Below are 57,599 nucleotides of genomic sequence, written 5' to 3'. Positions count from 1 at the left end.
CCAACCAATGCCTATGAACATTCGAACTTACGCTTGTTCGTGTGGTCTAAATCTCGATAGAGATTATAATTCAGCACTAAATATCAAAAAAGAAGGCATCCGCTTATTAGCAAGTGCCTAATAAAATATAAACTCTTGGAACAAGAGGGTTAGCTTGGTCCATTTCGTCAGCTACCAAAAGTGGCGATTACCCAAGAAGCCCCCACTTCAAGCAACCCGTAAGGGTGGTAAGTGGTGGGAGTAGTTCACACGTAAGTGTAAAAAGTAGCTTAAACGATGACATTGAACTTCAAAACGTAACTCCTTCTTCTGTCGACGTAGTTCATTCAGGTGACGTGGCAAAAGCAGACGCAACTCTAAACATTAAGAAAAATGGGAAAGTCGTAAAGAAACAGCAAAAAGATATGAAAAAAAACCAGCAGTTCAACGCTTCCTTTGCTGAAGAAGGCGTCTACAACATCACTGCGGACATCAAAGGTCAAACAAAAGACGGAAAGCCGTTTGAGCGTACCATTGTGAAATCAATTTATGTAGATGCTAAAGGGAAGATTTTTCAATAAGAAAAGAAGAGACTGAGACATAAGTAGTTCAGCCTCTACTATACCTGAACGATTGAGAGTTCATAACTTTTAATCGCTCAGGTTTTTTGGTTGATTGTGAAAACAATGTTGGAAACAGGGTGGAATGGAGCGTAGCGCAATGGAACGAACGTGTTGAGACAAACCAAAGAGATGGGAACAGCTAGTGTTCGTCTTTTAGAAGCAATCATTGTGTTATGTCCCAAACTCTTTGTTGTGGATCCTAATTTCTTATGCGTATAAATGACTAGGAAGAGGTAGCCAGCAATAAGAATTAAAATGACAACCTCAGGCTGAATGGCTAAGATAAAGCCAGCAGTGAAACTAAGTAGTCCGCCAATCAAGCTAGAGAGGCCAACTAGTTTGCTTGCTTTTTCTTTATTACGTATACGACGCTCGTTAAATCCAGGAAGCAACCATATTTGTTTTTTTATGCCGATGAAGTAAGCTAGGATGAAAAGAATGAAGCTAATCAGAATTAGGTTATAATTGATGAAAAGCAAAATGAACACGTCCTTTTTACAACTAATGTATGGTGAAGATAGTCGAAGTAGTACAAGGTAATAGGGGAATTTCATATATGTTTTACCCAAAAGGTAATCCACCGTTGCTATAATAGAAGCTAAGAATAAGAGAATAAAGGGGAGCGATTGATGAAAAAAGTAATTTTTACGCTTTTGGGGTTAGCGATTGTCGCTGCAGGAGTGATGGTATACATGCTTCAACATCATGAAGCAAAATCCTATGCAAAGGAAATAAAGCCCCAGGTAATCACGCATTTACAAAAAGAATTTCATGACGTTTCATCCGTCACGTTTACGGAAGAAAAGCTGTTATCTAAGAAAAGAATACAAATAAGTGGTTACGTAAATAACAACAAAGCGCTTGGCTTTTCCGTAACGACCTCGTATCCAGCCGGAGATATTGAAAGTGAGCTCGTTGTAGATCAAGCACTTTTTGATCAGCTGAAATAAGAAACCATTCTTTTTTATTAAAAATACCTAACACAATAGTAAATCATCCCCAAAACGTGCAATTATTTTGTTATGTTCCAAACTCTTCTTCGTTATACAAAACATTCATAGGCAGTGACAGGTGAGGATGCTCCATATCCACCTTCCATGCTCCGACATTTACATACAGAAAAACCGTTGGTAAACACTACTTTCCTATTTTCTAACCATATCTTTGTACTTAGTTGAGGTTTGGGTCTAAATGCTCATCTGATAATTAGGTAATTTAAGGTAATTTCCCTATTTACCTTTCAAGTCTACATGTTAACCTAATGGTAAGTACATAGGAGTAGAAGTAATATTGATTTAAAAATTAAGCGTACGTGTTAATTAACTACATCATCTTGTCAGGAGGAGTACTCATGGATCAAGCACTATTACCAAACGGGTCTGTTGTATTGTTAAAAGGGGGAGACAAAAAGCTCGTCATTTATGGACGTAAGCAAATGTCTCTTGGAGAAGAGCAACAAATTTATGATTATATCGGCGTTCCGTACCCAGAAGGGTTCATTAATGAACAGTACACATACGTATTTAATCACGCAGCGGTTGAGCAAGTAGTGTTTGAAGGTTATCGTGATGAAGATGAAGTCAAGTTTCAAGATGTACTACAGCAAGTACCAAAGCAAAAGCCAGAATAAGATAGGTAAATGAAAAGCCCTCTTCACATCGTGAAAAGGGCTTTTGCTGTTTACAGGCTAATTTCTTTTCCTTCTTTACGTTTTCTTCTATACTCAGCAGTTGCTGTGAAAAGTACGTCTGAAGAAGAGTTGAGCGCTGTTTCACAAGAATCTTGTAAAACACCGATGATGAAGCCCACCGCAACGACTTGCATCGCTACATCGTTTGGAATTCCGAATAAGCTACATGCTAATGGAATTAATAGTAAAGACCCACCAGCTACACCAGATGCTCCGCAAGCTGATATTGCAGCTACGATGCTAAGAATAAGTGCTGTACCAAAATCAACTTCGATGCCAAGCGTATTAACAGCTGCAAGTGTTAATACAGAAATTGTAACGGCTGCACCGGCCATGTTAATTGTTGCGCCTAGTGGAATAGATACTGAATATGTATCTTTATCTAAATCTAGCTTTTTACATAGATTCATATTCACTGGAATGTTCGCAGCAGAGCTACGCGTAAAGAATGCCGTAATCCCGCTTTCACGTAAGCATTGTAAAACAAGTGGATATGGATTTTTACGAATATTAATAAAGACGATAATAGGGTTAACAACAAGAGCAATAAAGAACATGCATCCTAATAAAACTACTAAAAGCTTTCCGTAATCAAGCAATGCCGATAAGCCGTTTGTAACAAGGGCTTCAAATACAAGGCCCATAATACCAAGCGGTGCTAGATTAATAACCCAGCGAACGATTGTTGAAATGGCATCTGAGAAGTTGCCAATCATATTTTTGGTTGTATCAGGTGCATGGCGAAGCGCAATACCAAGTACGATTGCCCACGCTAAAATGCCGATATAGTTAGCGTTCATCAGTGCATTTATAGGGTTGTCCACTATATTGAACAATAGCTTTTCCAGTACTTCACTTAACTCACCTGGAGGCTCAAATCCTTCAACGCCGCTTTCTTTAAGCTGTAGCGTTACGGGGAAAATAAAGCTTGCGATGACGGCAACAAGTCCAGCTAGGAATGTGCCGATTAGGTATAAGCCAATAATAGGCTTCATATTTGTTTGCTGCCCATTTCTGTGCTGTGCGATTGCGTACATAACTAAAAATAATACCAATACAGGCGCAACAGCTTTTAGCGCACCTACAAATAGCGCACCAAAGATTGTAACGAGTTTAGCTCCTTCAGGAACCGTTAACGCCAGAACGACACCGACGATAATCCCGATTATAATTCGAGTAACTAGACTAATTTGATTCCATTTGTGCAATAAGTTTTTCATCATTTGTTCCTCCGATTAATGCTTCATATCCTACATACTGCTCATACGTAAAAGTAAGTTTACCATGAAAAATATTGATTGTGAATGTGAAGAAATAAAATATTTATAATTTTTAGAAAGTTTTTTCTTTGTACAAATGTCCACTCCACTAAAACAACCGCTTGCATGATTATATGTTATAAAAGAGAAAAATGCTAGTGTAAATTTTTATAAATAACAGAAAATTGTTTTTTTGGAATAAAGAAAAAGCACAAAATCAGGCGTGCAGCCTGATTTTGTGCTACGTTGTTTCTCGTATAACCAGTGTGGCTTTATAAAGCTTACGTCGAGGAGGCATTTCATTCTGATGTACGCGGAGAGCAAGTGCTTTAGCTACGTCCTTTGCAATTGTTTGTAGAGGGTAATCAACCGTTGTGAGTAAAGGAATGCTCGCGCGTCCAATGGAATGGTTGTCAAAGCCCATAATTGATACATCTGTCGGAATGTTAACGCTATGTTTTCGTGCACTATGAAGCAAACCCATAGCTACAAAATCACTTCCTGTCAACAGGCCATCTGGATAATCTTCAGTTTGAAAAAGTGTATCTCCAAGCCGAAGTCCGTCGTCAATTGTCATAACCCCGTTTCTTTTCATATCGGGTGAGTAGGTGATCCCTGCATCTTTTAAAGCGTGCTTAAATCCGCACAGCCTTTTTTGTTGAAGCGGCGTCTGTTCATAATCCATACAAAGTAAAAGGCGCGTTCGACCTTGTTTGAGTAAATGGGTCGTTGCATCAAATATCGCTTGTTCTTCATCTACTGAAAAGACGTCGAAAAGGTTTCCAGGAGCTTGTTCATTGCAAATGATGACGATTCTATTGCCTACCAACTCCTTGATTTCTTGTTCAGATAATAAAGTATGTGTCACAACCAGAGCGTCCATTTCTTGCTGTGCGAGCTTGTCATAGACATAACGCTCTTCTGATGGTTGAAAATCGCTTTGATAAATGACCGTTTCGTATCCAGATTGGCGACAGGCTTCTGAGAGTGCACTGATTAACTGACTAAAATAAGGGTGATCGACGGTAGGTACCAATAAACCAATAAGCTGGTTTTGCTTCTTGCGCAAGTGAACGCCTCGCGCATTTCGCTTGTAACCAATTTGCTGGATGGCTTTTTCTACTTTTTCTTTGCTTTCTTGTGAAACGTGGGGATGGTGATTTAACACGCGTGAAACGGTGGATTTGGATAAACCGCTTATACGAGCAAGATCCAGAATTGTTGTCATAAAAAACCTCCATTTAGTCGTTGACCTGGGAACGTTCCCAGCGTGTATGCTGAAAAAAAGCAAAAGGAGAGGGAAACATGAACAAAAAAACATATCCTCATGGAAAAGAGACGCACGCACTTATTTTCTTTGATTTTGACGAAACATATTTTCCGCATGCCTGCACAGTGGAACAGCTTTCGATGCTGCAACAACTGGAGAGGTATTTACATGATGTGTGTAGTCAATATCACGTGAAAATTGGTTGGGTAACCGGCAGTAGCATCGCGCATATTGAGTCGAAAATGAAGAAAGCGAACTTAACATATTTGCCTCATTTTATTTCCAGTAATCTTGGAACAGAGCTATATATGGTTGATGAAGAAGGAAATAAGAATAGCTTACCAGAATGGCAAGCTAAAATTGACGCTTCCGGTTTTTCAAAGGAAACTGTTCAATCGCTTTTACATCAGCTTCGCACTGATTATGAGGTTGTCTTAACGCCTCAAACGCAGTTTGGTCAACAAGGGTATAAAATGAACTATTACTATTATACAAAATCAGAGCAAAATACTCATTCAGTCTTGAAGGTTATTAGGAAGTTAGCGGATGAATACGCAGTGGAAGTAAATATTAATCGATGCAATCCAAAAGCAGGGGACCCCGAAAATGCGTACGATGTTGATTTTATTCCAAAAGGTACAGGAAAAGCAGCCACCGTTCATTTTATGAAAGCATACTATGACGTTGCTCATCACCGAACGCTCGCTTTTGGAGATAGCGGAAACGATATCGACATGCTAAAAGCAGTGGAGCACGGCTATTTGCTTTTTAATGCGACTGATGAAGCGAAAGGTCTTCATGATCAACATGCATCGTCTGCTTATGGAGAGGGTATTATGGAAGTGTGTCAACAGGTTTTTACTTCGATGAAATAACAAAAACACCGGCTGCAGGCTTGCAGTCGGTGCTTTTGTTATTTTAAAAACTTCTGCACATACGGTGTAACCATTGGCTTTACGTGAGCATACAAATCTTTTGCCTGCTGGGCACCACCGGCAATCTTTGCATAGTCCATGTTACCTTGGTCATCTTGAAAATAAGACATCCATTCCGCTACTTGAGATCTTTTTTGAGGACGTCTTCTCGCAAATCCAGGGAATGGAAAAGCAGGTCTACGACGAGGTCTGTTTGAAAACATTTCTTCACCTTCTTCTAGTTGTTATAACGTATTATATGAACGAAAAGAGAAGAATGGAAAGGTTCCTGTCCTAGACCTTTGAAAATAAATAATAAAGGTTTGAAAAATGTTAAGAAAACAGAGTCGACAAATCCATGAACTTGTTAGACAAAACATGACGCTTTCTCGATAAAACGGCGCTATTTCCCTAGAAATTGTTGCAAACGACCTCTTTATTTGTAGAGATTTTACGTACGAAAGTCCCGTTTGATAGGCATAATCCCCTTTATAATAAAGGTAAGTGAATGCTGAAAGGAGCGGTTGAATGAAATGGACAAGTGGTATTGTAGTAGGAGCTTTTGCGGCATGTAGCGCAGTGATGGTAGCAGGTGTTCAGCATTGGGAAACAAAAATAGAGGGGCAGGCACAGGCAGCAGTCGTGGAAACGGCACAACCTCATCAAAAGCAGTTTTCTGGTGTATCAAGCTATACAAAGCATTTACCCCCATTTTTGGTTAGTGCGATTGAAGATACGTTTATAAAAGACAAGCCCATCTCACTTGTGCTGGTAGCGAGGGAAGAGGACGAGTGGGCATCTTTCGTAAAGAAATCTTTAGAAGATACATACGGACAAGACGTGTTTCACATCCAAATCTATTCGTATCATGATCAAACAACAAAAGAGCTCGTTCATTCTTCTTTTCAGCAAGACTTACAAAAGCTAAATCCGACCCTTGTTTTAGCTGAGGTTCCGATGTTGGAAGGCCAGAAGGAGATGCCGATTGATGATGCGCTGCCCGAACTTCAAGCGTTCATTTCGCAAGTGAAAGAATTAAAAACAGCATTTATCCTTCAGCCGTCATCACCGTATGCTTCACAATATGAATCTTATGAAGAAGCGGTAGCAGCCGTCGGAGGAATGGCGAAGGAGAATCACGTTCACTATCTCAATCACGCTCCGCTATGGCCTTATGAAATCTCTCCTTATGTCACAAAAGAAAGTAAGTTAACGAAGGAAGGCAAGCGGCTGTGGGGTGAGCATCTAAGCAGTTGGTTTACAGGGAAATAAACGAGCAAAAAAGCATGAATGTTTTCATTCATCAGATTGACGAGAACCTTACAGGTTTCTCGTCAATCTGCATTACGTGCTACCTTTTTCGATACTCTTTTGCATATTGTTTTAATGTATCTAATAATAACTGCTGCTGGTTTTCATCTGTAAATGCTTCAATCCCGTATAAAAACTCATGATTTGATTTTTCTTTCCAGACGGCCAAACCAGTGATTGTAAGGTTTTCATCCAGTAAAGAAAAGTTAACGGTAAGCTCAATAGATTTTTGAAATACTGGAAGATCTAGTGGTGTGATTAGCTTCATCCCTCTTGGTGATAAATCAATAATGGCAAGTGGAGCCAGTTTACTTTCGATGTCTTTTCCATCGTATTTTTTAATGAAAAACGTGCCAACAATGGGCTTTGCAAATGTAAAACGAAAAGGCTCTTCACGCTTATATTGCATAAAACAGCTCGCTCCTTTTAAGTAGGGAATAAATGGAGAAAAATGCATCCTTCAGCTGATGTATTCCTTGCTTTCTTCACATATAGTAAGAGAGAGGCTGCTTTTGCTACTATTTCTCACTACACTATATCGGTCAGTTACATTAAATCTATAGAAAAAGAAAAGGTATTGTCAATATTTTATGAAATTTATGCATTCTTTTGTATCGAAATATAAAGAAATGTTATGACTGAAACGAATAGGTGACAGTGTAAATAAAATAGTAGACAATAAGCATAGTAGGGTAGAGGGAGTGACAGAGGTTGAAGAAAGTAAAACAACGCAAAGAAAAGCGAATACTGTTTGACAAAAGTCAATTAGCACCGCTTAAAGTTGATTTGGAGACTAAAAAGCTGCTAGCTGAAGTTGGGCTACCGCGAGATGTTGCTCCATTGTTTGAATTCATGTCCTCTAAAAATCAGCTATGCACTTTGTGTGAGACGCTTCATTTATCTGCTCGCTATCAGCTTTATTGGTTTTTAGGGATGACAAAGCTAGGCGATCCTATCTGTTTACATGGTGACAATGGCAACATTGTACTGTTAGATGTTTCAAACGATGACTGCGAGCGTCTAATCAACTCATCGCTTGTACAGTTTTTACAGTTTGTTGAACTATTTTACGAATATATCCAGCCTTTCGTATTACGAGATGAACGTCCCGAAGTTGATGGTCATGTTCCAAATATATTAATTCGCGAAATGCGCGAGCGTTTTGAAGAAATTGATAAAGAAGCGATGAAACCCCATAGCTTTTGGAAATTGGAATTGGATTCGCTTTCAAAGTAAACCTCGCTTTGCAACGAGGTTTTTCTATGTCCGATTTATGCTTACGGTAAACTTATAGCGATCTGCACGGTACGCTGACCTCACAACTTCTAGCGGCGTGCCATCTTCTAAGTATGTGTAGCGTTGAATCAGAAGGATAGGGGATCCCTTTGCTACCTGCAAGTGTTCCGTTTCGTTTTCTGTAGCCACAATGGCTTCTAACGTTTGTGTAGCATGTCCAATTTTTAATTCGCTTTGCTGTTCGACATAGTTATAAAGCGATTGTTGGATAATGGCTTCCGTCACGCCTTTGATTAGATTAGCGGACATATAGACCGTTTCAATGGCCATTGGAATTCCATCTGCCAATCGAATACGTGTGATTTCATAGACGGGGTGATGCACTTGAATCGAAAGCTGAGACGCAATTTTTGCTGTAGCGGGAATAATTTCAAAGTGAAGCAAGCGGCTACTTGGCGTGAAGCCCCTTGCCTTCATATCTTCTGTAAAGCTCGTTAAGCCTACAAGCTGCTGCTCAATTTTTTGTTCAGAAACGAACGTTCCGCGTCCTTTTTCACGATATAAAAGGCCTTCATTTACAAGGTTTGTAATTGCTTGTCTTACTGTCATACGGCTAATTTGAAACTGTGTTGCATACTCTCGCTCGGATGGAATTGCATCGTGAGGTTTAAGCTCTCCGTTTTCAATTTGAGAACGAATTCCATCTTCAATCTGTGTGTAAATCGGCAGAGGTGAATTTTTGTCAATCATGCACAATTCCTCCTTTACATCGATCATACTACAATCCGCTATAAGTTTGTACGAGATAATGCCTTCTCATCAGCGATAATTGTAACAGCCTGATGGTTCTTTAAGATGGAAGCAGGAAACTCTTCCGTTACTGTTCCTTCAAGTAAATGATAGATGGCATCTGCTTTATCTTCTCCAGACGCTAATAATAAAATTTCAGTGCTGTTCATAATAGATGAAATGCCCATGGTTATGGCATGAGTCGGTACTTCATCAATGGATGAAAAGTAACGAGCGTTTGCTTGTCTTGTAGAAGAAGCAAGCGTGACCACATGTGTTTTAGATGAAAAAGGCGTACCTGGTTCATTAAAGCCAATGTGCCCGTTACGACCAATTCCTAAGATTTGGAGGTCAATGCCACCAAGTTGTTCAATAAGAGCTTCGTAGCGCTCACATTCTGCTTCTGCATCTTCTGCTGTCCCGTTTGGAATAAATGTTTGATTAAGAGCTACATCGAGGTGACCCAAAAGCGTATCCACCATATAGTAACGATAGCTGTTTGGATTATCAGCAGAAAGGCCGACATACTCATCTAGATTAAATGTGTGCACTTGCTCATAAGACGTTCCATTTGTTTGATGGTCTTGAATAAGAGCTTCATATAAACCTTTAGGTGTTCCACCAGTAGCTAAACCAAGCGTGATTGAAGGATCACTCTTTACTTTGTTAATAATAATACCAGCTGCGGTTTGGCTCATTTCTTTATAATCTTTTACTGAGATGATATTCATTATTGTTCCCCCTGTTCATATGCGATATGTCCACGACACACTGTAAGCTGCACGTCGAAGTTTTTATTCAGTACAACGCAATCTCCATCTTTTCCTACCTTTAAACTGCCTTTACGGTTGAAAACACCAATTTGCTTTGCTGGATTAACAGCAGTCATTTGGATAACGTCTGATACGCTACAGCTGGTAAAGTCTATCATGTTTTTCATTGCGTCATTCATTTTTAAAATGCTGCCTGCAAGCGTTCCATCCCCTAATGTAGCCATTGTTTCGTTTACGTGAACGGGCTGACCACCAAGGTCATAAACACCGCTTTCCAACCATTTAGCACGTAGTGAATCAGTGATTAAAATTAAGCGCTCGCTTGAAATTTGCTGATAGGCAAGCTTGACCATTTCTTTATGTGAATGAATGCCGTCAGCAATAAGCTCTGTATAGAGCTCTTCGCGCAGGTAAGCTGCACCTAGTACGCCTGGCTCACGGTGATGAATGCCGCGCATCCCGTTGTATAGGTGAGTTACGTGCGATGCCCCGGCTCCAATAGCTGCAACTACTTCTTCATACGTAGCATCTGAATGTCCAATTGAAGCAACTACGTTTGTTTGGTTTAAGTACTTCACAAGCTCTGTTCCACCTAATTCTTCAGGAGCAAGCGTCACAAGTCGAATATGATGTTGTGCTAAATCTTGCCAGCGCTTAAACTGCTCAACGCTTGGCTGTTGAATATGGTGGAGAGGCTGAGCACCTGCTCGCTTGGCTGAAATAAAAGGGCCTTCTAAGTGAATGCCTAGCGCTTCTGCTTGGGCGTTATTTTGGTTGTTTGTAATAAAATGTCCGCATGCGATCAGAGCATCGTTAATGGCTTCTACAGACTGCGTCATTGTAGTCGGAAGAAAGCTTGTTGTTCCTTCTTTTGGAAGGGTAGCAGCCATTGTTTTCAACGCATCTTCTGTTGCGTCCATCGCATCTGCGTTCCCAGCTCCGTGAATGTGGACGTCGATTGCTCCTGGAACGACGATGAAATCAGGAGAATACTCAATAACTCGATCGTTTGAGCTCTTTTGATAATCGTGAATACTACCTAGCTCAGTTATTAACCCGTTTTCTATTTTCAGATATCCGTTTGGATAGACGGTTGTTTCGCCATAAACCGTTACGTTGTAAATGACCAGCGGTTTGTTCATAACATAAGTCTCTCCTTTGTCTTTGTCGAATGTATATGATTAGTGTAGCTCTTTTGAAATTAGTTGTCTATACCAGTTGTGATTTTTTATGTTGTAAGAACTGTTAACACTTATATAAAGGTAATGAAAGCGCATAATTGGTATAGACAACTAGAACACCTCATGGTAGGATGTTAGTAAATATAGAGATAAGGGGATGAAGAAATGTTCCAATTTTTACAACGTGTAGGGAAGTCGCTTATGCTACCCATCGCCGTCTTACCTGCCGCAGCGCTATTGCTGCGCTTAGGTCAACCTGATTTATTAGATATCCCATTTATGGCGCAAGCAGGAGATGCTATCTTCGCTAACTTAGCACTTTTATTTGCTCTTGGAATTGCAGTTGGGTTATCCAAAGATGGAAGCGGAGCAGCTGCTCTTGCAGGTGTCATTGGTTATTTCGTTCTAACAAAAGGAGCCGTTGCGCTTGATAAAACGATTGATATGGGCGTACTTGGTGGAATTGTAGCCGGTATAGTTGCGGGTCTTTTATACAATCGTTTTTCAGATATAAAACTGCCGGAATGGCTAGGGTTTTTTGCTGGTAAACGCTTTGTACCAATTATCACGTCGGTTGTGATGCTTGCTATCGCCGGTTTGTTTGGCGTTATTTGGCCTCCAATCCAAGATCAAATTAACAACATTGGTGAATGGCTAACGGGTGCTGGTGCTCTTGGTGCAGGTATTTTTGGTTTTTTAAACCGTATGCTGATCCCACTAGGGCTACATCATATTTTGAACAGCTTAGTGTGGTTTGTATTCGGGGAATTTAACGGAGCGACAGGGGATTTAAATCGCTTCTTTAAAGGAGATCCAACAGCGGGAACGTTTATGACAGGTTTCTTCCCAGTGATGATGTTTGGTCTTCCAGCAGCCGCGCTTGCGATGGTAGCAGCTGCTAAAAAAGAAAAGCGAAAGCTCGTATCAGGAATGCTTATTGGACTAGCATTTACCTCATTTTTAACAGGAATTACAGAACCAATTGAGTTTTTATTTATGTTTATTGCCCCTGTTTTATACATAGTACATGCTTTGCTAACAGGAATTTCAATGGGGCTTGCCGTCATGCTTGATATTCATCACGGCTTTGGTTTTTCAGCAGGTGCCATTGACTATTTCTTAAACTTTGGAATTGCGCAAAAGCCACTGCTACTGGGAGGAATCGGCCTCATCTATGCAGCGACTTACTTCGCGTTATTTTACTGGCTGATTAAAGCGCTTAATTTAAAAACGCCTGGCCGCGAAGACGATGAAACAGATGGTGAAGAAGCGGTGGTATTATCAGATGATAAACATGTAAACATGGCTGCTCATTTTATTGAAGGTTTGGGTGGAAAAGAAAATCTTGTTGAAATTGATAACTGTGCAACACGCTTGCGTCTACAGGTAAAAGACTCGAGTGCGGTTAATGAAGGGCAGCTTAAGAAGAACGGTGCTCGCGGTGTGATGAAGGTTGCAAAAACGAGCGTTCAAGTCATTGTTGGAACGGAAGTAGAGTTTGTAGCTAATGCGATGAAGCAGCTTGTTCGAGGCGAAAAAGTAATGGCAAGTGCATCAGTGAAAGGTGATCCAAAGCCAAGCGAAGGCGTGCTTGACGAATTTAGCTTACCGTTTGAAGGGGTGGTTATGCCGCTTGAAAAAGTCCCTGACCAAGTGTTCTCTGCTAAGCTGATGGGCGATGGTTTTGCGATTGAACCTGTTAATAATGCGCTTCATTCACCAATTTCAGGTGAAGTCATTAGTATTTTCCCAACCAAGCACGCGTTTGGTTTGAAAACAGATACTGGGCTAGAATTATTAATTCATGTTGGAATCGATACGGTTGAGCTAAAAGGTGAAGGGTTTACAACACTCGTGAACGAAGGCGAACGTATTGAGCCAGGCACACCGTTATTACAAATCGATCTCGATTATGTGAAAAAGAATGCTACGTCACTTGTTACACCTGTTGTGTTTACTAATTTACCAGAAGGAAAAGAAGTAGAGATTAGAAAGACAGGTTATCAAAAACAAGGTGCGAAAGGTGTTATCAAATTATTATAATGAAGAGGCTGGGACATAAGTAATTCAGCCAATGATAAACCTGAACGATTGAGAGTTCATAACTTTTAATCATTCAGGTTTTTTGCTGATTGTGAAAAACAATGTTGGAAACAGGGTGGAATGGAGCGTGGGACACTCGACTCCTGCGGGAAAGAGAGGGAAAACGGAGATCCCGCGGAAAGCGAGTGACCGTAGCGTAATGGAACGAACGTGTTCAGACAAACCAAAGAGATGGGAACAGCTAGTATTCGTCTCTTAGAAGCAATCATTTTGTTATGTCCCAAACTCTTGGTACAAACGATAAAATGAGCTATGATATACTAAAAGAAGTAAGTACAGATAAGGGAGAAGTTGTATGAACGAAACGTCAGTTACAAAAATTATTCTTATGCAAACAGAAAAGTTAGCTCGTCAGTACGGCTATGATTTTTTATATGAACCGCAGGGAGATAAAACGCTTTGTCAAATTATTCAGCGAGATGAAGATGGCTCGATTTTAGGAACGCCGCTTAGCTTTCATATCGACATGAACGAAGAGAAAGGAATTGGCCAAATTAGCTATTATCATGAGCAAGGGGAATTTAAAAAGCAAGATGTAAGTGTATTTGAAGAAAACAGCTTAGTTAACGTATTTCTATTTATTCAACAGCGACTTCAAATTAATTCGTAAGAGAGGCTGGGAAATAAGTAATTCAGTCAATGATAAACCTGAAAGATTGAGAGTTCCTCCCCGCGGAAAGCGAGTGGCCGTAGCGCAATGGAACGAACGTGTTCAGACAAACCAAAGAGGTGGGAACAGCTAGTGTTCGTCTTTTAGAAGCAATCATTTTGTTATGTCCCAAACTCTTTTTTATTGTGAAAAAAGGCTCGTTTTCCTTTCTTTTAACATGATGCTAAGTCAATGTTCATATACATATCATCGTTGAGCTTTTGGAAGATAGGAAAAAATGGAGTAAAAAGGAGGAGAAGTGATAGCCTTCTATCGAACTATAAAAAAGATCTACTTCGTTAGGAACTGACAGATTCATATTTTTGGTAAAATTTAATGAATTTGGTTTTAATCTGGTTATATAGGGGAATGAAAAATGAGTCTTTGTATCTGTTAGGTATCTTCTTTTTATCAGCTAAATGAACTAAAAAATGTCTTTTTTTGTCGAACGACTAGAAATACTGGTAATGATTCCTTATCATGTACAAGGGACCAAACAAACAATTATTTACAGGAGGATGTAAAACGTATGAGCGATGAAAACAAAACAAGAGAAGAAACTGCTGCTTCCTTAGAAACAGCTCCAGCTCCGAGAAAAGCACCAACAAAGTTAATCATCGGATTGGCGATTTTATTTGTGCTTATTGGTGCAGCGGTTACGTTTGGCTATGTATTCACGAAATCACCAAAGCAATTATATTTAATATCTGAAGTGAATACATACAACAAAATGGCCGAAGAAATTGAAACGAAATATGGCGAAAGCTTAGCATTCCAAGAAAAAGCACTAGAGCAACCATCAAGCTCAGCGGCTTCTATCAGCGGTGATTTTTCAATGAACTCACTTGCTGCTGATCCATCTTATCAAATGATTCAAGATATGATTAGCAAATCGACGATTAATGTAAAAACAGAGCAAGACCCTAAAAAGCAAGAAACATATGGTTCATTAACGCTTGATATTGGTAACACAAAAGCACTTGACGTAGAAGGTTATCAAACAAAGGAACAAATTGGTTTTAAAGCACCAATTTTAGCAAATCAATTCTTCTATTTAAACCTTGATGAGTATGGTCAGGTTATGCGCATGTTTGACCCATCATATACGGGTCCAGATAAGCTAGAACTAAACCAAATTAAGGTGGAAGATTTAGAACTAACGGAGAAAGAAAAGAAAGCAATTGCAACAAAATACGGAAAGTTCTTCTATGATAACTTAGATGAAGACTACTTTACAAAAGAAAAGAACGCTGAGTATAAACAAGGTGATGAAACGTTAAAATTCACGCGTCTAAAGCTTGAAATGAACCAAGAACAAACGGAGAAATTTGTTCAAAAGCTTGTAGCGGAAATGGCAAAGGATGATGAGCTACAAACAATCATTGCAAAACGCGTTGCAACGATTGCTGAATCATCTGCTGCAACAGATCCAGAAATGGCTGAATTAACAGATGAAAAAGAAGTGAAAAAACAGCTAAAAGAAGGCTTGGACGAATTTAAAACAGATGTGAAAGATCTTAAATTCCCTAAAGGCTTTAAATCAACAGTTTACATCAATGATGATGAAGTAATTGTGGATCGTAACGTAGAGTTTGCTGCAACTTCAGCTGATGACAAAGACAATGTAGGAAATGTAAAAGTAGCAACAAAAGATGTAGAATACGCGGACAACAAGCGTGCTCAACAGCTAGCTCTTACGATTGGAAATGACAACAATGATAGCAAAGTAGAGCTTGATGTGACAAACGACATTACAGCTGACGGAGAGAAGAGTTCTGAAAAGTTAGTTGCTAGCGTTAACGCTTCTGATTCAACAACAGAAGACCTAAACTTAAAGTTCACAATGGATTCAGTTGTGAATGGAAAAACGGATGCGAAACAAACAGCTGATCGCAAATTCACGCTTGACTTGGGTGATCAAGCTCCTGGCTACACGTTCAGCGGTGACCTTAAGCAAGATCAAAACATTGATGCTTCAAAAGGAAAGTCAGATTACAAGTTTGATATTAACTTAAAAGTTGGTATGCCGACAGATTCAGCTGATATCAACTTAAAGATTAACTCAAATTCTGAATTAAAAGACGCGGCGGATATTCCAGCAATTGATTCTAAGAACGGTAAAAACGTAAAAGATATTACGCCAGTTGATTTAATGAAGATTCAAGAAGACTTCTACACAAACTTACAAGGTTTAATGATGGATCTTGATATTTCTTAATCTTAACAGTTAGTAGTTCATACAAAAGCGGATGACGTGTGCAGCATGTTATCCGCTTTGTTAAATTTATCAGGTTTGCAGTAGGTCTGAATCTACTTGTACAACCATATAGTAAACTATCATACCTAGTTACAATTCTAATGTAATAATGCAGGGAGAGAAGAGCAGGTGAAGATATTCTTTTATTTATGCTCATTCACATGGAAGGCGATGCTAAAAAACTGGAAGTCTTTTAGCCTGCTTCTACTTGCTCCTGTTCTATTCTTAATAGGAGCAGGGGTCATACTAACAGAAACAATGGAGGATGAAGCACGGATACAAAAGTTTCCGGTGGCAATTGTCGATGAAGATGATACGCTTCAAACAGAATACGTCATCAAACAGTTAACGGAAAGTGAGCAGTTAAGCTCACTTATCAATCCTGTGTATCCAACAAAAACAGAAGCACAACAAATGCTGTCCAAAGACGAGATTGCGGCGTTTGTTGTTTTACCAGATGGCTTTAGTCATTCGATTGCAACGGGAGAAAACATGCCTCTTGTTGTAGTGGGGAATAAAAACAAGCCGCTTCAAGCCCAGCTTTTTCGCTATGTCATGGATAGCGCAGCTGACTATACATCCGCTGCTCAAAGCGGCATTAATACAATCGATCACTTTCTACAAGAAGAAGGAGCCAGCACGGAAGAGAGACAATCTGAATTTCGTCGCAGCCTTCTTTCATTTGGGCTTCATGTTCTTGATCGTGGAAGCGTGTTTGAAGAACGAATAGCGACGTCTTTATTTCAGCAAGATATGAAGCAGTATTATATTCTCTCGTTCTTTTTAGTACTGCTCATGATTTGGAGCTACAGCAGCATGCTTTTTGTAAAAGGACTTCATTCAAATTCAGTGCTTAAGCGTATGCAGACGCACGGAGTATCCTCACTACACGTTCATCTTGCTCAGTTTAGCAGTATGTTCTTACTCGTTTTCGTTTTAGCGCTAGGATTATACGCAGTAGGAATAGAGAAGCTTGACTTGTCACTATCGTACACGTGGGGGCAACTAATTGGCAGCGTTGCAGCTAGTTCATTCGCTTTTTTAGCAACGTTTGCTCTCTTGCAAGCTATCTTCGTCAGTGAAAAGCTGTATCAGCTAGTAGGCGTTCTGTTCCTTGCTGCAGCTTCTCTTGTAGGCGGACATATTTTACCTAGCGTTTATTTACCAGAGTGGTTGCTAATGCTTCAAACCTGGTCTGTTAACGCCTGGTCGCTGCAGATGATGTTTGGCTTATTTGGAGGCTATGAGTCAGTAGACTGGTCAGAATCAATGAGCTGGCTCGTCGTTTACGGTCTCACTGCTTTTAGCTTGTCGCTCCTCTGGACGGCACTGTTTCAAAAAAGGAGAGTGAGCCTATGAATCTCATGATGGAGAAGCTGAAGGCTATTATCCGAAAGCCATTTTTATTGATACTTCTTCTGGTGCTTCCTGCTGCAGGTGCTTATGTAGGCCAAATGTTTCTTCAAAACGTTGAGAACGATGTGAAGATTCCAGTTGCCATTGCGGATGAAGACCAAAGTAAACTTTCTAAGGAAGTAATCCAGCGAGTTACGACGAATGAGAGAATTAAATTGATAGCTACAACGGCTGATGAAGGAGAAAAAAAGCTTCTCCGAAATGAAGTAGATAGCTTATTTATCGTTCGAGAAGGCTTTATGGATAATATTAAAAAAGAAGATTATGAAGAAACGATTGAGCTGGTGAAAATGCCAGCGTCAGTTGCGACGAGCGTTGTAGAAGAAGTGATTGCTAGTGAAGTAACTCGCTTATCGAGCAACAGTAAAGCTGCTATTCAAGTAGAACGCTTGTATGAACGTTATCGTTGGGAAAAGCCCGAAACCCTATGGGAAGATGCGTATCGCTATACGGACGAGCAGTGGAAGCCAGAACCGTTAATGACCATTCAATATGTGACTGGTGGACAAGAAGGTGCACAACCTGATGAGAAGCAACAGACTATAAATCGCTCTGTTCCGCTGTGGGGCTTTTTGACGCTTGTTGTGTCGCTCATGGCGATGGAATGGGTCCTAAAGGAAAAAGGGCCTATTTTCAAGCGAATGAAGACCTTGCCAAAAGGCGTCATGTCTTATGTGTATCAATCGGTAGCAGCATATGGGTTTGTTTTGATCATCCAAACTGTCCTGAGCTTTTTCTTCTTTTTGAAAGTCGGAGCGGTGACAGATAGCAGAGTACTGCTGCTAATGCTTATATATCTCTGCTTTTGCTTAGCGTTTAGCTTTTGGCTAGCTACGGAATCACGTCACCTCGGGCGCTACTATACCGCAGGATTCTTGATTGCGATGATGCTCAGTATTATCGGGGGCGTATTTTTCCCAATCAGTGACATAGCGGAGCGGCTAGGCGCAATTGCTACATGGATTCCTCAGCATCTATTGGTTACGCAGCAGCTTGTACTTGCTAAAGAACTTTGGATTCAGCTTGGAACAATACTAGTCATCACCATTTTATTATGGTTAAAAGCAGTGTGGAATGTGAGGTCGATTACGTGATTTCAATTGAAAAAGTAAGTAAGCGTTATGGAAGAAAAAAATCATTAAATAAAGTGTCTTTGCATGTAAAAAAAGGTGAGGTACTGGGACTGCTAGGACCAAACGGTGCAGGGAAGTCTACGCTTTTATCCATTTTAGCAACGCTCACTAAGCCTTCGGGTGGCGAAGTGGTCATCAACGGTCAGCGTTTAAAAAAAGCTAAAAAGCACATTCGCAGTCAAATTGGCTACGTCCCGCAAGATATTGCACTGTGGGAAGAACTGACGGTAAAAGAAAACATGCGACTGTGGAGTAAAATGACGGGGCGATCCGTATCAGATGATGAGCTAAAAACACTTTGTAAATCTGTGCAGCTAGAGGGGAAATGGAGCGAAAAGGTTCAAAATTTATCAGGCGGAATGAAGCGGAAGCTCAATATCGCCGTTGCGCTCATTCATAAACCAGCGATTTTACTTATGGACGAGCCGACGGTGGGAATTGATTTGCAGTCGAAAATGGAGATTGGCAGATACATTCAAAAGCTTACGAGAGAAGGAAAAACAGTCATCTATATTACGCATGACTTGAATGAAATTCTAGGTTTATGCCACCGATTTGCTGTGTTAAAAGAGGGAGAAGTACAGTTTATCGGTACGATGGAAGAAGCGAGAACCGCAACAAGACAACACAGTGACGAAGCCGTCATCTATCAGCTCCTTCATCCAGCAGTGCAGCGTGGTTATTAAAAGTCGTCTCTACAAGTTAGGGCGGCTTTTTTATTTGTGATAAAATGTAATATATATATTGAATTATGTCATGTATATGTTACAATTAAAATGGAAGTAATTGGTATATAGTTAAAAATAATGTGAAGTTATTTCGAGTTCAAGCAGATTTAACTCAAAGTGAGTTGGCTGAGAAGGTTGGCGTAACAAGGCAAACGATTAGCCTAATTGAAAAAGGGAAATATAATCCAACTTTAAAACTATGTTTAGAAATTTGTTATGCAGTCGATCAAACGCTTAACGATGTTTTTTGGGTAGAAAGAGAGGGCTCCAATGAAGAAAATAAAAGATGAACGCCTTATTGTTCAAAACTTAAAAAATATTCGAGTGGCTTTTATCATTCAAACATTAGGGATTTTATCCTTATTAGTTTATGACGGGTTACAAAACGGTATTTTACATGCTTATGAAAACCCCCTTTGGTTTATTTTTATTTTAACGGCTGTTGTATTAGGTTACTTAAATTTGAAGATATCAGTGGATGTTTATGACAACAAACGTGAAAATCTTGTTCCTTATTATATTATTCCCCTTGGCAGCTTCCTGCTTGGAGGAGTGTTTACACTAATTGTGACAGCTGGTCCCGATGGAAACCTTCAAAGTGGATTGCTAGTAGGAAGCGTTGTAGGACTTGTGTTTTTTCTAACTTTTACATACGGACACTATTTAGTAAAAAAGAGAAATGAAGAGTAAAAGAGGCGGAGACATAAGTCTTTCGGTTAGCGATTTATCGGAACGATTGAGAGATAATTCGGAAACCAATTTAAAAAAAGAGTGGAATGGAACGAACGTGTTCTTACAACCTAACGATGTTAAAACAGTCATGATTCTTCTTTGAGAAGGGATCATGACTTTTTTATATTTCAGCTTGTTTTTTTACAGGACCTTCTAAAATTGTGTCGAAATTAAGATTGTGAAATTGTGAACAAACTTTAACAAAATGGTGAACAGTATGGTCAACTATAAAAGAAGTTTTTAAACTAGGAACTACAATCTGCTAAGAGAAGAGAAAATTCTCTTCCTACATAAAGGAGGAAATGTTTGTGTTTGAGTATGATCCGGTCTTGTATAGTCGAATCTTAACCGGTTTAACACTAGCTGTGCATACGATTTTCTCAACATTAGGAGTCGGGGTTCCACTCTTAATTGCACTTGCTGAATGGATAGGAATTAAACGAAACGATGAACACTACCACTTGCTCGCTAGAAGATGGGCACGCGGATATATCATCACGGTTGCTGTCGGAGTTGTGACAGGTACAGCGATTGCACTGCAGCTGAGTTTGCTATGGCCAAACTTTATGCAGGTAGCTGGTCAAACCATTAGCTTTCCGCTCTTTTTAGAAACATTTGCGTTCTTCTTTGAAGCTATTTTCCTCGGAATTTATTTATATACGTGGGATCGCTTCAAAAATAAAATGTATCACTTGCTGCTGTTAATTCCAGCTGCGCTTGGTGCAACCGCATCGGGTTTCTTTATTACAACGGTAAACTCATTTATGAACGCACCGCTGGGCTTCACATATGAAAACGGCGTGCTTTCAAATATTAATCCGATTGCGGCTATGCTCAACCCGGCGACGCCGACAAAAGTGTCGCACGTTTTATCCTCGGCTTATTTAACGTCTGCGTTTGTGCTTGCAGCTATTGCAGCTTTTGCAATTTTACGAGGACGCGATCACGTTTATCATAAAAAAGCGCTGCATTTATCAATGGTCGTTGCGTTTGTCTTTGCCATTGTAACGGCACTTGTTGGAGATTTGTCAGGCAAATATTTAGCAAACTATCAGCCTGAAAAACTCGCAGCGGCTGAATGGCATTTTGAAACAATGGAAGAAGCTTCGCTAATTTTAGGCGGTATTTTAACCGAAGATAACGAAGTGAAGTACGCGCTTGAAATTCCGTATGCGCTCAGTATTTTAGCTCACGGAACTCCGGGAGCTGAAGTCATTGGGCTTGAAGAATACCCTAAGGAAGATTGGCCGCCACTTGTTGTTCACTACATGTTCGACTTGATGGTTGCAATTGGAATGGGACTTGCGTTCATTTCATTTATTTACATTGTGATGAAAAAGAAAAAATCATGGAATCCGCTTAACAAACCGCTTCTTAACTTAATAGTAGCCGGTGGGCCGCTAGCGATGCTTGCGATTGAAGCAGGATGGTTCTTTACAGAAGAAGGACGTCAGCCTTGGATTATTCGAGGCGTTATGCGTACAGCAGAAGGAGCAACAACGTCTCAGCACGTTGATATTATGCTTTATCTGTTCGCTGCTTTATACGTCATTTTAATTGTATCGGCCGTGACGGTTCTTATTCGTACCTTTAGAGCAAATCCTGTCGAAAAAGAATTGAAAAAACGCGGGATTGAATAGGGAGGACTACTATGAGCTATGAAGTAATTGGTATCACGGTACTATGGACATTTTTATACGGTTATTTAATCGTTGCTTCAATTGACTTTGGAGCAGGGTTCTTTAACTACTATGCATCGGTGACAGGGAAAGGACATGTTGTACAAAAAGTAATCAATCGTTACTTGTCTCCGGTATGGGAAGTAACGAACGTATTCTTGATTTTCTTCTATGTTGGATTAGTTGGTTTCTTCCCGTCTCTTGCTTATTATTACGGAACGGCACTGTTGGTTCCTGGAAGCATCGCAATTATCTTAATTGCGCTTCGCGGTTCGTACTATGCGTTTCACCACTATGGAAACAAAGGGCGTCTAGGCTATCAACTTTTATACGGAGCAACGGGACTTTTAATTCCAGCTTCACTTTCCATCGTCTTGACGATTTCAGAAGGTGGTTATATTAAGCTAAACGGCACGAATGTTTCACTTGACTACGGGGCGTTGTTCACCAGCTTTTATTCATGGGCCGTTGTGCTTCTTGCAGTGGTGAGCGTTCTGTATATTTCTGCTTGTTTTTTAACCTTTTACGCGCACAAAGCAGGAGATGAAGGGGCATTTCGCATTTTGCGTAAATACGCATTGTTTTGGAGTACACCTACGATTTTGGCTAGCTTCCTTGTCTTTTGGGCCATGTCAGATCATAACAGTGAGCACTTTGCGAAAATGTTAAATGTATCGTGGCTGTTTGTTTTGTCATTCTTGTTCTTTGTCGGAGCCGTTTATTTTATCTGGAAGAAAAAGCGTCTTGGTTTATCATTTATCTTTGTCATGCTGCAGTTTGCCACAGCATTTTACGGGTACGGAGCGGCGCATTTACCGTACTTACTCTATCCGCACGTGACGATTTATGATAGCTTCACAAACGATACAATGGCCATCACGCTTATCATTTCCTTTCTTGCAGGACTATGCTTGCTCGTTCCATCATTATACTTATTGATGCGACTGTTTCTATTTGATAACGAGTACGTGCAGGGTAAGAAGTGAAGGAGGGACGAAATGTGAATACGTTTTTGATTATGATAGCACCTGTGTTGCTTGTGGTTGGTGCAATTGTGTTTTTGTTCATCTGGGGGGCAAAAGGAAAAAGCCCTTATCAGTAAGTACTGCTAACTAAACGTAAGGAGACCGATTGTGTATGGAACTGCTGAGAAAACGAGCATTTGCACATAAAAAAATGATGATTCCGCTCATCCTATCATCGTTGCTAAACGGTGTGATGTTAGTTGGCCAAGCATATTTCTTTGTGTACATTGTCGACCAAATCTTCTTGAAGGACGCGTCGTTTCAAGACGTGCTTCCTTCTTTTATTTATTTATTAATTGTCTTAACTGCTCGGGTGCTGTTTATCTATCTATCAAGAAAACTAGGAATTAAGCTTGGTGAAAAAGTGAAGGGTGAAATCCGAGAAGAGCTTTTTGAAAAATATGCAAACAACCCTTTACAAGCTTCGTTAAGCGGCCAAACGGGTAAAAAAGCGAGCGTAGCGATGGATGCGATTGATGAAGTGGATAACTACTTTAGCTTCTATATTCCGCAGGTCATCCAAACGAGTATTTTGCCGCTTATTATCTTACTTGCCGTGTTTACGCAGCACTGGTTTTCAGGATTATTAATGATGATAACCGCACCATTTTTCCCGATTTATATGATTGTGATCGGGTTAAAAACGCAAAAAAAAGCGGATGTTCAAATGGAAAAAATGACGGCTTTTTCAGGTCATTTCCTCGATGTTCTGCAAGGATTAACGACGCTGAAGCTCATGCGCAAAGCAAAGGTGCAAAAAGACAAGATGAAAGAGAAAAGCTTTGAATTTCGTGATGCGACAATGGATGTTTTGAAAACAGCATTTTCATCTTCTCTGGCACTGGAGTTTATTGCGATGCTAAGCGTTGGTCTCATCGCCTTTGAGCTTGGCCTACGCCTTGTTGTATTTGAAAATATTACGTTTTTTGCATCGTTTTTTATTTTAATTCTCGCACCGGATTTTTATCTATCGCTTCGAGATTTAGGTAGTGCATTTCACGCTGGAAGAGGTAGCATCGGGGCAACGAATAAAATCAAAGAAGAGCTTGAAGCTTCCGAACACGGAGTGAAGTGGGGAAATCATCGAGTAGAGCAAGGGCAACCTGCTCATATCGTGCTGGATGATATTCATTTTTCTTATCAAGAAGGAGCATTTTCATTACGTGACGTTTCGTTAATCATTAAGCCGTTTGAAAAAGTAGCGATTATCGGTCCAAACGGATCAGGAAAAACAACGCTGCTTCGATTGATTTCGGGTTTAATTGATCCAACAGAAGGACAAGTAGTCATTAATGGAAAACAGCGAACTGACATTAGCGAAGCGGATTGGTTTGAATCTATCAGCTATATTTCTCAGCACCCGTATTTATTTTCCGGAACGATTAAAGAAAATATTTGCCTTGGTACACAAACTCAAGTGACGGAAGCAGAACTTATAAAAGCAGCCGAAAAAGCGGGGCTGTTACCGCTTATTCAGTCGATGGAAGCTGGCTTTGATACGCTGATAGGTGAAGGGGGAAGAGGCCTCTCTGGCGGTGAGAAACAGCGCCTTGCACTAGCTCGTGCATTTATTAAGCAGCCTTCTCTCATTGTATTTGATGAACCGACAACTGGTCTCGATTTAGTAACGGAACAAATTCTACAATCATCCATTAAAGAGCTAAGTGAGCGAGCAACCATGATTACCGTTGCTCATCGACTTTATACGATTCGAAATGCGGACCAAATTGTTTATTTGCAAGACGGAAAAGTCATTGATTCAGGAACGCATGATGAATTAATGACGCGCATTGACAGCTACCGCGACATGATGCAGGCGCAGCAAGGAGAGGGTGTTAGATGAGAAACTTACTGACAATCAGCACAATTGTACTGAAAGAAAAAAAGGATATTGTATATACGACGATATTCGGTGTACTAGCAGGGCTCATCGGCATCTCTTTATTCGGTGCAAGCGGGTATGTCATCTCCAAAGCAGCTCTTATTCCACCGCTGTATACGTTAACGGTTATGCTTGCGCTTTTAAAGCTGTTTGGTATTGCAAAAGCTGTAACAAAATATGCGGAGCGTTATTATTCACACCGAGCAACTTTTACGATTTTGGGAAACCTGCGCGTACGCTTTTTTGAAAAATTAGAACCGCTCATGCCTAGCGTACTTCATCAGTACCGCAGCGGGGATTTACTAGCACGAATTGTTGGAGACGTAGAAAATTTACAAAACTTTTTCCTGCGGGTATTCTATCCGCCAATCGTTTTTTTCTTTGTTTTCATTAGCACCATTTTCTTTACATTGTTTTACTCAGTTTGGATTAGCGTGACCTTAGCTATTGGAATGCTCCTCACGGGGGTTGTTGTACCCATGCTTGCTGCGTGGAGGCAGCAGCGTTTAAAAGCATCTACTCAAGAGCTCAGAAGTGAGCTATCAGCAGAAACAACGGAGTTTTTATACGGGTTTCGAGATTTAAAAGTTCATCAAAAAGTAGGAGAAAAGCAAGGAAAGCTAACTGAATTATCTAAGCTTTATTTAAGCGCTCAAGCAAGAAAGCAAGAAGCGGAAAACGCAAGCCAATCGTGGAGCTTAGTTATTTCCATGTTCGTATGCTGGGCCGTAACTTTATTCGGCGTCTATGACGTCACGCGAGGCGAGCTGGACGGGTTATTCCTAGCAATGCTTATTATGATTGGACTGAATGTATTTGAATATGCAGTTCCAATGGCTGCATTTCCGACTCATTTCGAAGATAGCCGTCGCTCTTCGGCGCAGCTGTTTTCTGTTATGGGTAACCAGAAAGAAGTGAAGAAGCGTGTTTCAGCTGTGCTTCAAGATGAACCGATGGACGTAGAAGTGAGAAATCTATCATTTGCGTATGGAAATCGCAACGTACTAGATGATGTCTCTGTTACGTTTTCAGCTGGCTCAAAAACGGCAATTGTAGGACCTAGTGGTTCTGGTAAATCCACTTTGTTTCAACTGCTCGTCAAGCTGTATGAGCCTACCTCAGGCACCATATCCATTAATCAAGAGTTCTTAACGAATGTTGAACAAGAAGATTTGTGGAGCTATACGAATGTCGTGATGCAGGAAAATCATTTTTTCTACGGGACGGTTCGTGACAACCTCCTGCTAGCAAATGATAACGCGTCTGATATCGAGTTAAAAGCAGCGTTACAAGCGGTGGAGCTACATGCGTATGAGCTCGATGATCGCATCTTAGAAAAAGGTGAAAACCTATCTGGAGGCGAGCGTCAAAAGTTAGCAATGGCTCGTGCATTTTTGAAAAAAGGCCGAATTTGGCTACTGGATGAACCTTTCTCATCAATGGACTTGCTAACGGAACAAAAAGTGATTGCCGAGCTAACACAAAAAGCAAAGGACGCAACGCTTATCTTCATTAGCCACCGTCTTGCTGGCTTAGAGCGGATGGATCAAATTATTGTCATGGATGAAGGCAGAGTGGTTGAAGTTGGTTCGTTCTCTGAGCTGATGAGTAAGAAAGGTTACTTTTATCATTTAAAGCAAGTAGAAAAAAGCATTTTATTTTCATGATAAAAGCGTATCAGACCTAGCTGATGCGCTTTTTGTTATATTTGTCTTTACATATCGTTCATACTTCCTTAATGCTTCTATGGTAGCCTAACGATAACAGCATGAGGAGGGGATATGAAATGAGATTATTTCAACGTATAGCTATGCTTTTACTTGTAGGGATCTTATTGTTTACCACGTATCACCATGCTTTCCAAACGCATTTTACAGCCTCGTCTAATGATTTAATTCACGTGCAACTTTTAGGAATAAACGACCTTCACGGTCAGTTAGATCAATATCAGCAGCTCCAAGGTAAACGAGTAGGAGGAGCTGAGTATCTCGCTTCTCATTTGCAAGCATACCAAGAAAAAAATCCGCACACGCTTCTCGTTCACACCGGTGATATGGTCGGTGGGAGCCCTCCTATTTCTTCGTTATTTAATGATGAACCAACAATTGAATTTTTAAATTTGCTAAACGTTGATATTGGTACGCCAGGCAATCATGAATTTGATCGTGGAGTAGCAGAAATGAAGCGCTTAATTCATGGTGAATCCCCTCAGGAAAAAGGAAACTTTAAAGGAGCTACAGCACAGTACACCTCAGCCAACATTTTAGATAAGAAAACGGGTGAAACCGTGTTTCGGCCGTATGTCATCAAAAAAATAAACGGAGTGAACATGGGCTTTATCGGAGTTGTCACAACGGATACAAACGATTTTGTTTTGGCAAATAGTCGAGAAGAAGTAATGATTACCGATGAGGTAAATGCCATTAACAAAAGCGTAAAACAACTGAAAGAGCAGGGCATACGTTCTATTGTCGTCTTAGCTCATGTTTCTGTGCAGTCTGATCAAAATGGTGGGAATCCAAAGGAAGATTTAGCTGAAATGGCATATAAAGTAGATGACGAAGTAGACGTCATGCTAGGAGCTCATAACCATCAGTACGCTAATACCGTTGTCGATGATAAGCTGCTCGTTCAGGCTTACTCCTATGGAAAAGCTTTTTCACAAGTTGAGCTTGGGGTTGATAAGCGTACTGAAGAGATTGCTTACAAACAAGCGGAAATTGTACCCGTAGAACATGAATCCGTAAAGCCAGACCCAAAAGTAATGACGTTTTTACAAACGTATAAAGATCAGCTTGGTACGGATGCTGGTAAAAGCATTGGAACGCTTCCTTATCAGCTGACGCGTAAAAAAAATGAGCGAGCTGAGTCGCCTCTTGCTCAGCTTGTGGCAGAAGCAAGCAGAAAAGAAATGCAGGCGGATATCGCGCTTGTTCATCATGGGGGAATTCGAGCGAGCCTTCCGAAGGGCGACGTGACGAAAAAAGATTTGTATACAGCTTTTCCTTTTGAGCATCATCTCGTCAAGATTGAAGTAACAGGGGGAGACCTGTACGAAATTTTGGAACAGCAGTGGAGTGAAAAATATGATGCAGCTTTACAAACAGTGGGCATTACAGTGGAATGGAATGACTTAGCGCCGTTTGGTGAGCGGATTGAAGAGATTAAAGCAGAAAGCGGTGAGCCGATTGAACTGACTCAAACGTATACGATTGCTCTGTCAAACTATCTGCAAGAAGGTGGAGATGGCTTTTCAAAACTTACAAGTACGAAAGTTTTACAGAAAGGTCCGCTTATAGTAGATGCTGTAGCTATGCATTTTGAAGATAGCTATCCATTAGTTGTTCAGAAATGAAAAAAGCTGCCTCGAGGCAGCTTTTTCGGTTATATTTCAATTTTTAGTGCTTCTTGTTGCACTTCGTTTTCTTCCTGAGATAATTGACGAACTTCTACTTCTTTCATTTGATGTCCGTCCATTTCTTTTGCCGTGAATTCATATCCGTATAGAGTGACGGATTCATTTTCTTGAATATCAATGTTTTGAAGAAGCATCCATCCACCGAGCGTATCGATGTCTTCGTGCTCAAGTTGAATATCAAGCACTTCATTTACTTCATCAAGCAATACTTTTGAATTGAAGATAAAGTGTTGATCGCTAAGCTTTTGAACATACGGCTTTTCATCTGTATCAAACTCATCGCGAATTTCCCCAACAATCTCTTCTAAAATATCTTCAACCGTTACAATACCAGCTGTACCACCATATTCATCAATAAGCACCGCCATATGCGTACGCTGTTTCTGCATGGATAGTAGTAAATCTTGAATTGGGACTGATTCAATGACTTGAATAATTGGTTTCATATACGTTTTGACAGGCTGATTACGCACAGCATCGTTTAAGACCACATCGTTTAGAATTTCTTTGATGTTGACAAGGCCGATAATATTATCTTTATCCCCATCAATGGTAATTGGATAACGAGTATAGCGATCTTCTACAGCCACTTTTAAAAATTCGTCAATTGTATCGTCTTCAGAAACAACGGCCATTTCAGTTCTTGGCACCATGATTTCACGAGCAACGCGGTTGTCAAATTCAAAAATGTTGTTTACATATTTGTATTCAGATTGATTAATTTCGCCGCCTTTATAGCTTTCTGATAAGATGATGCGAAGCTCTTCTTCACTGTGCGCTAGCTCGTGCTCTGAGGCTGGTTTTAATCCAAATAAGCCTGTTAATAAGCGAGCTGAACCGTTAAGTAACCAAATGAAAGGAAACATGACTTTATAAAAGACAATTAACGGTGGTGCAAACAGAAGCGTCACCGTTTCAGCTTTTTGAATCGCCGCCGTTTTCGGTGCTAACTCTCCAACAACGACGTGGAAAAACGTAACCGACGCAAAAGCGATTACAAACGAAAGCACGTGTGAAACGGAAGATGGAACACCTAAGTCTGCGAAAACTGGATTTAAAATGCGCTCAACTGTTGGTTCACCTAGCCAACCTAATCCAAGTGCTGTAATGGTAATACCAAGCTGACATGCGGATAAGTATTCATCTAGGTGAGTCGTGACGGTCTTCACTGCGACCGCTCCTTTTCGACCTTCTGCTACGAGCTGATCGACACGAGAGCTACGAAGTTTTACAATCGCAAACTCTGTCGCAACAAAATAAGCAGTTAAAGCAATTAAAAAGGCAACTAAAATTAAATTAATGGTTATCAATGAACATACTTACTCTGCGTAAGCAAAGTAAGTAAACACCTCCTGTAAATAATCAAATTACGACAAGAGCATGAGAAGTGAGTGCGTGAGAGTGGCTCTAGTGATTGCTTAACAGAAGTTTTTTCACCGTCATTAAGCCTTTTATTCTTGACGCTACACTTTTTGTCGTCGTGTATAATGATGTTGTTATAAGCTCGTCTTTATGAAGGAGGGTCTTGTTTTCTATATGGGATGTATTCTCCAATTGTTGCTTCCTTTTTCTAAGCAAAAGCCCTTTTTGTTTTAAAGCTTCAATAAGACGAAGATGTACGAGTAATTCTTTTGAATAGTAATTTACCGTGCGTTTTGTTATAAATGCCATCTCTGCAAGCTTGCTAATTTTATACATCGCAATCCCATCAGAAAACCACCTCCCTTCAAGTAGTAATAGGAATAAATAGTATAGTCGCTCAAAAATTGATTTGAAAAATAGTATACTATAAAACTATGTTTGATGACAAAAAAACGATTGAACAGAGTGGGAAATTAGTTTAAACGATACGAACGGAAAGAGAATTTCCTAAAATAGTAAATGTGTCTTTTCTTTTTTTAGTTGCTCGGTTATGATGAAAGCAATGATTACATAGGAGGGCAAGGATGGAGTTTAAGAGAATTCACCATGTAGCAATCATCGCAAGTAATTATGAGCAATCAAAAGCGTTTTATGTAGAAAAGCTAGGAGCGCGTATTTTAGAAGAGACATATCGAGAGCATCGCGACTCTTATAAGCTAGACTTAGAGCTAGCGCCAGGAGTACAAATTGAGTTGTTTTCATTTCCAAATCCTCCAGCTCGTCCATCACAACCAGAGGCTTGTGGTCTTCGGCATTTAGCTTTTGCTGTTGAAGACGTGGAAGCAGCAAAAGTAGAGTTAGAGAGTAGAGGCATTGAGGTAGAACCGATTCGAGTGGATGAGTTAACAGGAAGGTTATTTACGTTTTTTGCAGATCCAGACGGCCTTCCGCTTGAGTTGTATGAAGAGAATGGGTATTAAAAAAGGAGCGGACGCCGCTCCTTTTTTTAGTGCATTAGTTTGAGATCAGTCAGAGGCCAATATTTCACATCGACTTCACCAACGATGTCTGAGACAGGTGTTAATCCGAAGTGTCGGCCATCGCGGCTTATTCTACGGTTGTCTCCGAGTACAAGGACGAATCCATGAGGAATGATGCCGTCATTTACGAGTTCTTCGGTAGAGAAGTTTTCAGTGAAGCGTTCGTATGTCGGGATATGCTGTAGGTATTTATGTAAGTGAGGTTCACTTACTTTTTGGTTATTAATATAGAGCTGGTCATCAATGTATTCAATCTTTTCGCCTGCAACACCGATTATTCTTTTAACGAGGTACTCGTCTTGGTCATGAGGAGAGTGAAGGACGACGAGATCGAAGCGTTGATAGTTGCTTAGTTTATTAATAATAATACGGTTGCCTTCTTGAAGCGTAGGATTCATAGAATCTCCTTTAACGGTATAAGGCTGAAAGAAATACTGTTGCACAATAAGAGAAAAGAGAAGTGTTCCGAGAATGATGGAGCAATAGATTATGATTTCTCGTTTTATGCGAGTTTTTCTCAATATAAGAGCACCTTCTTTTTTTAAGTGAATCGTTTTGTTAAATCAAATAGAAAGAATAAAGAACAGAATTGATTGTACCATTGTTAGCTAAAGATTTCCATTTGTATATGCGTGTTATTCATATTTTCATAGGAGGGAAGACGCATGCAATGGGTCGTGATTTTCACTCCGGATTGTTCGCTTTCCACGTGGCTCGCGCCTGCCTTCCTCGTCATTGCGTTTCTGCGGGGTTTCAAGCCGTCTTGGTAATTCCGTAGGAGTCAAACGTTTCCCATTTCACTCACAGGCTACTGACATAGCTAATACACCCTTTATTATAATAATTGGTTATAAGGGGTAAGGAGGAAAAACAAAAAACCCTGCCCTCCCGTAGTGTTGGGAAAGCAGGATTTTAGTATATCTCTATATTAAGCTGATGGTTCACCTTGTGTTGATAAAGGTTTTTCTAGATCAGCTTGTGGTTCTGAGTGAGTGGCTAGTTGCGTTTCTAGTTCGGCAATTCGTTTTGTTTGTTGCTTGTTTTTACTTTTAAGCTGAGTGATTTTAACAAAGCTTAGTGAAGCAGCGACGACACCACCGAATACAGCCGATGTTAAAATAATTAAAATAAGTGGCCAGTCTTGTGAGCCAAAGACATAGTTAAATTGAACTGGCTCATTGTTGATGACAGCTAAGATAGCAATAATAAGAGCGAAAATAAGACCTAAAATGAAAAAGCTTTGTCCTTTCATTAGGTGCACATCCTTTCTGAAGATAGATAAAGGAGCAAAATTAAATTTTATACTACCTTTACATATACTTAACCTATATTATTCAACTATAAACATTTTTTATTATAATTAAGTTTTAACAAAACACAATATGCAAAAACACCCGTCCTTTGTGTAGTTTAGGATGGGTGTTTTGCTGTTAGCTGATTAGAATGCTTGTAAGCTATTTTCTTCTAACCATTGTTTACGCTCTGCTGCATCTTCAAATAATGAGTCTGCATCTGTAAATTGTGAAGCAATCACATATTCAATTGTTGTTAATGGTGCTAGAAGTAGACGCCAGTTCAATACTAGCTCACCGTTTTCCATCGTTGCATATGTATCTTGCAGTTCCTTCCACGCTACAGAGTCAGGTGCATCTGCTGCTTGTTTTTTCACTGTTTTTAGTGCTTCGCTGAATTTTTCATTTGCTCGTCCTTGGTACCATTCTGTTAAAAGGTTTTGAATTCCCTCGTTTGTTTCTTGTTCAGACCAGGATGATGGCACTGTTGCGATAAATTTAGCACGGAACGTCATCTCAGGTTGCTCCACATTATCACGAATGATGTTTAAGCGGTACTGACGACCTAAATACGAAAATTTGTCATCGTTTTCAAAAGATGACGTCTTTGCTTTAGGTGCAGCTGGCGTTTTGTTCTCAGTTTTTGCTTTTTCGGCTTTTTTAGCAGCTGGTTTTTTTGCTTCGGTTGGTTGATTACCACCGTTAAGTTGTTTTAAAATCCAAGTCGCTTTACGAGAAATAACAGAGCGAACGTTGTGCTCGTTTAAGCCTCGTGGGATAATTACGGTTACCCCTTCATTGTCACAAATTTGGACCGTAATATCGGTTTTATTTGGAACGACTTTAATTTTGTAGTCAATTGTTTGATTGCCAATTTGATACGTATACATATAGTTTTTCGTGCTCCTTTCTACAAATCTTCATTTTATAAGCAAAGGTAGAGTTTGGTCAAATGAAAGAATAATCAGAAAATTATCCAAGGATTTAATTAAAGAATTACATTACGTTTTTTTTGTTAGTTTTTACGTAAAGAAAGGAAAATATTCTCGCTTTACTATGCATAGGTTAAAAAGAGTGACAAAACTGAAAAAAAGAAAAATTTAAAAAATACTCTTGCTAAATAGGAGATATTTGGTATAATGAAATCTAATTTAAAAAGTTATCACGAGTGGACGAGAGATCTGGCTCTATGACTCCACAGCAACCTACCAACGTAAGGTGCTCCTACCAGCAAAGCATTAGCTTTGGGTGATAAGACGGGTGAAAGCTCATTTTGCATCTAAAGCAAAATGAGCTTTTTTGATTTTATTAGAAGGAGAGATACGGATGACACAAACGATTATAAAGAATCATGAAGAAGTGTTAAACGATGTATTAAATCAATTGAAGGAGATTAATGATTTTACCTGTAGAAAGCTTGAGACGTTTTACGAAATTGTAGTAAAGAGCGGAAGGGATACGTATGCCATTGGAATTGACTGCAAAGTTATTGAGGGCTACACAGAAGAAGGTTTAAAAGAAGCTTGTATAGCAAAATTAAAGCGAGTTGGATGGCTGAAAGGTACATACGCTTAAGGTTGTATTCATATCAATTGCAGTCTTGTCTATAATCATGATAAGATGCTTATCTTCTCTCTTTTCTTTTTTCGTTGAAAAGAGATGATATTTGTCGAAATTTTTACACAAAATAACCGTTACAACTTGGTTGGAATTGTGGTAAGGTATAAAACAAGAATATTCTAACAATTTTAAAAGGAGGCTGAACATGGAGCTGTTAATTGAACATGGAAATGACGAAGGTAGCGAACAATTTATTGATCGCGTACTAGACTTCTTAGAGGACGACGAATAAAAGCCTAGAAGATTGCTTCTGGGCTTTTATTCGTCGTAAACGTAAATGTATTGTAAAAGAGAAAAAGAGCTTATATTGAGTCAGAAAAGCATTATAAGCTTAAGGGTTATTTTATTAAAGATTGCTAAACTTTCGCCATTTCCCCCTTCACGTAATGAAATCTTATGGTATTTACTTTTTAATTTGAGAATGTGCTATTTTCGTCAATTTTATTTCCAAAGCAATAAAATTGACGAAAATGGTAATTTTTATGTTATGGATATATAGGAAATTAATTGTAATGGATGTAGAATTAAAAAGGAGGGGGAATTATATGAACGAGCTTTTTATAGCGGTGTTAGCACTTTTCTTACTATGTTTATCAGCATGTAGCAATTCACGGGAACAATTAGTGAGGGAGTTTAGTAAATATAAAGAATTAGAAGGATTAGACGTTCTGTTACAAACAACTCCACAACCTGTTGCAAACTCTTTATTAGCTTTTTATGAAACAATCGATCATAAATTTGGAGTGGTAGAATTTGATGGAGATAATAACTTAAAATCGGAAAAGAGAATTGAAAATATTACAATAAGTACACGGTGAAATTCTTAGATGATAAAGAGGAAGCAGTATACATTGAGCAAGTTGAATTTTATAATGTGACGTTAGATGAGCTTTTGAAAAAACAGTCAAGCACTGAACAAGTAGCTGAAGATAAATCAGAGAGCGAACTATATGAAGAAGAGAAAGAAGCTGATGATTTAAAAGCTCCTTCTGATCGCGGTTTCGTTGTTGGCCTCATCTTAATAGTGAGGAGCGTCTTTTTAGATGTGGGTGTGCTTTCAATTCAACTATACTGTTGGTTATCGGTTTAGGTACTATGGTGTTTTATGATGAAATCGTCCAGGTATTTCAAGCGATAAGAAAAGACTTTAGCCAAAAAAGCTAAAGTCTTTTCTTAGTTAAGAGCTAGGTGTTATTTCTTTGGGTGAATAGTCGAGTTCAATATGACGTTGAAGCAGAAGGAGCGCACCGAATGTTAATACAGCTCCAATTAAAAATGGATACATGCTGTTCAGTTCAAAAGCAAAGGCTCCCATCAGAGGCCCGAAAATCCTTCCTAAGCTATCCATTGATGAATTAATACCTGAAGCTGACCCATAGCCGATATTCGTTTTAAGGGTAATCAGAGCGAGTACACAAGGGCGAATAAGGGCATTGCCGGCTGTAAAGATGCAAAGGAAAACCGTTGCGTTAAATAAATTGGATGAAAATAAAATGGATGCAAATCCGACCGCTGAGACAATTAAACCAACAGCAATTAGCTTTTTCTCATTTCCTTGCTTAAATCGCTGTAAAACCCCGCCTTGAATAACAGCTTGCGTAACGCCACTGGCCATAAACATCCAGCCAATCATGGTAGGGGTTACATCAATGCGTTCGATTTGAAAAAATTGAAAAGTTGCTTCAAGGCCAGCTAGCGTAAACGTTCCAAAAAAGGAGAGTAAATATAAATACTTCATTGCGCCTTTAAAATCCGTGTTGAAATCTTGCAGCGTAGTTTTCTTTTCCTGAGAGACGCTTTCTTGCTGGAGCGATTCCGGTAATGCAAAGAAAGCATAGGTCGTCATAATTAGTGCCAATATCCCTGAAATGGTAAATGGGAAAAATAAGCTCACGGACGATAACAGTCCACCTAATGCTGGTCCAAAAATAAAGCCAAGCCCGATTGTCATTCCTAAAAGGCCCATTGCTTTTGTGCGATTTTCTTCCGTGGTAATATCAGAAGCGTAAGCGAATGCACATGGAATAACCGCTCCGGCAAATAAACCTCCAAGAATACGTGATATGTACATCAGAACGAGTGAGTCATTAGCGAATGAAAAAATAAAGAAACTAGCGCTAAATCCGATTAAGCCCGTAAGAAGAACGGGTCTTCTACCTTTTCGGTCAGATAGACTTCCCCAAAATGGAGCGATCAAGAAAGATGCGATAGAATAACTTGCCATTAAGAGTCCAAGGTTAACTGAGCTAGCTCCAGTTATGCGAATGACTTCTGGCACAATCGGAATAATAATGCCGAATCCGACAAAAATCATAAACATGATAAACATAAGCGTGCCAAGCTGTTTTTTCATATGAAGCTCCTTTCAATGAAGACGTTTTCTGTATATTCAGTATACCAAATAACGAAAAGGATTCCACTTAAATCCAACGTATCTCAAATAAAAAAGCGATGCATAAGCATCGCTTTTAGTGTGGTAAAAACACAAGTTGATATAAGAATAGAACAGCAAATACATAAACAAGGGGGTGAACCTCTTTTGCTTTACCTTTTACAATCTTCATTAGTGGATGTGAGATAAAACCTAGCGCAATTCCAGTTGCAATGCTTGATGTCAGAGGCATTGTTAAAATAACAAGAAACGCAGGGAATGCTTCATCAAATTCGCTCCAGTTAATCTTTGCAATAGAGCCCATCATTAAGCTACCTACAATAATTAAAGCTGGAGACGTAATCGCTGCAATGCCTGAAACGGCGCTTACAAGCGGGCTAAAGAACGCAGCAATAATGAATAAAAGAGCTACGGTTACGCCAGTTAAACCTGTACGTCCACCTGCAGCAACACCAGCTGAAGACTCAATGAAAGCAGTTGTTGGACTTGTTCCAAACATTGCACCAATTGATGTACCAAAAGAATCTGCAAGAAGAGCTTGGCGTGCTTTTGGCATATGGTTATCTTTCATTAATCCTGCTTGTTGTGCTACACCAATCATCGTACCTGTTGTATCAAAAATGGTTACCAGTAAGAAAGAAAATACAACAGCATACAAACCGTGCTGAATAACGTCACCAAACGCAGTTAGCGGATTGGTAATTAGGAGTCCTTCTGGTAGAGAAGGGGCAGACACAAACCCTTGGTCAAATGAAAGCTGACCTGTGAAAAGCGCGATAACGGCTGTAATAAGCATACCGAAAAACAATGCCCCGTTGATATTCATTGCATATAGCGCAATGGTAATGGCCAATCCCACTAAAGTGAGTACAACGCCAGGAGATTGAAGATCTCCTAAGCCTACAAGGTTGGATTCGTTTGCGACAATAATACCTGCTGAACGAAGGCCGACAAAGGCGATGAAAAGGCCAATACCAGCTGTAATTCCATGTTTTAAGTTGCCTGGAATGGCTTCGATTAATTTCTCACGAAACGGCGTGAGCGACAAAATAACGAAAATAATACCTGCGACAAACACGGCCGCAAAAGCAATTCTATAATCGATGTTACCGTGTGAACCGACAACAGAGTATGCAAAATATGCGTTTAATCCCATACCTGGCGCAATTGCAATTGGATAATTGGCGGCAAGTGCCATCCACAACGTACCAATAACGGCTGAAATGATGGTTGCCATAAATACTTGATCAAACGGTACACCTGCATCTGATAAAATTACAGGGTTTACAACCACGATATAAACCATTGTTAAAAACGTAGTAATTCCAGCTAAAACCTCTGTTTTAGCATTCGTGTTAGCTTCTTGTAACTTAAACATAAGTACCTCCAAAAATAACGAACATTAAAAGCAACATGATATATAATATTCGTTTTTAGAGATAAATGCAAGCCATTTAATTAAAAAAGAATATTATTTTACCTATGATTTCACAAGGTGGACTTTTGCCAGCGTGTATCATTAGTTTGTACGATTGCTAACAAATTAAAAGGCTATACAACAATTGGAAATTTCAGTTTAACGGTTAAACGCTGGTGGTAATAAAGATAATCCAGATAGCCGTTAGAGTGCCGAACTAGCTCATGAATGACAAATGTCCCAAGTCCTTCATGGCTTCCTGATTTGGTGGTTTTGTTAAACTGTTTGAATAGTTGATCCTGCAGCTCATTAGAGAGTGGAGGTGTGGAATTGGTCACTTCCAGTATATAAATTCCACTTTTAACTAGAGATTTAATACAAATATACTTCTCGTCTGTGCACCGTGCCGCATCAAAGGCATTTTCCAAAAGGTTTACCAATAGGTTCATTTGATTAAGCTTTGTGATAGGAAGCTGTGATAACGGGTTTTCAAACTGAAAGACTAGCTCAATGTTATCTTGGGCTGCTTGTTGTTTCCATTGATATAGCATGGAAGCGATATGTCCGCTTTCGCCTTGCATGTATGTATTGGTGTTCTGAAGTGCATCCACATATTGCTGCATATATGCATTGGCTTTTTGATGTTGCTTACTATCCATAAGGTAGGACACGGCGCTAATATGCTTCATAAAATCATGTCGCTCAGCCCGAATTTGTTGGAATACTTCATTTACTTTTGAGAGTTCAGCTGATGCTGCAAGTTCGCGTTTACTAATCGAGAATAGGTAATTATGTACGCTTGCGATTTCAAAGTAGTACATCAATAGCACAGCCAGTAATAGTAGGAGTAGTAAAGGTGAGTTAGTACACCACATGCCGCTGACTATACAAATTGAGAACGTGCATGAAATCCACGAAATAGGATGGGTAAAAGAAACTCGTTTCATGTACACATATACGCTGCTCCACATGACTGTACAGATAAATATGATGGTCCAAGTGGATAATGGTTTGAAGAGTAAAACAGCTGTGGTACATAGAGCTGTTATTAATAAGAGATATTTCATACAAACAAGCTCCTTTAGAAGTAATGTCGCTGTAATAGGTCTAAGTTTCCTTTCGTAATAAGTGCCGTTTGATTGGTTTGTTGAAACGAAATGGAATAAGAGTGTTTCGTATGTAATTAAAACCAAAAATGTAGAGGTTCAGCTTCCTCCCCGCGAAAAGCGAGTGTCCGTAGCGTAATAGAACGAGCTTGTTCTTACAACCTAGTGATGTTGAAGAAATAATGTTTCGTCTTTGAGAAGGGATTATTTCGTTATGTTGCAGCTCCTTCTTTGTTGAATTCCCACTTTCTTTGCCGAATTCCTTCTAGTTTTGTCACGAATGAAGGGAATCTTTGTTTCGTAGCGAAGTTGCTAGTATAACAAGAAGATGGAGGGATTACGATGGCAATAAAAACGCTTGACGTGGCCAAACAGTTAGGAATTCATCCGAGTACGGTTTTGAAATGGGCAAAGCTTGCAGACATTGATATTCAACGAAATGATGCTGGACACTGGGAGTTTACAGAAGAAAATGTTACGAAGCTTGAGGAGTTTAAGAACAATCGGAATCGCCAAGCGGTTGTGAAAGTGGTTGAAGCAAGTGATGATCGCATTGAGCAGCTTCAAAAACAAATGGATGAACTTTATGAGAAGTGGTCAGCTCATGAAGAAGTGGCGGCTTCAGTAGCGGTTGATGATAAGGACAACCAAAAGCTACATGATGTAGAAGCTCAGGTATCTGTACTGCAAGAAAAGCTTGAGGCTTATCAGTCTGCAAAGCACAAAGAAGTAGAAGAGCCTAATCAAGAAATGCAACGGCAAATTGACCAGCTATTAATGCGCTTAATTGAAAATGAAAAAAGAACGGAAGAAAAAGCAGGAGAAGTGGTCACGTTTCAGCTTCTTGAGCACCGAAAAGAAATTGATCAGTTAACGAAAAAGATGATAAAGCTCCAAGCAAAGGTAGAGGAATTTGAAACGCGCTTAAAAGACAGTCAGTTTGCAGCCGCGAAAAAGCCTCCAAAATGGCGCACGTTTTTAACAGGATTATTTACGTATTAGACATGCTTACGCTTATCGCAAGCATGTTTTTTTTATGGCTTTTTTTCTGAAAAAAGAAAATACTATCTTTTAGGAAGTTTTATCTTGACGATAAGCATGTTTATTTGATAAAACTATTTTAGTTAACTAAGTGAAATAAATATTTTATTAACTTTTTAATCATATAAGTAAAAGGAAGGAGTGTGTATAGTGAAAGAACGTCATGAGCTTCTCCATGAAATGGAGTTGTTGTTTCGCAGTGTATTTCGTCAGCTTCGACAAGAAATTAACAGCGTATTTGATTCGGAGCTATCAACTAATGCTTTTATGATTCTTCGCATGTTAAGAAATGAAGGTCCTCAAAAATCAACGGACATTTCAAAGCACCTGCAGGTATCCGCTAGTCATATTACGGCTTTGACGGATTTGCTTTTATCTAAAGGGTATGTGGAACGGAAAAAGTCAGAGGCAGATCGAAGAATTGTTGAAATTGTCATTACTGAAAAAGGGCATGCTATATTTGAGGAAATTGAAGCAAAAAAAAGAGCATATTTTTTTGAACGGTTTAACGATTTTACAAATGAGGAAATTCAAATTATGAATACATTATTTCAAAAAATTGATCGTTCTGCGGAGCGACAGTCAAACTAAGAGACAGGTACGCCGAAAAAATGATTCACTAGGTGAATTATTTAGTTACCGAAAGGAGTAGACATATGGAACATTTAGAACATCGAAAAAAAGTAGCCATTATGATTGCAATTATGTCAGCAATGCTGTTTACAGCCGTAAACCAAACGATTGTGGGTACTGCATTGCCACGTATTATTGCTGAGCTACAGGGAATTGAGTATTATAGCTGGGTATTTACAAGCTTTATGTTAGCTTCCAGTATCACAGCTATCTTAGTAGGGAAGCTTTCAGATATTTACGGACGCAAGCCGTTTATTTTAACAGGTATCGGTATTTTCATCATCGGTTCACTATGTGCAGGTTTTTCAAATACAATGATTCAATTGATCATCTTCCGAGCTGTTCAAGGCCTGGGTGGAGGTTTAATTATGTCGACTGCATTTACAGCAGTTGGAGATTTATTTACGCCGCGTGAGCGCGGTCGTTGGCAAGGGTTACTAAGCTCAGTCTTTGGTTTAGCCAGTGTATTCGGTCCAACACTTGGCGGTTGGATTGTTGATAATGCGAACTGGCACTGGGTTTTCTGGGTATTCTTACCGTTTGGTATCGTTGCATTCGTTCTAATTTGGATGCTGTTTCCAAGCGTTGAAAAACGAGAAGGTGAAAAGGTCGACTATGCGGGTTCACTATTCTTAACAACAACCATTGTACCGCTACTACTAGCGTTCTCGTGGGCTGGTTCTAAGTATGATTGGGTGTCAACACCAATCATCAGCTTGTTTATTGGAACCATTGTATCGTTAGCTATTTTTATTATGGTCGAGCGAAAAGCAAAAAGTCCGGTATTACCACTTCACTTATTCCGTAACAACATCTTTACGCTCTCAAACGTTGTTGGGTTTATTTTAGGTGCTGGAATGTTTGGAGCAGCGATGTATATTCCGTTCTTTATTCAAGGTGTTATCGGTCGTTCTGCAACGGCGTCTGGATTGATTATGATGCCAATGACGCTTGCGATGGTACTTGCAAGTACGCTCGGTGGACAATATATTACGAAAACAGGTAAGTATAAAGGTTTAGCAATCATTGGCTTAGCTATCATGTCAGCAGGAATGTTCTCACTGTCAGCAATGAATCAAGATTCGACGTCAACAAACGTAATCATCAACAATATTTTAGTGGGTTTAGGATTAGGAATGAGCTTCCCAGTATTTACGCTAATCATTCAAAATGCTGTTGAACAGCGCTACCTAGGTGTAGCAACAGCATCCAGTCAATTGTTCCGTCAGCTTGGTGGTACAGTTGGGGTTGCGATTATGGGAACAATGATGAACTCACGTATGTCTAGCCATATGACAGAAGAGGTAAGCGGAGCATCTGTTCCTCCTGAATTAGCTTCGAAACTTCAGGGGCTAGATCCACAGGTACTAATGGATCCTGCGCGCTTAGCAGATATTCAAAAACAGGTACCAGCATCCATGCAACAAGCATTTGATGGCTTTGTATCTATTCTTCGTGAAACGCTAAGCTATTCACTAACAGGCGTTTATCTAACTGCTGGTTTTATTGTTGTAACGGGTGTAGTCCTAACGTTCTTTATTAAAGCTATTCCGCTTCGAATGAGTCAGCGCGTAGATGAAAAAGAAAACGAAGAACATGAAAATAAGGCAGGGTAACGAAGAGGGAGCTTCATAGCTTCCTTTTTTTCTATACATAATAGTCGGTGAAGCAAGATAGTTGGTATCTCAATTAATCAGTCGTATAATAAACATAAATAATCAAGAGGAGGTCTTCTCGTTGACACAATCTAACCATCAATTAGCCACGTTTGCTGGAGGCTGCTTTTGGTGCATGGTAAAGCCGTTTGACGAACAGCCAGGCATTCTAAAAGTTGTATCGGGCTATACTGGAGGCCATACTGAAAATCCAACGTATAAAGAAGTATGTTCAGAAACGACAGGACACTATGAAGCGATTCAAATTACATTTGATCCCGAAGTGTTTCCATATGAAAAATTATTGGAGCTTTACTGGCCTCAAATCGATCCAACCGATCCAGGAGGACAGTTTGCTGATCGCGGAGACTCTTATCGAACAGCAATCTTTTATCATAATGATGAGCAAAAGCAGCTAGCGGAAGCTTCAAAGCAACAGCTAGAAGAGAGCGGCCGTTTTTCAAGCCCTATCGTAACTCAAATTTTACCTGCAAAGCCGTTTTATGAAGCGGAAGAGTATCATCAAGATTACTACAAAAAGAATAAATTTCGCTATTCAATGTACCGTCGAGGTTCCGGACGCGATCGGTTTATTAAAGAGAACTGGAAAGATATCGGTAGAGATGAAGAGTTGAAAAAACGCTTGACGCCAATTCAATACGAGGTAACACAAAATGACGCAACCGAACCTCCATTTCGAAATGAATTCTGGAATCATACAGAAGAAGGAATCTATGTAGACATTGTTTCTGGAGAACCACTCTTTAGCTCACGAGATAAATATGATGCTGGGTGCGGCTGGCCGTCCTTTACCAAGCCAATTAATAAGGAAGAGGTAGAGGAAAACATGGATGTTAGTCATAATATGGTTCGAACGGAAGTGCGTAGTAAAGCTGCAAATTCACATTTAGGTCATGTTTTTGAAGATGGTCCGACGGAAGCTGGAGGGTTACGCTATTGCATCAACTCAGCCGCTCTTCGATTTGTCCCTAAAGATAAGCTGGAAGAAGAGGGATACGGTGAATATGTAGCGCTATTTAACTAATAAAAAGAGTGAGTCACGATGAAGGTGACTCACTCTTTTTTTGAGGTTCCTGCTGTGGTTCAGGTGTTCGTTTGCTTCCTTTTATTTTCGAACGAATAATGCTGAAAATAAATAGAAAAGGAATGTAAAAATAAATAACGTATGTCCCTATTTGAGAAACGGTATTATTTAAAAGGTCAATGTTTTTTCGATTATCAAAGAAAATTGAAAGAGCTAATAAGGTTAGTATAAATACCAATAGGTAAATAGTAGACTTTCCTCGAAATGTTCGCTTCATCCCTCGAACGCTGCACCATAAGGTTGTACAAATTGCTGGCAGAACAACAAGAAGCCATAATGAAATTACAACGTATTCAAATCGTTGAATAAAGGGAATTTCAATAATTTTAGCCATTGTGAGCGTCGGCCAAATCGTTTTTAAAAGCTGCCCTTGACTAAAATAAACAAATGTTACAATTGTTAAAAATGTATAGAGAACGGTTGTAAATAAAAGCCCAGCTTGCCCCCACTTGTAACTAGAGGGTCCATTTTTAATGTAGGGATAAAAAAATAAAATCGATTCAAACCCCAAGTAGCTAAACGTCATTGTTTTAAAAGAAGTAAACAACTCACCAAAGCTATGATCTAAAATCGGTAAGATATTATTTACTTCGCCTAGCGAAAGTGGATAAAACAATGAAAAAAATAAAGGTAATGGAAGGACGACTCCAAAGAATGCAATACCTGTAATGACGCGAAAACCACCTGAAATAATATAATAGATGAGAGGAAGATAAATAAGTGAAATACTCCAAGTGGTGAGCCGCGGGAACATCCAGACTTGGAGGACTTCAATATATGTTCGATAAATCGTGATTGCAAAAGAGAAAAAGTATAGGCATAAGATGATATTAAATAGATTGCCAATCCATTTTCCAAAATACAGGCGATGAATTTGAATGACATCCGTATTTTCACGTTTTAGTACATAAAAGCACATCCAAAACAGCACAGAGACGGCTAAGCCAGAAGCAATAACTGAAATCCAAGCGTCATGTCCGCCACCCTTCACAATATATCTTTGAAACCCCAGCATTCCAACCCCTACTTGCACGGAATGAATCAAAAAGAACAGAAAAGACGGAGAGACTTGAAATTGTTCTTTCACATTGTTTTCCATGTTGTTCCCTCCTACTGACTAATGCCTGTTTGAACTAGATTCACATGCGCTTTTACATGGATATCCATGTCCGAATAGTTTTCTCTAAAGCGTTGGCTGTCAAAGTTCCGCGTACGGCTACGAACGTAATCCGTAAAACAAATGGGGTCAACGCCAAGCTTTTGCAGCTTTTTAATTAAGCGATCACTGTCTTTTTCTAAGTTCGTAGTTAGCTTTTTCTCAAGCATATTGACATTAGATGGCTTTGTTAGTTTCAGCCATTGTGGAAACTCTTTTACAAGGCCGTCAATATTTAAATGGACAACAATGATGGGATTATGACGGTTCCCTTTTAATTCGTAATTCGTTTTGGTTCGCAGATTTTCTAAAATAACTTCGCCTGAATGCCCTTTGTGCTTCATATCCATTGTATAGCGACCGTGCTTCGTCCCATCCAGGAGTAGCTTCATTAAAAACGCTTCTTTCATATCGATTGAAGAAATGTATTTTTCATTTTTAAACAATGCAACTCCTTCTAATTTAATTGCATCTTTTTCTTGGGATAACAACGGTAAAAAAGGATCGCGGTCGTCGCTAAAAAAACTAAATAAAAACGTTTGTAAGTTGGTTCGCGGTAGGTTTTCAGTTTTAATATTCTGGTCAATTAGATTTGAGATAAACTGATAATCTTTAATTTTCTTTCTCGTAACAGAGCTTAACATCTCATGTGCATTACCATCTGTGATGGCTACTTTAATCGTACGCCCTAAGTCAGGATTTCGAGCAAGCGTATTGACTAAATCGTGCATTCCGTGTTTGGCATAATCTTCACCAATTATGACGCTACGCAATTGGCCAAATGCCAAAGGGAGTGAAGACTTAACATTTAAATGGAGAGGGACATCAAAAGAACTATCGCCTTTGGCTGCAATGATGCTTGGTTCTTCCGTTGGTCCATATTTAAAGATCGGATATAAAATGGTTCCTCGAATCTTGTCTTCGTCCTTATCGTAATCGTATCCTATCGCATTCACGACTTGTATCTCATCAATCACTTCTCGATCCGCACAGCTAATTAGAAAGATGCTACAACAAGCTATAATTATTAATTTTTTCATTGCTGTATATCCTCCTTGCTTACTCTCGGTCTAGGTTTTGTTTCTTTTTTGATTTTTCAGGATTATAGCGGAACCAGCTTAAAGGTCTTAAATACCCAGGGCGTTTTGCCGTTTTGCTATATGGAAGTCTAAGCAACGTATCTCGTTGGCTTTTTGCTCGAAATGGATAGACAGGAACTAAATAAGGCATACCCAGGGATTGTAATCGAATTAAATGAACGATTAAGTAGCAAAAGCCAAACATGATACCGACCAGTCCATACAAGGCTGCAAACAGTACAAAAGGGAAGCGCAAAAGTCGAATCGTATTAGACATCTTAAAAATTGGCGTTGTAAACGATGCGAGCGCAGTTAGAGAAACAATAATGAGCAAAACGTTACTAGTTAAAGCAGCTTCAACGGTTGCTTGCCCAATAACAATTCCCCCAACGATTCCAAGCGTTTGGCCGACTTTAGAAGGTAGTCTGGCTCCGGCTTCTCTAAGCAGTTCGATGGTTATTTCTAAGAACAACACTTCTACTACGGGAGGAAAAGGGACATTTGTTCTTGAGAAAACAATTGGTCCCAGTAAATCCTTTGGCAACATTTCATAATGATAGGTAACAACGGCAACATATAGCGGCGTTGCAAAAATAGAAAAAAATACGCCAAACATTCGAATTAAGCGAAAGAATGAGCCTAGCACCCACGGTAAATAATAGTCTTCAGGTGAAATAAAAAAATCAAGCAGCGTGGATGGTCCCGTCACTGCATATGGAGAACCGCTTGAGAAAAAAGCAACTTGACCGTTTCGCAAGGTAAACAATACGCGGTCTACTCGCTCCGTTGTTAAAAACAAAGGAAAAGGAGTATTGGAGTTATCTGAAATGAGCTGCTCTAGCATGGTGCTATCAAAAATAACGTCAAAGTCAAGGGACTCTAAGCGCTTTGTCATGGTATCTACATGCTGTGGATTCGTGATGTCCTCTAAATAAACGATTACTACCCGAGTTTTAGACTTTTGTCCGACCGTAATTTCCTTGAATACCAAATGCTCAGAAATTAATGTCTTTCGCATGAGATATAAATTAACGTCTAGGTCTTCTACAAATCCGAGCTTTGGACCTACGACGCTAAACTCATTTTCAGTTTCATTCTCTGTTCGAAATCCCGTATCAAAGCTTTGAACTTTAATTAACGCAACTTCTTTATCATCAGTATGAAGCTGAAACATAACATACCCGCGAAGCATTTTTTCTGAAATTTCTTGAGTATCTTTAGTGATAGAGATATCCTCAATCGGTAATACGTTTTCGACTTCGTTGACGTTTGTTAACGTAAAATCAATGAGCTGAATAGGCTTTATAATTTTATCTTCAACGCTTTGCATCTGGACGAGCTGTTTAAAGTACGTAATGACGTATTTCTTATGCTGAGCTCCAATAGCGAGCGTCGTAAAATCACTGGATTTACTAAATTGCTCAATAATTTCATCTAGGGTTTTCTTTGGTTGTTGATCAGCATTGTTCTTTTTAAATAAATTTTTGAACATAAGTATCTCCTTGTCATCAATCCTCATCTGTTATTGGTAGTTTGTTCATGTGTTTCCTTTTTATGCGATGAAACTTTTCTCCTGAAGGATTAGTGCATTTGAAGGATTTTTTGGCTTGTAAACAGGTATTTACGCGATTTTAACGAATCTTTACATTGCCATAAAAGTGCATTTACAAAGAATTGTTAGATTTAAGCATGTAGAAAAAAGAGCGATATGAAGGGAGCACGATGAAATGAAAAAGAAATTATTAGGGGCAACGCTTGCTGGTGCTGTAGCACTCGGTTCTTTTGGATTAGGAAATGCATTAATGGAAACTGAAGCGAAGGGGCCAAAACAGCAGGAGAAAAAACCAAAAAACGTTATTATGATGGTAACGGACGGAACAAGCTCAAGCACAACAACATTAGCAAGATGGTATAAAGGTGCACCTCTACATATGGATCAGTTAATGGCTGGAGGGGTTCGCGCTTATTCAGCTGAATCAGCAATTACGGATTCAGCACCAGCAGGAACAGCATTGGCTACTGGTAATAAATCTAACTCTGGATACGTAGGAGTGCTTCCTTCACTTGTCACAACACCTGGTGTTGAACAAATAAAAGAAGAAGACAAGTACCGCCCAGTAGCAAATGTTCTAGAAGGAGCAAAGCTATCTGGAAAAGCAACAGGAATTGTGGCAACTTCTGAAATTCAACACGCAACGCCAGCTGGTTTTTCAGCCCATCATCACGATCGTAATAACTTTGATGTACTAGGTGAGCAGCAAGTATACCAAGGCATAGACGTTGTACTCGGTGGTGGTAAGCAATCACTTGTTACAGGAGAAGGTAGTAAAAACCGTAAAGACGGTGAAAACTTAGTTGAAGTAATTGACGAAAAGGGCTATGATTTTGTAGAAAATCGCGATGAGTTATTGAAATCAAAATCAGATAAAATTTGGGGTTCATTCTCAGATTCAGCGCTTGCTTACGAAATGGACCGTAAACAAACAAAGCCTCAAGAGCCGACAATTTCAGAAATGACGGATAAAGCACTTACTACGCTTTCAAAGGACAAGGATGGATTTTTCTTATTCGTTGAAGGCAGTAAGCCAGACTGGGCGGCACATGCAAACGATCCTGTTGGAATGGTAAGCGACGTGTTAGCTTTTGATAAAGCTGTAGGAGAAGCAGTTGAATTTGCGAAAAAAGATAAAAATACAATGGTTATTGTAGTGTCAGATCACGGTAATAGCGGTATTTCAATCGGAAGTAAAAATACAGATAAAAACTATGATACAACGCCTGTTTCAGCGTACATTGACCCATTGAAAAAAGCGAAAATGACGTTAGAAGGTGCAATGGGCTCTCTAAATAAAGACTTATCAAACAAAGAAGAAGTGGCTGCTTTATACGGGCTAGACAACTTAACGGTTGATGAAAAGAAACAGTTAGATGCAGCGAAAGATAAAAATGCAATTGGAGTAACATTATCTAAACTGCTGGCAAATCGTGCAAATCTAGGCTTTACGACAGGTGGTCATACGGGTGAAGACATGTTCTTGTATTCATACGGAGTAGACCGTCCTGTGGGGCATTACGATAATACTGATCTTGCTAAGCATATGGCAAAAGCAATGAATTTCGACTTAGATAAACTAACGGATGAGCTATTTATTGAAGCTACAAAAGCATTTAAGGGTGCTAACGTAACAGTAAATAAACAAGATCCACAAAACCCTGTACTAGTTGTAAAATCAAACAAGCGTACGGTTGAGTTTCCTGTTAACAAAAATATTGCGGTTGTGAATGGAAAAGAAATTGAAATGAATAGCGTTGTCGTACAAGATAAAAACGGCCGCTTCTTTGTATCAAAGCAAGCACAAGACATTGTAAAAAAAGGCAAATAAGCATGTGAAGCATATAGCTCACCGGAAGTGAATTCTTCTGGTGGGCTTATTTGTTTTTGTTTCATCTCTTATTAATAGTTAAAAAGACCTATATAAAAATACGATTTTTAGGCATTTATTTATGCATAAGTGGAAGAAGTGTAGTATGATAGACTTGGTTTATGGATTGATTAGTTCATTTCTCATATATATGTTGTTACGGTTATATGCTACACTTTTGATGTCCAAATACTTACTAAATTTGAGAGAAACTAGCGAGATTTTTCTCCTTAGCATAAATGTTCATTTTTGTTTTTAATTTGACGGAATAGATAATGTAAAAGGAATAGAAAGAATGTTAGAAGGAGCGACGTTTGTGAAAGTATTAATTGCAGATGATAATATAGATTCAATTGAAATCTTAGAATATTTTATTTCTCAGGTACCTGGCTTTGATGTCATTGGCTCTTGCAGGGATGGTGAAGAGTTAATTCAGCAAGTAATGGTACAAAGTCCAGAGCTTATTTTGGTAGATATTAATATGCTGAGCATGAGCGGATTAGAAGCTGTCAAAGAATGTTTGAAGATTAAACCAGATTTACGCTTTATCTTTATAACAGGGTATGATCAGTTTGCGGTTGAAGCTTTCGAATTATCTGCGCTTGATTATATTATTAAACCGATTGAAAATCAGCGTTTATATGTAGCTTTAGAGCGCGCTAAAAAAACGCTTGCTAAACAAGAAAAAGACAACTCAACTAAATCAAGAGCAAAGCGATTACCTGTTAAATTTAACGGATCTACTTACTATATACCAATTAACGAGATTGTTTTTATTGAAAAATCAGGAAAGAAATGTTTAATATTCACACAGTTGAGAACATATGAAAACATCAGTGATATTTATATGTATTTAGATCCAAACGTTTTTAGCCAAACGCATCGATCTTATATTGTTAATCTGGAAAAGGTCTCTCATATTACTCCTAGAAATGAAACGTACCTAGTCTACTTTTTGAATTTTGATGAATATGCTCATATCTCGAAATTGAAAATTCAAGAAGTGCAAAAGCAGCTCCATGATCTAATGGTCAATTAACAGTTGAATTAAATACACTTGCACGTAACAGCAGGCGAATCTTTGAAACGGTTCGTCTGTTTTTACGTCTTGCTTATGAGAAAGGAGCGAATGACTCTGGAAGGGAATTATAATTTATTTACCGTTTTGCTGGCAATAGTAGTGGGCATTCTAGCTGCTTATACAGCCTTAGACTTAATTGAAAGAAGCAGTAGCTCATCACGCCTCATAAAAAATGGGTGTTGATGGCAGTTACAGCGAATGCGCTACAAGATGATATTGAAAAAGAAGTGAACATGGGGCTTGAAGATTATATCACCAAACCCATCCATTTTGAGACATTTTTACACAAGTTAGCACGTATACTGAATGGAAAGAAATAAATAACTAACTATTCTTCCATTGACAAGTTGGAAAAAGTTACGTATTATGATAATAACTTAATACACTTACTTCGTCTAAGGAGTAAAGGGGAGTAGCGTCAGGGAAACCTGAAACAAAGTCGTCATTCCATGGATTCTGTCCATCGGCTTTGTTGGCATAACGAGTTTATTTATGCTTAGCAAGACCTTTGCCATATTTGGCAAAGGTCTTTTTGTGTTTTCTTTGCCGAATTAGGGAAAAAGATTAGTAAGAGAGAAAAGAGAGGAGAATGTTTATGGATGCATCATTGTTATTAGAATATGGGTGGGTGTTGCTTGTTCTCATCGCCTTAGAAGGAATTTTAGCTGCCGATAATGCGCTTGTAATGGCAATTATGGTAAAGCACTTACCAGAAGAGCAGCGTAAAAAAGCGTTATTTTACGGGTTAGCGGGGGCATTTATCTTCCGTTTTGGTTCACTATTTGCAATCTCGTTCTTAGTGGATGTTTGGCAAGTACAGGCAATCGGAGCAGTATATTTACTGTTTATCGCGATTAATCACCTCGTAAAGCGCTATTTGAAAAAGTCAAAACATGATGAAACCGTTACAAAGGAAAAAAAGGGTTCAGGTTTTTGGATGACTGTTTTAAAAGTAGAATTAGCAGACATTGCGTTTGCGGTCGATTCAATTCTTGCAGCGGTAGCTCTTGCTGTCACGCTTCCAAATACTCCACTACCTAAGATTGGTGGGCTAGATGGTGGACAGTTCGCCGTTATTTTTGCAGGTGGATTAATTGGATTAATTATCATGCGTTTTGCAGCAACATGGTTCGTAAAATTATTAAATCAACGCCCAGGTTTAGAAACGGCTGCGTTCTTAATTGTTGGTTGGGTAGGGGTTAAATTAGCAGTATATACGCTTGCTCACCCTGAATTAGCAATTGTTGATGAGCATTTCCCAGAGTCAAAAGGATGGAAACTTTTCTTTTGGATCGTGCTGATTGCAATTGCTGTTGGCGGCTGGTTCTTATCGAAAGGTAAAAATCAAAGTGAAATTGAAGGTTCAGATGATGCACAAGATGCATTGGAAAAAGTAGATCATCAATAATCAAAGAGGCTGAGACATAAGTAATTCAGCTAACGATAAACCTGAACGATTGAGAGTTACTCGCTTTTAATCATTCAGGTTTTTTGTTGATTGTGAAAACAAACGTATTCTAACAACGTAAAGAGGTGAGAAAAGGAATTGTTCTTCTTTTTGGAAATTTGTTTTGTTATGTCCCACCCTCTTTTTTTGCATGAGAAAAGCAGGTGCCTAGAGCACCTGCTTTTAGCCATGTTATGAAGTTGTTAAAATTATTTGTTTTGCCCGTTTAAATGAGCTTGAGCTTGTTGTACTAGACGTTTTGTAATTTCGCCACCAACTGATCCGTTGCTACGAGCAACCGTATCAGAGCCTAAAGTTACTCCAAATTCTTGAGCGATTTCTGCTTTGTATTGATCTAAAAATTGTCCAACGCCAGGAACTAATAATTTATTTGATTTAGCCATGGTTTCATTCTCTCCTTTTTTAAGTTCAACGAATAATTATCGTTGTAGTCGTAGTATGTACTCTCGTTTTCTTGCCATACTGGTAATGGTTTGAAGGAGATAATAAAAAGCCCAACTTCAGAAGAAGTTAGGCTTTCTTGTTTTATTTTACAACTGCATATTGATCAACTGATTGAGCAAATGATTTTTGTAGAGATTTTACTTGCTCTACGTACGCATCAGATACTTGTTGAAGCTCTTCACGCGTTTTCTTTTGCTCTTCTAGTAGCTGTGTGATGACTTGGTGGTATTGCTCTTGTGCTTGTTTCACCATTGTATAACCAGTTTTGCTTTGGTTTACAGATAATGATTGTAGCTTGCTTAATGCTTCGCTCATGCGATTCGTCCACTCTTCGTATGAGTCTGCCACAGCGTTGCCTGCAGTTTTACGTAAATTTTCAACTGTTCTTTTCTGAAGGTTTTCAAGCTCAGCTTTCCATTGCTTATCAACTTCTTGAAGTTGTTCAACTGCTTTTGAGACAAATTCTTGCTGTTGCTCTAATGTTTTTAACGTCCAAAGCTCAACTTGCTTATTTCCTTCAGCGATGTTTTCTAATCCTTTTGTCCATTGATCCCACATTGCATCGATTACTGTTTCATACTTTACTGTTGCCATAATCAAATTCCTCCTCGGTTGATTGGCTTGCGAACAGAATAAATTTATGAAACGTTAGTGGTGTTTGTCGTAGGTGTAAGGCTTAACATTTCAGCTAGCTCGCGAAATAGCCGTTATTTTTATATAAGGAAACGCAGCATCAAACTACGTGACTCCTTTTGTACATGCAAATTACTTTTGATTCTCATCTTTTTTTGTACCTGAGCTGAATGGAAAAAACATGTCGGTATACATGGAAAAGAATGAATCCAACATATTTTGATATTGCTCTAATGATGAAGCCCACATCGTTAAGTATTGTTCGCCAGCTTCCGTTAATGAGTAGATACGTCGAGCTGGTCCTTCAGCAGATGTATCCCATTGTGAAGTAATAAGGTTATCTTTTTCAAGCTGTCTCAAGGTGCGATATACGTTTCCTTGGTCGACGGATGTAAAGCCAAAGCTCATTAGCTGTTGAATTAGCTTATAACCATGTAAATTCCAACCCCGAAGGCTCAGTAATAAAAAAGGAATCATAAAGTTTTTTGGTGCACCACTAATCGATTTTTCAAGGTTAGCGGAGTTTGAAGCAGAGGCGTTATCTTCTTTACTTGTACTCAAGTTAATCACCCCTTTTTGGTAATTTGTCTCTATATGTGTAATTTACACCTAGATGAGATAAAAGTCAATCATTCCCTTGGGTTTTTTTAGAAAACGACAAAAAAACAAAAGGTTTCGACAATTTTTGTCAAAACTTTTCAAAAATAATCAAATATTGGGAATTGTTTATCGTATCAAACAACTCTATAATAGTATACGTAAGATATTTTTAACACTTTTACATTTTGTTAGCGCAAGTAGAAAACAAATTAAACAATAGTAAGCGTTCTTATTGATGATAATGATTGCGTTTACTTCGTGCTTCCTAATATGTCCACATGCGTTTTCGTCATGAGCATATTGAGAGCCATCACTTTTAATTACGTGGAAAGGAGATGGAAAATTGGAACAGCAAAAGATGTTAGATCCGTTTCAAGCATGGAAAGACGTATATGACAAAACTGAGTCTTACTGGGGAAAAGTTATTGGAGACAATATGAACAGAGAAGAGTTCTCACAAATGATGGGAAACGTTCTGAACATGAACCTTCAGTATCAACAAGCTATTAACGAAGTAACAGGGCGCTATTTTCAACAGGTCAACATTCCAACAAAGGAAGATGTAGCAAACGTAGCTTCACTTGTTATTAATGTAGAGGAAAAGGTAGAGGCGTTAGAAGATCGTTTCGATGATCTTGAAGACAAGCAAGATAGTCCAGCTTTCAAGCGTGAAGTCACTAAGCTGAAGTCAGATGTAAAGTCGTTAGACAAAAAGCTAGATAAGGTATTGTCACTGCTTGAAGAGCAGCAGGATACGCAAGCTGTGCTGCAAGAGTTAATTCAAGAGCAAATTCAAGAGCAAGGTGAACAGCTAAAAGCCGAGCTGTTGGAGCAAGTAAAAGTAGAAAAGCCGAGCGAGCAACCGGCTCAAAAGTAAGACAAGGGGACAAGTAAACACATCATACTACTGTTTATGTAGAACAATTACAATTGATGAGGCCAGGGGGAATTTTTGATGACAGAATTACAAGGTAAAGTAGCAATCGTAACAGGTGGATCTAAAGGAATTGGAGCGGCTATTACACGTGAATTAGCATCACAAGGTGTTAAGGTAGCTGTAAACTATAACAGTAGTAAAGAATCTGCAGAAGCTATTGTCAATGAAATTAGAGAAAACGGCGGTTCAGCGATTGCTGTTCAAGCGGACGTATCGTATGCAGATCAAGCTAAACACCTTGTTGAAGAAACAAAAGCAGCGTTTGGCCAGCTTGATATCTTAGTAAATAACGCTGGTATTACGCGCGATCGTTCTTTCAAAAAGCTTGGAGAAGAAGATTGGAAGAAAGTGATTGATGTTAATTTACATAGTGTGTATAACACAACTTCTGCTGCTTTAGGTGACTTAGTAGAAGCAGAAGCAGGCCGCATCATTAACATTTCATCTATTATCGGTCAAGCAGGCGGGTTCGGTCAAACAAACTATGCAGCTGCAAAAGCTGGTATGGTAGGCTTCACAAAGTCGCTGGCACTTGAGTTAGCAAAAACAAACGTAACGGTTAATGCTATCTGCCCTGGTTTTATTGAAACTGAAATGGTAATGGCAATTCCAGAAGAAGTACGTGCTAATATTGTTGCGAAAATTCCAAAGCGCCGCTTTGGTCAAGTAAATGAAATTGCACGTGGCGTTGTGTACTTAGTTAAAGACGGAGCTTATATCACAGGTCAACAACTAAACATTAACGGTGGCTTATACATGTAATTATTCGTTCATATAAAAGTAGCCCTGACGTTTTGTCGGGGCTGTGCTTTTTCGCTCATGATTAAAAAGAAAGGTGGATGTTTTCATGGCAACTCCATATATCCAAGAATGGGAAAAGTTAATCAAATCAATGCCTAGCGAATATAAAAGCTCAGCTCGACGCTTTAAGCGTGCTTATGAAATTGTCACAACGGAAGCAGAGCCAGAGGTAGGATTGACGCCAAAAGAAGTGATTTGGAAAAAGAATAAAGCGAAGCTATATCGTTACACTCCAACTCAAGAAAAACTACACAAGACGCCAATTTTACTTGTATATGCTCTTATCAATAAACCATATATTCTCGATTTAACACCTGGCAATAGCCTAGTGGAATATTTATTAGAGCGTGGCTTTGATGTGTACCTGTTAGATTGGGGTACGCCTGGCGTAGAAGATAGCGGTATGAAATTGGATGATTATATCATGGACTACATTCCGCGCGCTGCAAAAAAAGTACTGCGTCACTCAAAAGCACCTAACTTGTCCGTGTTAGGTTATTGTATGGGTGGTACGATGACGGCAGCCTTTGCGGCTTTACATGATGAATTGCCAATTAAAAACTTGATCTTTATGACAAGTCCGTTTGATTTTTCAGACACTGGTTTATACGGCGCATTTCTAGATGAACGCTACTTTAACTTAGATAAAGCCGTCGATACGCTAGGTAACATTCCACCTGAAATGATTGACTTTGGTAATAAGATGCTAAAGCCAATTACAAATTTCTACGGTCCTTACGTAACGCTAGTTGATCGTTCAGAAAATCAACGCTTTGTTGAAAGCTGGAAGCTTATGCAAAAGTGGGTAGCCGATGGCATTCCGTTCCCAGGTGAAGCATATCGTCAGTGGATTCGAGATTTTTATCAGCAAAATAAGCTGATTAATGGCGAGCTAGATATTCGTGGACAAAAGGTTGATTTAAAAAATATTAAGGCTAATATTCTTAACATTGCTGCAAGCAGAGATCACATTGCAATGCCTCATCAAGTTGCTGCGTTAATGGATGCTGTTTCAAGCAAAGATAAAGAATATAAGCTTCTTCAAACAGGACACGTTTCAGTTGTATTTGGTCCAAAAGCGGTTAAAGAAACGTACCCAACAATTGGTGATTGGCTACAAAAGCGTTCAAAGTAAAACTTTTTAATAAGCGAAATGTAGCTAGAATAAAAGCTGTACGTGTAGTGGTTTTCCTGCACGTACAGCTTTTATTATTAATGGGAAAAAGAACTTTTTATACTGAAATTCCTGTTTGGTAATGACAACGGTCACTTGTTCTTTTATACTAAATAAAGCTATCTCTTCTTTTAGTGAGTAAAAGAAAATAATACATAAGGAAGAAAAATTCAAAAAAAGGGAAAGCTATTATGTATTATAAAAAAAGGAATGTCTATCATGCGTCGAAATTGGAAACATCGAATTAGGCAAATGTCCTCAGCACAAATTATTGTCGGCTTTTATTTGACAGCCGTGACGGTTGGTTTTTTACTTTTAAGCATTCCAGCAGCATTAAAGCCAGGGGTGGAGCTAGATTTAATTAACCGTTTATTTATTGCTGTTAGCGCGGTAAGCGTAACAGGCCTCACGCCCGTTTCAACAGCTGAGACGTTTAGCACATTCGGATATTTTATTTTAGCATTTATTTTTCAAATAGGTGGAATCGGTGTTATGACACTAAGTACATTTATTTGGCTTTTAATTGGAAAAAAGATTGGCTTAAAAGAACGACAATTAATTATGATGGATCATAATCAGTCCAAATTATCTGGACTCGTTAATTTAATGAGAAATGTACTGCTTCTTATTTTTGCCATTGAGGCAATTGGTGCATTGGTATTAACGCTTCACTTTCATCAATATTATTTAGATTGGAAAGAAGCATTTTTACATGGTTTTTTTTCATCTATTAGTGCGACAACAAACGCTGGGTTTGATATAACTGGAGCTTCGTTTGTTCCATATGCTAACGACTATTTTGTTCAAGTCGTGACGGTGCTCTTAATTACGCTAGGAGCAATTGGTTTTCCAGTTCTAATTGAAGTTAAGCACTTCTTTTTAAAGCGTAAAGAAAAGCGTAAGTTTCAGTTTTCTCTTTTTGCAAAATTAACGTCTATTATGTTCTTAGCCTTGTTAGCTGTTGGAACTTTGTTAATTTTGCTTTTAGAACAGAATGCGTTTATGGCAGGGAAGTCTTGGCATGAAGCATTCTTCTATGCCTTTTTTCAATCAGCCGCAACCCGAAGTGGTGGAGTAGCCACGATGGATGTTAGTGAATTTACGCTACCGACGCTGCTTATCATGAGTGCCATGATGTTCATTGGAGCATCTCCAAGCTCCGTCGGTGGAGGGATTCGGACGACCACGTTTGCTCTAAATATTTTATTTTTGTTTTATTATGCAAGAGGAAGTAAAACAATAAAGATTTTTAGACGAGAAATTCATGAAGATGATATTACTAAATCTGTAGCTGTGTCTATGTTTGCCATTATTATCTGCTCCACTTCTGTTATTATTTTAACAATCACAGAGTCGTTTTCTTTAACAGAGATTATTTTTGAAGTGTGTTCAGCCTTTGGAACGACAGGCTTATCAATGGGAATCACGAGTGGCTTATCAGATGTAGGGAAAATACTCATTATTATTCTGATGTTTATCGGTCGAATTGGAATGCTCGTATTTATTCTAATGCTTCGTCGTCCAAAAACAGAACCAGACTATCATTATCCAAAAGAACGCATTATTATTGGGTAATTCATTAAGCGTTTTGACAGGTTTTACTGCTCATAAGATCTATGCACTTGCACAAGCTAGTATAGAGCAAATGCTTATAATCTTATGAGGAGGTTATTACAATGGCAAAACGTAAAGTAGCACATAATCCAGCACAAAAAAATAATCAAACGCCAAAAGAAAGCTTACCCGATACAGAATTTTCAGCTGAATATGGCAGAGAAGACACATATAAAGCAGCAAACCGTAATTCAAAGCACGGAAAGCAAGGACAAAGCAAATGACGAAAAAAGATCATAGACACCTTGCCCACTCGAAAGAAAAGCAAACACAACTTTTACAAGAGGAGTTTGGACCTGAAATGGGTGATCCAAACGCAGCTAAGTTTTTAGAGATGGCTGAAATTGCAAAAGCTGAGAAAAAACATAAGAAAAAGCAAAAAAAGAACTGTTAAAAAAAGAGGCTGGGACATAAGTAATTCAGCTAATGATAAACCTGAACGATTGAGAGTTTCTCACTTTTAATCGTTCAGGTTTTTTG

60 protein-coding genes, 1 pseudogene and 2 riboswitches are annotated in these 57,599 nt (G+C 39.1%); of the genes and pseudogenes, 40 read left to right on the top strand and 21 right to left on the bottom strand.

What is annotated here, in order from left to right:
* Window positions 1-121, top strand: a pseudogene (locus tag AS180_RS22485) (zinc ribbon domain-containing protein); the annotation flags it as partial.
* A gap of 103 nt (window positions 122-224) precedes the next feature.
* Window positions 225-560: a hypothetical protein gene (locus tag AS180_RS09605; protein WP_025910146.1), complete on the top strand. Its 336-nt coding sequence runs from the start codon at window positions 225-227 to the stop codon at window positions 558-560.
* Window positions 561-637: 77 nt separating this feature from the next.
* Here the strand turns inward: AS180_RS09605 and AS180_RS09600 are convergent, their stop codons facing one another.
* The gene (locus tag AS180_RS09600) at window positions 638-1,081 is read right to left on the bottom strand and encodes a DUF3784 domain-containing protein (RefSeq protein ID WP_051567159.1); all 444 of its coding nucleotides are present in this window, start codon (window positions 1,079-1,081) and stop codon (window positions 638-640) included.
* 150 nt (window positions 1,082-1,231) lie between these two features.
* On the opposite strand from AS180_RS09600, the gene AS180_RS09595 reads away from it, so the two are divergent.
* Together AS180_RS09595 and AS180_RS09590 are read left to right on the top strand one after the other, a co-directional pair.
* On the top strand, window positions 1,232-1,552 hold the full coding sequence (locus AS180_RS09595; protein ID WP_025910148.1) for a DUF1433 domain-containing protein: 321 nt from the start codon (window positions 1,232-1,234) through the stop codon (window positions 1,550-1,552).
* 401 nt (window positions 1,553-1,953) lie between these two features.
* Complete coding sequence (locus AS180_RS09590; RefSeq protein WP_025910149.1) at window positions 1,954-2,232, top strand: DUF4176 domain-containing protein; 279 nt, start codon at window positions 1,954-1,956, stop codon at window positions 2,230-2,232.
* A gap of 50 nt (window positions 2,233-2,282) precedes the next feature.
* On the opposite strand, the gene sstT is transcribed toward AS180_RS09590, so the two are convergent.
* Window positions 2,283-3,512, bottom strand: a complete 1,230-nt coding sequence (sstT, locus tag AS180_RS09585; protein WP_062686745.1) for a serine/threonine transporter SstT — start codon at window positions 3,510-3,512, stop codon at window positions 2,283-2,285.
* A gap of 280 nt (window positions 3,513-3,792) precedes the next feature.
* Complete coding sequence (locus AS180_RS09580) at window positions 3,793-4,779, bottom strand: LacI family DNA-binding transcriptional regulator (RefSeq protein WP_025910151.1); 987 nt, start codon at window positions 4,777-4,779, stop codon at window positions 3,793-3,795.
* A gap of 77 nt (window positions 4,780-4,856) precedes the next feature.
* On the opposite strand from AS180_RS09580, the gene AS180_RS09575 reads away from it, so the two are divergent.
* Window positions 4,857-5,696, top strand: a complete 840-nt coding sequence (locus tag AS180_RS09575) for an HAD-IIB family hydrolase (RefSeq protein ID WP_061786587.1) — start codon at window positions 4,857-4,859, stop codon at window positions 5,694-5,696.
* 38 nt (window positions 5,697-5,734) lie between these two features.
* Here the strand turns inward: AS180_RS09575 and AS180_RS09570 are convergent, their stop codons facing one another.
* Window positions 5,735-5,959 carry a hypothetical protein gene (locus tag AS180_RS09570; RefSeq protein WP_025910153.1) on the bottom strand — a complete coding sequence of 75 codons (225 nt, stop codon included), beginning with the start codon at window positions 5,957-5,959 and terminating at the stop codon, window positions 5,735-5,737.
* Window positions 5,960-6,263: 304 nt separating this feature from the next.
* Between AS180_RS09570 and AS180_RS09565 the strand changes: the two genes are divergently transcribed.
* Window positions 6,264-7,007, top strand: a complete 744-nt coding sequence (locus AS180_RS09565; RefSeq protein ID WP_062686744.1) for a hypothetical protein — start codon at window positions 6,264-6,266, stop codon at window positions 7,005-7,007.
* Between the two features lie 79 nt (window positions 7,008-7,086).
* Here AS180_RS09565 and AS180_RS09560 read toward each other — a convergent pair whose 3' ends face one another.
* Window positions 7,087-7,455, bottom strand: a complete 369-nt coding sequence (locus tag AS180_RS09560; protein WP_062686743.1) for a PilZ domain-containing protein — start codon at window positions 7,453-7,455, stop codon at window positions 7,087-7,089.
* A gap of 302 nt (window positions 7,456-7,757) precedes the next feature.
* Here AS180_RS09560 and AS180_RS09555 point away from each other — a divergent pair, with 302 nt between their 5' ends.
* Window positions 7,758-8,282, top strand: coding sequence for an SUKH-4 family immunity protein (locus AS180_RS09555; protein ID WP_025910157.1), 525 nt, complete (start codon window positions 7,758-7,760; stop codon window positions 8,280-8,282).
* A gap of 24 nt (window positions 8,283-8,306) precedes the next feature.
* Here AS180_RS09555 and AS180_RS09550 read toward each other — a convergent pair whose 3' ends face one another.
* Genes AS180_RS09550 through nagA form a run of 3 tightly spaced genes read right to left on the bottom strand, consistent with a single transcriptional unit; the run spans window position 8,307 to window position 10,986 of the window.
* Window positions 8,307-9,032, bottom strand: a complete 726-nt coding sequence (locus tag AS180_RS09550) for a GntR family transcriptional regulator (RefSeq protein ID WP_025910158.1) — start codon at window positions 9,030-9,032, stop codon at window positions 8,307-8,309.
* Between the two features lie 38 nt (window positions 9,033-9,070).
* Window positions 9,071-9,802, bottom strand: a complete 732-nt coding sequence (gene nagB / locus AS180_RS09545) for a glucosamine-6-phosphate deaminase (RefSeq protein ID WP_025910159.1) — start codon at window positions 9,800-9,802, stop codon at window positions 9,071-9,073.
* Complete coding sequence (gene nagA / locus AS180_RS09540) at window positions 9,802-10,986, bottom strand: N-acetylglucosamine-6-phosphate deacetylase (protein WP_025910161.1); 1,185 nt, start codon at window positions 10,984-10,986, stop codon at window positions 9,802-9,804. Before nagA ends, nagB begins: the two co-directional genes overlap by 1 nt.
* Window positions 10,987-11,190: 204 nt before the next feature.
* On the opposite strand from nagA, the gene nagE reads away from it, so the two are divergent.
* The 15 genes from nagE to AS180_RS09475 all read left to right on the top strand — a co-directional run bounded on the left by nagE (window position 11,191) and on the right by AS180_RS09475 (window position 27,984).
* The gene (gene nagE, locus AS180_RS09535) at window positions 11,191-13,068 is read left to right on the top strand and encodes an N-acetylglucosamine-specific PTS transporter subunit IIBC (RefSeq protein WP_062686742.1); all 1,878 of its coding nucleotides are present in this window, start codon (window positions 11,191-11,193) and stop codon (window positions 13,066-13,068) included.
* A 115-nt stretch (window positions 13,069-13,183) separates the two neighbouring features.
* Window positions 13,184-13,327 (top strand): hypothetical protein, encoded by a 144-nt coding sequence (locus AS180_RS22480; RefSeq protein WP_156413468.1) that lies wholly within the window; start codon window positions 13,184-13,186, stop codon window positions 13,325-13,327.
* A gap of 96 nt (window positions 13,328-13,423) precedes the next feature.
* Window positions 13,424-13,738 (top strand): hypothetical protein, encoded by a 315-nt coding sequence (locus AS180_RS09530; RefSeq protein WP_025910164.1) that lies wholly within the window; start codon window positions 13,424-13,426, stop codon window positions 13,736-13,738.
* A 568-nt stretch (window positions 13,739-14,306) separates the two neighbouring features.
* Complete coding sequence (locus AS180_RS09525; protein WP_062686741.1) at window positions 14,307-15,995, top strand: DUF6583 family protein; 1,689 nt, start codon at window positions 14,307-14,309, stop codon at window positions 15,993-15,995.
* 210 nt (window positions 15,996-16,205) lie between these two features.
* Window positions 16,206-17,393 carry an ABC transporter permease gene (locus AS180_RS09520; protein WP_025910166.1) on the top strand — a complete coding sequence of 396 codons (1,188 nt, stop codon included), beginning with the start codon at window positions 16,206-16,208 and terminating at the stop codon, window positions 17,391-17,393.
* The gene (locus tag AS180_RS09515) at window positions 17,390-18,544 is read left to right on the top strand and encodes an ABC transporter permease (protein ID WP_025910168.1); all 1,155 of its coding nucleotides are present in this window, start codon (window positions 17,390-17,392) and stop codon (window positions 18,542-18,544) included. The genes AS180_RS09520 and AS180_RS09515 overlap by 4 nt, the downstream gene beginning before the upstream one ends.
* Complete coding sequence (locus tag AS180_RS09510; RefSeq protein WP_025910170.1) at window positions 18,541-19,269, top strand: ABC transporter ATP-binding protein; 729 nt, start codon at window positions 18,541-18,543, stop codon at window positions 19,267-19,269. The genes AS180_RS09515 and AS180_RS09510 overlap by 4 nt, the downstream gene beginning before the upstream one ends.
* Before the next feature lie 107 nt (window positions 19,270-19,376).
* Complete coding sequence (locus AS180_RS09505) at window positions 19,377-19,601, top strand: helix-turn-helix transcriptional regulator (RefSeq protein ID WP_025910172.1); 225 nt, start codon at window positions 19,377-19,379, stop codon at window positions 19,599-19,601.
* Window positions 19,582-20,001, top strand: coding sequence for a hypothetical protein (locus AS180_RS09500; RefSeq protein ID WP_025910174.1), 420 nt, complete (start codon window positions 19,582-19,584; stop codon window positions 19,999-20,001). The genes AS180_RS09505 and AS180_RS09500 overlap by 20 nt, the downstream gene beginning before the upstream one ends.
* A 350-nt stretch (window positions 20,002-20,351) precedes the next feature.
* Window positions 20,352-21,683 carry a cytochrome ubiquinol oxidase subunit I gene (locus AS180_RS09495; protein WP_025910176.1) on the top strand — a complete coding sequence of 444 codons (1,332 nt, stop codon included), beginning with the start codon at window positions 20,352-20,354 and terminating at the stop codon, window positions 21,681-21,683.
* An 11-nt stretch (window positions 21,684-21,694) separates the two neighbouring features.
* Window positions 21,695-22,708 (top strand): cytochrome d ubiquinol oxidase subunit II, encoded by a 1,014-nt coding sequence (locus tag AS180_RS09490; RefSeq protein ID WP_025910177.1) that lies wholly within the window; start codon window positions 21,695-21,697, stop codon window positions 22,706-22,708.
* 14 nt (window positions 22,709-22,722) lie between these two features.
* Window positions 22,723-22,824, top strand: a complete 102-nt coding sequence (gene cydS / locus AS180_RS24035) for a cytochrome bd oxidase small subunit CydS family protein (RefSeq protein WP_373688673.1) — start codon at window positions 22,723-22,725, stop codon at window positions 22,822-22,824.
* A 35-nt stretch (window positions 22,825-22,859) separates the two neighbouring features.
* A complete protein-coding gene (gene cydD, locus AS180_RS09485; protein ID WP_025910178.1) occupies window positions 22,860-24,590 on the top strand; it encodes a thiol reductant ABC exporter subunit CydD in 1,731 nt (576 codons plus the stop codon).
* Window positions 24,587-26,296: a thiol reductant ABC exporter subunit CydC gene (cydC, locus tag AS180_RS09480; protein WP_025910179.1), complete on the top strand. Its 1,710-nt coding sequence runs from the start codon at window positions 24,587-24,589 to the stop codon at window positions 26,294-26,296. Before cydD ends, cydC begins: the two co-directional genes overlap by 4 nt.
* 119 nt (window positions 26,297-26,415) lie before the next feature.
* Complete coding sequence (locus AS180_RS09475) at window positions 26,416-27,984, top strand: bifunctional metallophosphatase/5'-nucleotidase (RefSeq protein WP_025910180.1); 1,569 nt, start codon at window positions 26,416-26,418, stop codon at window positions 27,982-27,984.
* Window positions 27,985-28,013: 29 nt separating this feature from the next.
* On the opposite strand, the gene AS180_RS09470 is transcribed toward AS180_RS09475, so the two are convergent.
* Window positions 28,014-29,357, bottom strand: coding sequence for a hemolysin family protein (locus tag AS180_RS09470; RefSeq protein ID WP_025910182.1), 1,344 nt, complete (start codon window positions 29,355-29,357; stop codon window positions 28,014-28,016).
* Window positions 29,358-29,993: 636 nt separating this feature from the next.
* On the opposite strand from AS180_RS09470, the gene gloA2 reads away from it, so the two are divergent.
* A complete protein-coding gene (gene gloA2 / locus AS180_RS09460; protein ID WP_025910184.1) occupies window positions 29,994-30,389 on the top strand; it encodes an SMU1112c/YaeR family gloxylase I-like metalloprotein in 396 nt (131 codons plus the stop codon).
* A 26-nt stretch (window positions 30,390-30,415) separates the two neighbouring features.
* On the opposite strand, the gene lepB is transcribed toward gloA2, so the two are convergent.
* From lepB to AS180_RS09445, 3 genes are all read right to left on the bottom strand, one after another.
* Window positions 30,416-30,970, bottom strand: coding sequence for a signal peptidase I (lepB, locus tag AS180_RS09455; protein ID WP_025910186.1), 555 nt, complete (start codon window positions 30,968-30,970; stop codon window positions 30,416-30,418).
* A gap of 407 nt (window positions 30,971-31,377) precedes the next feature.
* Window positions 31,378-31,701, bottom strand: coding sequence for a LapA family protein (locus tag AS180_RS09450; RefSeq protein ID WP_025910188.1), 324 nt, complete (start codon window positions 31,699-31,701; stop codon window positions 31,378-31,380).
* A 186-nt stretch (window positions 31,702-31,887) separates the two neighbouring features.
* On the bottom strand, window positions 31,888-32,631 hold the full coding sequence (locus tag AS180_RS09445; RefSeq protein ID WP_025910190.1) for a M48 family metallopeptidase: 744 nt from the start codon (window positions 32,629-32,631) through the stop codon (window positions 31,888-31,890).
* Between the two features lie 266 nt (window positions 32,632-32,897).
* Window positions 32,898-32,999: riboswitch (SAM riboswitch) on the top strand.
* 68 nt (window positions 33,000-33,067) lie between these two features.
* Here AS180_RS09445 and AS180_RS09440 point away from each other — a divergent pair.
* The 3 genes from AS180_RS09440 to AS180_RS09430 all read left to right on the top strand — a co-directional run bounded on the left by AS180_RS09440 (window position 33,068) and on the right by AS180_RS09430 (window position 34,451).
* Complete coding sequence (locus tag AS180_RS09440; RefSeq protein WP_025910192.1) at window positions 33,068-33,316, top strand: hypothetical protein; 249 nt, start codon at window positions 33,068-33,070, stop codon at window positions 33,314-33,316.
* A gap of 590 nt (window positions 33,317-33,906) precedes the next feature.
* Window positions 33,907-34,179 (top strand): hypothetical protein, encoded by a 273-nt coding sequence (locus AS180_RS09435; RefSeq protein ID WP_025910194.1) that lies wholly within the window; start codon window positions 33,907-33,909, stop codon window positions 34,177-34,179.
* On the top strand, window positions 34,176-34,451 hold the full coding sequence (locus AS180_RS09430) for a hypothetical protein (protein WP_062686740.1): 276 nt from the start codon (window positions 34,176-34,178) through the stop codon (window positions 34,449-34,451). Before AS180_RS09435 ends, AS180_RS09430 begins: the two co-directional genes overlap by 4 nt.
* Window positions 34,452-34,538: 87 nt before the next feature.
* On the opposite strand, the gene AS180_RS09425 is transcribed toward AS180_RS09430, so the two are convergent.
* From AS180_RS09425 to AS180_RS09415, 3 genes are all read right to left on the bottom strand, one after another.
* Window positions 34,539-35,714, bottom strand: a complete 1,176-nt coding sequence (locus AS180_RS09425) for an MFS transporter (RefSeq protein ID WP_062686739.1) — start codon at window positions 35,712-35,714, stop codon at window positions 34,539-34,541.
* A 115-nt stretch (window positions 35,715-35,829) separates the two neighbouring features.
* Window positions 35,830-37,131, bottom strand: coding sequence for an NCS2 family permease (locus AS180_RS09420; RefSeq protein ID WP_025910198.1), 1,302 nt, complete (start codon window positions 37,129-37,131; stop codon window positions 35,830-35,832).
* 173 nt (window positions 37,132-37,304) lie between these two features.
* On the bottom strand, window positions 37,305-38,237 hold the full coding sequence (locus AS180_RS09415; RefSeq protein WP_061785494.1) for a sensor histidine kinase: 933 nt from the start codon (window positions 38,235-38,237) through the stop codon (window positions 37,305-37,307).
* A gap of 381 nt (window positions 38,238-38,618) precedes the next feature.
* Between AS180_RS09415 and AS180_RS09405 the strand changes: the two genes are divergently transcribed.
* The 4 genes from AS180_RS09405 to msrA all read left to right on the top strand — a co-directional run bounded on the left by AS180_RS09405 (window position 38,619) and on the right by msrA (window position 42,650).
* The gene (locus tag AS180_RS09405) at window positions 38,619-39,278 is read left to right on the top strand and encodes a MerR family transcriptional regulator (protein WP_025910203.1); all 660 of its coding nucleotides are present in this window, start codon (window positions 38,619-38,621) and stop codon (window positions 39,276-39,278) included.
* A gap of 189 nt (window positions 39,279-39,467) precedes the next feature.
* Window positions 39,468-39,908, top strand: coding sequence for a MarR family winged helix-turn-helix transcriptional regulator (locus AS180_RS09400; protein WP_025910204.1), 441 nt, complete (start codon window positions 39,468-39,470; stop codon window positions 39,906-39,908).
* A gap of 65 nt (window positions 39,909-39,973) precedes the next feature.
* Window positions 39,974-41,566 carry an MDR family MFS transporter gene (locus tag AS180_RS09395; protein WP_061785092.1) on the top strand — a complete coding sequence of 531 codons (1,593 nt, stop codon included), beginning with the start codon at window positions 39,974-39,976 and terminating at the stop codon, window positions 41,564-41,566.
* A 121-nt stretch (window positions 41,567-41,687) separates the two neighbouring features.
* Window positions 41,688-42,650, top strand: coding sequence for a peptide-methionine (S)-S-oxide reductase MsrA (gene msrA / locus AS180_RS09390; RefSeq protein ID WP_082636371.1), 963 nt, complete (start codon window positions 41,688-41,690; stop codon window positions 42,648-42,650).
* Between the two features lie 13 nt (window positions 42,651-42,663).
* Here msrA and AS180_RS09385 read toward each other — a convergent pair whose 3' ends face one another.
* From AS180_RS09385 to AS180_RS09375, 3 genes are read right to left on the bottom strand one after another with little or no spacing between them, the layout of a single operon-like run.
* The gene (locus AS180_RS09385; RefSeq protein ID WP_062686737.1) at window positions 42,664-43,809 is read right to left on the bottom strand and encodes a GerAB/ArcD/ProY family transporter; all 1,146 of its coding nucleotides are present in this window, start codon (window positions 43,807-43,809) and stop codon (window positions 42,664-42,666) included.
* 11 nt (window positions 43,810-43,820) lie between these two features.
* Window positions 43,821-44,906: a Ger(x)C family spore germination protein gene (locus AS180_RS09380; RefSeq protein WP_062686736.1), complete on the bottom strand. Its 1,086-nt coding sequence runs from the start codon at window positions 44,904-44,906 to the stop codon at window positions 43,821-43,823.
* A gap of 19 nt (window positions 44,907-44,925) precedes the next feature.
* Entirely contained in the window at window positions 44,926-46,437 is a 1,512-nt protein-coding gene (locus AS180_RS09375; protein ID WP_062686735.1) for a spore germination protein, read from the bottom strand.
* A gap of 235 nt (window positions 46,438-46,672) precedes the next feature.
* Between AS180_RS09375 and AS180_RS09370 the strand changes: the two genes are divergently transcribed.
* The 4 genes from AS180_RS09370 (at window position 46,673) to AS180_RS09360 (ending at window position 50,856) form a co-directional block, all read left to right on the top strand.
* Window positions 46,673-48,328 carry an alkaline phosphatase gene (locus AS180_RS09370; protein WP_062686734.1) on the top strand — a complete coding sequence of 552 codons (1,656 nt, stop codon included), beginning with the start codon at window positions 46,673-46,675 and terminating at the stop codon, window positions 48,326-48,328.
* 355 nt (window positions 48,329-48,683) lie between these two features.
* Window positions 48,684-49,406 carry a LytR/AlgR family response regulator transcription factor gene (locus AS180_RS09365; protein WP_226372953.1) on the top strand — a complete coding sequence of 241 codons (723 nt, stop codon included), beginning with the start codon at window positions 48,684-48,686 and terminating at the stop codon, window positions 49,404-49,406.
* Between the two features lie 224 nt (window positions 49,407-49,630).
* Window positions 49,631-49,768, top strand: a complete 138-nt coding sequence (locus AS180_RS22475) for a response regulator (protein ID WP_156413467.1) — start codon at window positions 49,631-49,633, stop codon at window positions 49,766-49,768.
* 75 nt (window positions 49,769-49,843) lie between these two features.
* A riboswitch (yybP-ykoY riboswitch) is annotated at window positions 49,844-49,946 on the top strand.
* 97 nt (window positions 49,947-50,043) lie between these two features.
* Window positions 50,044-50,856: a TerC family protein gene (locus AS180_RS09360; RefSeq protein ID WP_025910213.1), complete on the top strand. Its 813-nt coding sequence runs from the start codon at window positions 50,044-50,046 to the stop codon at window positions 50,854-50,856.
* 248 nt (window positions 50,857-51,104) lie between these two features.
* Here the strand turns inward: AS180_RS09360 and AS180_RS09355 are convergent, their stop codons facing one another.
* From AS180_RS09355 to phaQ, 3 genes are all read right to left on the bottom strand, one after another.
* Window positions 51,105-51,299, bottom strand: coding sequence for an alpha/beta-type small acid-soluble spore protein (locus AS180_RS09355; protein ID WP_025910214.1), 195 nt, complete (start codon window positions 51,297-51,299; stop codon window positions 51,105-51,107).
* A 142-nt stretch (window positions 51,300-51,441) separates the two neighbouring features.
* On the bottom strand, window positions 51,442-51,954 hold the full coding sequence (gene phaP / locus AS180_RS09350) for a polyhydroxyalkanoic acid inclusion protein PhaP (protein ID WP_025909640.1): 513 nt from the start codon (window positions 51,952-51,954) through the stop codon (window positions 51,442-51,444).
* Between the two features lie 171 nt (window positions 51,955-52,125).
* Window positions 52,126-52,554, bottom strand: a complete 429-nt coding sequence (phaQ, locus tag AS180_RS09345) for a poly-beta-hydroxybutyrate-responsive repressor (protein ID WP_025909639.1) — start codon at window positions 52,552-52,554, stop codon at window positions 52,126-52,128.
* Window positions 52,555-52,936: 382 nt separating this feature from the next.
* Between phaQ and phaR the strand changes: the two genes are divergently transcribed.
* The 6 genes from phaR (at window position 52,937) to AS180_RS23200 (ending at window position 57,513) form a co-directional block, all read left to right on the top strand.
* A complete protein-coding gene (gene phaR, locus AS180_RS09340) occupies window positions 52,937-53,470 on the top strand; it encodes a polyhydroxyalkanoic acid synthase subunit PhaR (protein ID WP_025909638.1) in 534 nt (177 codons plus the stop codon).
* A gap of 78 nt (window positions 53,471-53,548) precedes the next feature.
* Complete coding sequence (locus tag AS180_RS09335) at window positions 53,549-54,292, top strand: 3-oxoacyl-ACP reductase (RefSeq protein ID WP_025909637.1); 744 nt, start codon at window positions 53,549-53,551, stop codon at window positions 54,290-54,292.
* A gap of 85 nt (window positions 54,293-54,377) precedes the next feature.
* Window positions 54,378-55,466, top strand: coding sequence for a class III poly(R)-hydroxyalkanoic acid synthase subunit PhaC (locus AS180_RS09330; RefSeq protein ID WP_025909636.1), 1,089 nt, complete (start codon window positions 54,378-54,380; stop codon window positions 55,464-55,466).
* A 207-nt stretch (window positions 55,467-55,673) separates the two neighbouring features.
* Complete coding sequence (locus tag AS180_RS09325; protein WP_225001745.1) at window positions 55,674-57,080, top strand: TrkH family potassium uptake protein; 1,407 nt, start codon at window positions 55,674-55,676, stop codon at window positions 57,078-57,080.
* A gap of 101 nt (window positions 57,081-57,181) precedes the next feature.
* Complete coding sequence (locus AS180_RS23205) at window positions 57,182-57,343, top strand: hypothetical protein (protein ID WP_025909634.1); 162 nt, start codon at window positions 57,182-57,184, stop codon at window positions 57,341-57,343.
* Window positions 57,340-57,513 carry a hypothetical protein gene (locus AS180_RS23200; protein WP_167556157.1) on the top strand — a complete coding sequence of 58 codons (174 nt, stop codon included), beginning with the start codon at window positions 57,340-57,342 and terminating at the stop codon, window positions 57,511-57,513. Before AS180_RS23205 ends, AS180_RS23200 begins: the two co-directional genes overlap by 4 nt.
* The last annotated feature ends 86 nt before the right edge of the window (window positions 57,514-57,599 follow it).

Source organism: Priestia veravalensis, assembly GCF_001457055.1.
GTDB classification, from domain to species: domain Bacteria; phylum Bacillota; class Bacilli; order Bacillales; family Bacillaceae_H; genus Priestia; species Priestia flexa.
The sequence above is the reverse complement of the archived record's forward strand: the minus strand, read 5'-3'. Positions and strand labels throughout refer to the sequence as shown.

Excerpts from the sequence above, each read along its gene's own strand:
- AS180_RS09595 (WP_025910148.1), top strand. The coding sequence starts at position 1,232 with ATGAAAAAAGTAATTTTTACGCTTTTGGGGTTAGCGATTGTCGCTGCA.
- AS180_RS09590 (WP_025910149.1), top strand. The coding sequence starts at position 1,954 with ATGGATCAAGCACTATTACCAAACGGGTCTGTTGTATTGTTAAAAGGG.
- sstT (WP_062686745.1), bottom strand. The coding sequence starts at position 3,512 with ATGAAAAACTTATTGCACAAATGGAATCAAATTAGTCTAGTTACTCGA.
- AS180_RS09580 (WP_025910151.1), bottom strand. The coding sequence starts at position 4,779 with ATGACAACAATTCTGGATCTTGCTCGTATAAGCGGTTTATCCAAATCC.
- AS180_RS09575 (WP_061786587.1), top strand. The coding sequence starts at position 4,857 with ATGAACAAAAAAACATATCCTCATGGAAAAGAGACGCACGCACTTATT.
- AS180_RS09570 (WP_025910153.1), bottom strand. The coding sequence starts at position 5,959 with ATGTTTTCAAACAGACCTCGTCGTAGACCTGCTTTTCCATTCCCTGGA.
- AS180_RS09565 (WP_062686744.1), top strand. The coding sequence starts at position 6,264 with ATGAAATGGACAAGTGGTATTGTAGTAGGAGCTTTTGCGGCATGTAGC.
- AS180_RS09560 (WP_062686743.1), bottom strand. The coding sequence starts at position 7,455 with ATGCAATATAAGCGTGAAGAGCCTTTTCGTTTTACATTTGCAAAGCCC.
- AS180_RS09550 (WP_025910158.1), bottom strand. The coding sequence starts at position 9,032 with ATGATTGACAAAAATTCACCTCTGCCGATTTACACACAGATTGAAGAT.
- nagB (WP_025910159.1), bottom strand. The coding sequence starts at position 9,802 with ATGAATATCATCTCAGTAAAAGATTATAAAGAAATGAGCCAAACCGCA.
- nagA (WP_025910161.1), bottom strand. The coding sequence starts at position 10,986 with ATGAACAAACCGCTGGTCATTTACAACGTAACGGTTTATGGCGAAACA.
- nagE (WP_062686742.1), top strand. The coding sequence starts at position 11,191 with ATGTTCCAATTTTTACAACGTGTAGGGAAGTCGCTTATGCTACCCATC.
- AS180_RS09530 (WP_025910164.1), top strand. The coding sequence starts at position 13,424 with ATGAACGAAACGTCAGTTACAAAAATTATTCTTATGCAAACAGAAAAG.
- AS180_RS09525 (WP_062686741.1), top strand. The coding sequence starts at position 14,307 with ATGAGCGATGAAAACAAAACAAGAGAAGAAACTGCTGCTTCCTTAGAA.
- AS180_RS09520 (WP_025910166.1), top strand. The coding sequence starts at position 16,206 with ATGCTAAAAAACTGGAAGTCTTTTAGCCTGCTTCTACTTGCTCCTGTT.
- AS180_RS09515 (WP_025910168.1), top strand. The coding sequence starts at position 17,390 with ATGAATCTCATGATGGAGAAGCTGAAGGCTATTATCCGAAAGCCATTT.
- AS180_RS09500 (WP_025910174.1), top strand. The coding sequence starts at position 19,582 with ATGAAGAAAATAAAAGATGAACGCCTTATTGTTCAAAACTTAAAAAAT.
- AS180_RS09490 (WP_025910177.1), top strand. The coding sequence starts at position 21,695 with ATGAGCTATGAAGTAATTGGTATCACGGTACTATGGACATTTTTATAC.
- cydD (WP_025910178.1), top strand. The coding sequence starts at position 22,860 with ATGGAACTGCTGAGAAAACGAGCATTTGCACATAAAAAAATGATGATT.
- cydC (WP_025910179.1), top strand. The coding sequence starts at position 24,587 with ATGAGAAACTTACTGACAATCAGCACAATTGTACTGAAAGAAAAAAAG.
- AS180_RS09475 (WP_025910180.1), top strand. The coding sequence starts at position 26,416 with ATGAGATTATTTCAACGTATAGCTATGCTTTTACTTGTAGGGATCTTA.
- gloA2 (WP_025910184.1), top strand. The coding sequence starts at position 29,994 with ATGGAGTTTAAGAGAATTCACCATGTAGCAATCATCGCAAGTAATTAT.
- AS180_RS09450 (WP_025910188.1), bottom strand. The coding sequence starts at position 31,701 with ATGAAAGGACAAAGCTTTTTCATTTTAGGTCTTATTTTCGCTCTTATT.
- AS180_RS09445 (WP_025910190.1), bottom strand. The coding sequence starts at position 32,631 with ATGTATACGTATCAAATTGGCAATCAAACAATTGACTACAAAATTAAA.
- AS180_RS09440 (WP_025910192.1), top strand. The coding sequence starts at position 33,068 with ATGACACAAACGATTATAAAGAATCATGAAGAAGTGTTAAACGATGTA.
- AS180_RS09435 (WP_025910194.1), top strand. The coding sequence starts at position 33,907 with ATGAACGAGCTTTTTATAGCGGTGTTAGCACTTTTCTTACTATGTTTA.
- AS180_RS09425 (WP_062686739.1), bottom strand. The coding sequence starts at position 35,714 with ATGAAAAAACAGCTTGGCACGCTTATGTTTATCATGTTTATGATTTTT.
- AS180_RS09420 (WP_025910198.1), bottom strand. The coding sequence starts at position 37,131 with ATGTTTAAGTTACAAGAAGCTAACACGAATGCTAAAACAGAGGTTTTA.
- AS180_RS09415 (WP_061785494.1), bottom strand. The coding sequence starts at position 38,237 with ATGAAATATCTCTTATTAATAACAGCTCTATGTACCACAGCTGTTTTA.
- AS180_RS09405 (WP_025910203.1), top strand. The coding sequence starts at position 38,619 with ATGGCAATAAAAACGCTTGACGTGGCCAAACAGTTAGGAATTCATCCG.
- AS180_RS09395 (WP_061785092.1), top strand. The coding sequence starts at position 39,974 with ATGGAACATTTAGAACATCGAAAAAAAGTAGCCATTATGATTGCAATT.
- AS180_RS09385 (WP_062686737.1), bottom strand. The coding sequence starts at position 43,809 with ATGGAAAACAATGTGAAAGAACAATTTCAAGTCTCTCCGTCTTTTCTG.
- AS180_RS09380 (WP_062686736.1), bottom strand. The coding sequence starts at position 44,906 with ATGAAAAAATTAATAATTATAGCTTGTTGTAGCATCTTTCTAATTAGC.
- AS180_RS09375 (WP_062686735.1), bottom strand. The coding sequence starts at position 46,437 with ATGTTCAAAAATTTATTTAAAAAGAACAATGCTGATCAACAACCAAAG.
- AS180_RS09370 (WP_062686734.1), top strand. The coding sequence starts at position 46,673 with ATGAAAAAGAAATTATTAGGGGCAACGCTTGCTGGTGCTGTAGCACTC.
- AS180_RS22475 (WP_156413467.1), top strand. The coding sequence starts at position 49,631 with ATGGCAGTTACAGCGAATGCGCTACAAGATGATATTGAAAAAGAAGTG.
- AS180_RS09360 (WP_025910213.1), top strand. The coding sequence starts at position 50,044 with ATGGATGCATCATTGTTATTAGAATATGGGTGGGTGTTGCTTGTTCTC.
- AS180_RS09355 (WP_025910214.1), bottom strand. The coding sequence starts at position 51,299 with ATGGCTAAATCAAATAAATTATTAGTTCCTGGCGTTGGACAATTTTTA.
- phaP (WP_025909640.1), bottom strand. The coding sequence starts at position 51,954 with ATGGCAACAGTAAAGTATGAAACAGTAATCGATGCAATGTGGGATCAA.
- AS180_RS09335 (WP_025909637.1), top strand. The coding sequence starts at position 53,549 with ATGACAGAATTACAAGGTAAAGTAGCAATCGTAACAGGTGGATCTAAA.
- AS180_RS09330 (WP_025909636.1), top strand. The coding sequence starts at position 54,378 with ATGGCAACTCCATATATCCAAGAATGGGAAAAGTTAATCAAATCAATG.
- AS180_RS23205 (WP_025909634.1), top strand. The coding sequence starts at position 57,182 with ATGGCAAAACGTAAAGTAGCACATAATCCAGCACAAAAAAATAATCAA.
- AS180_RS23200 (WP_167556157.1), top strand. The coding sequence starts at position 57,340 with ATGACGAAAAAAGATCATAGACACCTTGCCCACTCGAAAGAAAAGCAA.